The sequence below is a fragment of the Thermogemmatispora onikobensis genome (assembly GCF_001748285.1).
GTDB classification, from domain to species: Bacteria; Chloroflexota; Ktedonobacteria; order Ktedonobacterales; family Ktedonobacteraceae; genus Thermogemmatispora; species Thermogemmatispora onikobensis.
Window position 1 is genome coordinate 1 of record NZ_BDGT01000040.1, and the last position, 50,504, is coordinate 50,504.

General features: G+C 60.3%; 36 protein-coding genes. 13 read left to right on the forward strand and 23 right to left on the reverse strand.

Annotation, left to right across the window (positions count from 1 at the left end; genetic code table 11):
• Window positions 1–449 (reverse strand): response regulator transcription factor (locus BGC09_RS16320; RefSeq protein ID WP_141727825.1); only part of this gene is annotated, 449 nt, incomplete at its 3' end.
• Between the two features lie 357 nt (window positions 450–806).
• On the opposite strand from BGC09_RS16320, the gene BGC09_RS16325 reads away from it, so the two are divergent.
• The 3 genes from BGC09_RS16325 (at window position 807) to rplI (ending at window position 3,588) form a co-directional block, all read left to right on the forward strand.
• Entirely contained in the window at window positions 807–1,217 is a 411-nt protein-coding gene (locus BGC09_RS16325; protein ID WP_069805289.1) for a cytidine deaminase, read from the forward strand.
• A gap of 288 nt (window positions 1,218–1,505) precedes the next feature.
• Window positions 1,506–2,675, forward strand: coding sequence for a carboxylate-amine ligase (locus BGC09_RS16330; protein ID WP_069805291.1), 1,170 nt, complete (start codon window positions 1,506–1,508; stop codon window positions 2,673–2,675).
• A 397-nt stretch (window positions 2,676–3,072) separates the two neighbouring features.
• A complete protein-coding gene (gene rplI, locus BGC09_RS16335; protein ID WP_069805293.1) occupies window positions 3,073–3,588 on the forward strand; it encodes a 50S ribosomal protein L9 in 516 nt (171 codons plus the stop codon).
• A gap of 176 nt (window positions 3,589–3,764) precedes the next feature.
• On the opposite strand, the gene pcaF is transcribed toward rplI, so the two are convergent.
• The 6 genes from pcaF to BGC09_RS16365 all read right to left on the reverse strand — a co-directional run bounded on the left by pcaF (window position 3,765) and on the right by BGC09_RS16365 (window position 10,033).
• On the reverse strand, window positions 3,765–4,961 hold the full coding sequence (gene pcaF, locus BGC09_RS16340) for a 3-oxoadipyl-CoA thiolase (RefSeq protein ID WP_069805295.1): 1,197 nt from the start codon (window positions 4,959–4,961) through the stop codon (window positions 3,765–3,767).
• 183 nt (window positions 4,962–5,144) lie between these two features.
• The gene (locus tag BGC09_RS16345; protein WP_069805297.1) at window positions 5,145–5,921 is read right to left on the reverse strand and encodes an enoyl-CoA hydratase-related protein; all 777 of its coding nucleotides are present in this window, start codon (window positions 5,919–5,921) and stop codon (window positions 5,145–5,147) included.
• Window positions 5,922–6,102: 181 nt separating this feature from the next.
• Complete coding sequence (locus BGC09_RS16350; protein WP_084659011.1) at window positions 6,103–6,882, reverse strand: CoA-transferase subunit beta; 780 nt, start codon at window positions 6,880–6,882, stop codon at window positions 6,103–6,105.
• A gap of 165 nt (window positions 6,883–7,047) precedes the next feature.
• Window positions 7,048–7,962: a CoA transferase subunit A gene (locus tag BGC09_RS16355; protein ID WP_069805299.1), complete on the reverse strand. Its 915-nt coding sequence runs from the start codon at window positions 7,960–7,962 to the stop codon at window positions 7,048–7,050.
• Entirely contained in the window at window positions 7,959–8,912 is a 954-nt protein-coding gene (locus tag BGC09_RS16360) for an NHL repeat-containing protein (protein WP_069805301.1), read from the reverse strand. The genes BGC09_RS16355 and BGC09_RS16360 overlap by 4 nt, the downstream gene beginning before the upstream one ends.
• 272 nt (window positions 8,913–9,184) lie before the next feature.
• Window positions 9,185–10,033 carry an XdhC family protein gene (locus tag BGC09_RS16365; protein ID WP_069805303.1) on the reverse strand — a complete coding sequence of 283 codons (849 nt, stop codon included), beginning with the start codon at window positions 10,031–10,033 and terminating at the stop codon, window positions 9,185–9,187.
• A 792-nt stretch (window positions 10,034–10,825) separates the two neighbouring features.
• Here BGC09_RS16365 and BGC09_RS16370 point away from each other — a divergent pair.
• Together BGC09_RS16370 and BGC09_RS16375 are read left to right on the forward strand one after the other, a co-directional pair.
• Window positions 10,826–11,644, forward strand: a complete 819-nt coding sequence (locus tag BGC09_RS16370; protein ID WP_069805305.1) for a hypothetical protein — start codon at window positions 10,826–10,828, stop codon at window positions 11,642–11,644.
• A 28-nt stretch (window positions 11,645–11,672) separates the two neighbouring features.
• Window positions 11,673–11,876 (forward strand): hypothetical protein, encoded by a 204-nt coding sequence (locus tag BGC09_RS16375; RefSeq protein WP_069805307.1) that lies wholly within the window; start codon window positions 11,673–11,675, stop codon window positions 11,874–11,876.
• Window positions 11,877–12,042: 166 nt separating this feature from the next.
• On the opposite strand, the gene BGC09_RS16380 is transcribed toward BGC09_RS16375, so the two are convergent.
• From BGC09_RS16380 to rph, 5 genes are all read right to left on the reverse strand, one after another.
• On the reverse strand, window positions 12,043–12,945 hold the full coding sequence (locus BGC09_RS16380; protein WP_069805309.1) for an alpha/beta fold hydrolase: 903 nt from the start codon (window positions 12,943–12,945) through the stop codon (window positions 12,043–12,045).
• Window positions 12,946–12,999: 54 nt separating this feature from the next.
• Window positions 13,000–14,325, reverse strand: coding sequence for a phosphopyruvate hydratase (gene eno, locus BGC09_RS16385; RefSeq protein WP_069805311.1), 1,326 nt, complete (start codon window positions 14,323–14,325; stop codon window positions 13,000–13,002).
• 426 nt (window positions 14,326–14,751) lie between these two features.
• Complete coding sequence (gene hisC, locus BGC09_RS16390) at window positions 14,752–15,894, reverse strand: histidinol-phosphate transaminase (protein ID WP_069805314.1); 1,143 nt, start codon at window positions 15,892–15,894, stop codon at window positions 14,752–14,754.
• Between the two features lie 17 nt (window positions 15,895–15,911).
• Window positions 15,912–17,054: a hypothetical protein gene (locus tag BGC09_RS16395; RefSeq protein ID WP_141727826.1), complete on the reverse strand. Its 1,143-nt coding sequence runs from the start codon at window positions 17,052–17,054 to the stop codon at window positions 15,912–15,914.
• A gap of 768 nt (window positions 17,055–17,822) precedes the next feature.
• Complete coding sequence (gene rph / locus BGC09_RS16400; protein WP_176728954.1) at window positions 17,823–18,533, reverse strand: ribonuclease PH; 711 nt, start codon at window positions 18,531–18,533, stop codon at window positions 17,823–17,825.
• 391 nt (window positions 18,534–18,924) lie between these two features.
• Here rph and BGC09_RS16405 point away from each other — a divergent pair, with 391 nt between their 5' ends.
• Complete coding sequence (locus BGC09_RS16405) at window positions 18,925–20,535, forward strand: alpha,alpha-trehalose-phosphate synthase (UDP-forming) (protein ID WP_069805319.1); 1,611 nt, start codon at window positions 18,925–18,927, stop codon at window positions 20,533–20,535.
• A gap of 59 nt (window positions 20,536–20,594) precedes the next feature.
• On the opposite strand, the gene otsB is transcribed toward BGC09_RS16405, so the two are convergent.
• A complete protein-coding gene (gene otsB, locus BGC09_RS16410; protein WP_069805321.1) occupies window positions 20,595–21,491 on the reverse strand; it encodes a trehalose-phosphatase in 897 nt (298 codons plus the stop codon).
• A 362-nt stretch (window positions 21,492–21,853) separates the two neighbouring features.
• On the opposite strand from otsB, the gene BGC09_RS16415 reads away from it, so the two are divergent.
• Window positions 21,854–22,684: a TerC family protein gene (locus BGC09_RS16415; RefSeq protein ID WP_069805323.1), complete on the forward strand. Its 831-nt coding sequence runs from the start codon at window positions 21,854–21,856 to the stop codon at window positions 22,682–22,684.
• 408 nt (window positions 22,685–23,092) lie between these two features.
• Here the strand turns inward: BGC09_RS16415 and pknB are convergent, their stop codons facing one another.
• Together pknB and selB are read right to left on the reverse strand one after the other, a co-directional pair.
• Window positions 23,093–24,901 (reverse strand): Stk1 family PASTA domain-containing Ser/Thr kinase, encoded by a 1,809-nt coding sequence (pknB, locus tag BGC09_RS16420; RefSeq protein WP_069805324.1) that lies wholly within the window; start codon window positions 24,899–24,901, stop codon window positions 23,093–23,095.
• Between the two features lie 526 nt (window positions 24,902–25,427).
• The gene (gene selB, locus BGC09_RS16425) at window positions 25,428–27,350 is read right to left on the reverse strand and encodes a selenocysteine-specific translation elongation factor (RefSeq protein WP_069805325.1); all 1,923 of its coding nucleotides are present in this window, start codon (window positions 27,348–27,350) and stop codon (window positions 25,428–25,430) included.
• A 375-nt stretch (window positions 27,351–27,725) separates the two neighbouring features.
• Between selB and BGC09_RS16430 the strand changes: the two genes are divergently transcribed.
• On the forward strand, window positions 27,726–29,474 hold the full coding sequence (locus tag BGC09_RS16430) for an AMP-binding protein (RefSeq protein WP_275935519.1): 1,749 nt from the start codon (window positions 27,726–27,728) through the stop codon (window positions 29,472–29,474).
• Window positions 29,475–29,624: 150 nt separating this feature from the next.
• Here the strand turns inward: BGC09_RS16430 and BGC09_RS16435 are convergent, their stop codons facing one another.
• Complete coding sequence (locus tag BGC09_RS16435; protein ID WP_069805326.1) at window positions 29,625–30,407, reverse strand: DUF6585 family protein; 783 nt, start codon at window positions 30,405–30,407, stop codon at window positions 29,625–29,627.
• Between the two features lie 188 nt (window positions 30,408–30,595).
• Between BGC09_RS16435 and BGC09_RS22960 the strand changes: the two genes are divergently transcribed.
• Window positions 30,596–30,733 carry a hypothetical protein gene (locus BGC09_RS22960; RefSeq protein ID WP_176728953.1) on the forward strand — a complete coding sequence of 46 codons (138 nt, stop codon included), beginning with the start codon at window positions 30,596–30,598 and terminating at the stop codon, window positions 30,731–30,733.
• 85 nt (window positions 30,734–30,818) lie between these two features.
• Here the strand turns inward: BGC09_RS22960 and BGC09_RS16440 are convergent, their stop codons facing one another.
• The 4 genes from BGC09_RS16440 to BGC09_RS16455 form a co-directional block, all read right to left on the reverse strand.
• The gene (locus tag BGC09_RS16440) at window positions 30,819–31,700 is read right to left on the reverse strand and encodes a hypothetical protein (RefSeq protein WP_069805327.1); all 882 of its coding nucleotides are present in this window, start codon (window positions 31,698–31,700) and stop codon (window positions 30,819–30,821) included.
• A 262-nt stretch (window positions 31,701–31,962) separates the two neighbouring features.
• Window positions 31,963–34,551, reverse strand: a complete 2,589-nt coding sequence (alr, locus tag BGC09_RS22280) for an alanine racemase (protein WP_084659014.1) — start codon at window positions 34,549–34,551, stop codon at window positions 31,963–31,965.
• A 41-nt stretch (window positions 34,552–34,592) separates the two neighbouring features.
• A complete protein-coding gene (gene dprA / locus BGC09_RS16450; RefSeq protein WP_218104076.1) occupies window positions 34,593–35,786 on the reverse strand; it encodes a DNA-processing protein DprA in 1,194 nt (397 codons plus the stop codon).
• A gap of 249 nt (window positions 35,787–36,035) precedes the next feature.
• The gene (locus BGC09_RS16455) at window positions 36,036–37,625 is read right to left on the reverse strand and encodes a peptidase MA family metallohydrolase (protein ID WP_069805328.1); all 1,590 of its coding nucleotides are present in this window, start codon (window positions 37,623–37,625) and stop codon (window positions 36,036–36,038) included.
• A 435-nt stretch (window positions 37,626–38,060) separates the two neighbouring features.
• Between BGC09_RS16455 and BGC09_RS16460 the strand changes: the two genes are divergently transcribed.
• Window positions 38,061–41,102, forward strand: coding sequence for a transglycosylase domain-containing protein (locus tag BGC09_RS16460; protein ID WP_069805329.1), 3,042 nt, complete (start codon window positions 38,061–38,063; stop codon window positions 41,100–41,102).
• A gap of 303 nt (window positions 41,103–41,405) precedes the next feature.
• On the opposite strand, the gene BGC09_RS16465 is transcribed toward BGC09_RS16460, so the two are convergent.
• Window positions 41,406–41,957 (reverse strand): DUF2690 domain-containing protein, encoded by a 552-nt coding sequence (locus BGC09_RS16465; RefSeq protein ID WP_069805330.1) that lies wholly within the window; start codon window positions 41,955–41,957, stop codon window positions 41,406–41,408.
• Window positions 41,958–42,189: 232 nt separating this feature from the next.
• On the opposite strand from BGC09_RS16465, the gene hrcA reads away from it, so the two are divergent.
• The 3 genes from hrcA to dnaJ all read left to right on the forward strand — a co-directional run bounded on the left by hrcA (window position 42,190) and on the right by dnaJ (window position 46,847).
• Window positions 42,190–43,386, forward strand: a complete 1,197-nt coding sequence (hrcA, locus tag BGC09_RS16470) for a heat-inducible transcriptional repressor HrcA (RefSeq protein ID WP_084659015.1) — start codon at window positions 42,190–42,192, stop codon at window positions 43,384–43,386.
• A 369-nt stretch (window positions 43,387–43,755) separates the two neighbouring features.
• Window positions 43,756–45,663, forward strand: coding sequence for a molecular chaperone DnaK (dnaK, locus tag BGC09_RS16475; RefSeq protein WP_069805332.1), 1,908 nt, complete (start codon window positions 43,756–43,758; stop codon window positions 45,661–45,663).
• A 26-nt stretch (window positions 45,664–45,689) separates the two neighbouring features.
• Window positions 45,690–46,847, forward strand: a complete 1,158-nt coding sequence (gene dnaJ / locus BGC09_RS16480; protein ID WP_069805333.1) for a molecular chaperone DnaJ — start codon at window positions 45,690–45,692, stop codon at window positions 46,845–46,847.
• 126 nt (window positions 46,848–46,973) lie between these two features.
• Here the strand turns inward: dnaJ and BGC09_RS16485 are convergent, their stop codons facing one another.
• Together BGC09_RS16485 and BGC09_RS16490 are read right to left on the reverse strand one after the other, a co-directional pair.
• A complete protein-coding gene (locus BGC09_RS16485) occupies window positions 46,974–48,002 on the reverse strand; it encodes an endonuclease/exonuclease/phosphatase family protein (protein WP_069805334.1) in 1,029 nt (342 codons plus the stop codon).
• Between the two features lie 503 nt (window positions 48,003–48,505).
• The gene (locus BGC09_RS16490) at window positions 48,506–49,873 is read right to left on the reverse strand and encodes a glycine--tRNA ligase (RefSeq protein WP_069805335.1); all 1,368 of its coding nucleotides are present in this window, start codon (window positions 49,871–49,873) and stop codon (window positions 48,506–48,508) included.
• Between the last annotated feature and the right edge of the window lie 631 nt (window positions 49,874–50,504).

Below are 50,504 nucleotides of genomic sequence, written 5' to 3' on the forward strand. Positions count from 1 at the left end.
TTCAAGCCATCGCGCACCACCTCATGGCGCATGGCATCCAGCGAGAACGGTCCCACCGTGATTGTTGACGAACTGGCGGAGCCGCGCACATTCGAGGCCCGGCGCAGAATCGCCTTAATCCGCGCCAGCAACTGACGCGGGCTAAAGGGCTTGCGCAGGTAGTCGTCGGCCCCCAACTCCAGCCCGCGGATCTCATCCTCCTCCTGATCATGGGCTGTCAGAATCAGCACCATCGAGTTGGTCTCATTGCGCATCTGGCGGCAGACCTCGAAACCGTCGATCTTGGGCATCTCAACATCCAGGATCACCAGGTCGGGCAGTGTCTCGCGCCAGCGCTTGATCGCCTGCTCGCCATCGAAGGCGCGCACTACCTCGTAGCCATGCCCTTTGAGCCAGTAGCTCAGGATGTCCACCATATCGCGGTCGTCATCCGCTACCAGGATCTTCACGTGTCTTTCCTCCTGATTTGCAAGCCTGTAGCTGCTCTTCTCCCCCAAGGGGGACGGATCGGCGTGTGTTCGTGGCTATAGCTAGCCGGTCGAGCTTTCTTTCACTGCTAGTAACGGGCTGTGCTGAGGGGAGTAACAGCATGATACAATCTGGGCTATGACCAGTCACCTGATTGGCTACCTCGTCGTGCCAATCCTGGACCCCCGGCGCCGGGGTCCAGCGCTGCGGCGACCAGATCAGAGAGGCAGGCGCTGGACAAAGGCAGCGTGAGGCGAGGCGGGGTCAGCAGGTGTCGCTTCTCTCTTCTACCAGGGAGGGGCAACAAGCAGATCGCCAGAGGAAGGAGCACGAGCAGTATGACGAGTGCCCAATCCAGCACGCCAGGACGCGAGGCGTTGCTGGCGCAGGCGCGGGCGGCAGCTCTGCAGGCCCATGCGCCTTATTCCCATTTCCGGGTTGGCGCGGTTGTGGTGGCCGATGGCCAGCTCTATCGCGGGGTGAATATCGAGAGCTCCAGCTATGGGCTGACGCTCTGCGCGGAGCGCGCGGCCCTGGCTGCCGCCCTCAGCGCGGGTGCGCGCCAGATCACGCATGTGGCGGTTGCCTGTATTGATGCGCCGCCTTCCGCTCCCGCTTCGGCGCGTACTCCCTGTGGGGCCTGTCGCCAATGGTTGGCCGATCTGGCCCCACAGGCGACCGTCTATATCGATGGGCTGGAAGAAAGCTTGACGGTCAAGGAGCTGTTGCCCTACGCTTTCGTCCTGTAGGCCCAGGGGCCTGCAGGCCCGCAGCGAACGACCGGGTCGGGCTGGACTGGCTCCGGCCCGATCCGCTGCTGACTGGCCCGGCTGCCGCATGCAAGATGTCGGCTGACCCTCTTCTTCCCTCAGCACCTGCTTTTATCTCCACCAATACGATATCTGGTGAAAATGATCGATTTCTGGTACAATATAAGCAGCGTGTTCCAGCATGGCTGATTGCTGGCCATGCTGGCCCCAGTTAGGGAGTGTACCTTGCCAGCCGGTTGCTTGTTCCTTCAACGCTGAGGAGGACATATGTTCCGAACATTTCAGCTGCCTACTCCTTCCATCGGAATTGAAGAAGAGTTCCAGCTTGTCGACCCCCAGACGGGCCGCCTTATGCCCGGCGTCCACACCATTCTTGAGAAAGGAGCCTCCCAATTTGGTGAACAGCTCAAGCCCGAGATGTTGCAGTCCACAATTGAGCTGATCAGTCCGATCTATCCCAACATCACCGCAGCGCGTCTGGAGACGCAGCAGCTGCGTGCCCGACTGGCGCGGCTGGTGAGCCAGGAGGGCCTGGCCCTGGTAAGTGCTGGCACGCATCCGGGCGGCTTGTGGCAGGAGCAGCAGCGATCGAACCATCCCCGCTATATCGAGCTTGAAGAGGAATTTCAGGATGTAGGTCGCTCGATTCTCATCTTTGGCCTCCATGTCCATATCGGCGTCGAGAACAACGACATCGCCATTGCGCTGATGAACCAGGTCCGTACCTGGCTGCCTCATCTGCTGGCGCTGTCGTCCAATTCGCCTTTCTGGGGCAACCGCTTCACTGGCCTGAAGTCGTATCGTGCTGTCGTCTGGAAGCGTTTCCCACGTAGCGGCCTGCCGGAGGTCTTCCCAAGCTGGGGCGATTTTGATCACTATGTGCAGGCGCTCATTGAAAGTGGCTGCATCGATAATGCGAAAAAGATTTGGTGGGATCTCCGTCCCCATCCGTTCTTTAAGACGCTGGAGTTTCGCGTCTTCGATATGCCTGCGACCATCGAAGATACGCTGGCGCTGGCGGCGCTCTGCCAGGCGCTCGTGGCGAAGCTGACCTGGCTTTACAAGCATGGGATGGGGCTTCATGTGATGCCTCGCGATTACCTGGAAGAGAACAAGTGGCGCGCTATGCGCTATGGCCTGGATGCTCAGGTTATTGATTTCGTGAACCATCGCACTCTGCCCATGCGCGATGCCATCCATGAGCTGCTCGACTTTGTCGATGATGTCCTCGACGATCTGGGCACACGCCGCGAGATCAATTATCTGCGCTTCCTGCTCGATGATCCCCGTGGTACTGGCGCTGATCGCCAGATCGCTATCTGGAACGAGACGCACAGTTTTCTGGCTGTTGTTCGCTACCTGATCGAGACGACGCTCGAAGGTGTCCCGCTCGATTCCCTGTCCGATCGCCAGTCCCTGACCACCCGATCTGAGTGAGGTTCTGGCGCTGGCCTGCTCTGGTTGCCCGGCGCCTGGCCTTGTTTGTAGGACCCGGCTGCCTCCTATGTTCTCTATGGCTCTTCCCTGCAGTGATGAGGCTCTTGGGCGAAAGGCCGATCTGTGCCTCTCGCCTGTGGTGGGGGCTGTGCTCTCTCGATCAGCGTGAGGCTGTTAGCCGTAGCGCTGTAGTGAGGGGCGCTGGCGAGCGCGCCCCTCCTGGCTGGCGCGCCGGCAAAGGGCCTTTCTGCAAGGTGCGGCTTGCGCTTCCCCGTGAGAAGGTGTATACTTCTCGGGAACAGACCACTAGCCAATACTGCGGGGAAGGCAGGCGCTCACTGCCCTGGCAGCTGGGGCGCTGCTCTTCTCCCTGTTCCAGGAGTTTTGAGTACGAGCGATGAAAGTCATTCTCCTTCAGGACGTAGCGGGGCTGGGCAAAGCCGGCGATGTGAAAGAGGTCGCCAATGGCTACGCGCGCAATTATTTGCTGCCGCGCAAGCTGGCTGCCGGTGCCACACCGGCCTTGCTGGCCAATCGTGAGCAGCGTGTGGCGGCGGAGCGGCGCCGGCTGGAGAAGCAAGAGCAGCTCAACCGTCAGCTTGCCGAGCGTCTGAGCCAGGTCTCCCTGACCTTCAAGGCGCGTGTGGGACGCAACGGGCGGCTCTATGGCTCGGTGACAAGTCAGGATATTGCCGACGGCCTCCGCCAGGCCGAGGGCCTGACGATTGATCGTCGCCTCATTGATCTGTCCAGCCCGATTCGGTCAATCGGCACCTTTGAGGTCCCGGTCAGAGTGGCCCGCAGTCTTGTCCCGCGCATTACCGTGCGCGTGATCGATCAGGACGCTGCTGATGCCGAGGGAGCGGCAGCGGCTGAGACCGCCGGACAGGCAGAGGCCGCGCAGGAAGAGTAAAGGGCGCCCAGCCCGGCCTGCTCTGGGCGCCCCCTTCATTGTCGCTATCTTCTTCTTCTTCTTCTTCTTCTTCTTCTTCTAGAACTTGGCCCCTCCCTGGTTTCTCCCTATTCGCTCGCTGCTCTTGCCCCGAGGATTCCTCTTGCTCAGGGAGGGCATTCAGGCGTGAAGCAACCTTAGAGACGCTCGATGACGGTGGCGATCCCCTGGCCAACGCCGATGCACATGGTTGCCAGTCCGTAGCGCCCGCCTCGTCGCTCTAGCTCATGCAGGAGCGTGACCATGATGCGCGCGCCGCTGCAACCGAGAGGGTGACCCAGGGCGATGGCACCGCCGTTCACATTGAGCTTCTCTTCATCGATTTCCAGCTCACGCACGCACTGCAGCACCTGAGCAGCGAAAGCCTCGTTCAGCTCAATCAGGTCGAGATCGTGGATGCTCAGTCCGGCGCGCTGCAGCGCCTTACGTGTCGCGGGAATTGGTCCCAGGCCCATATAGGCCGGATCGACGCCAGCGACCGCGGTGGCGACGATCCGGGCCCGTGGGCGCAGTCCCAGGGAGCGTGCCCGGCTCTCGCTCATCATGACCAGCGCCGCCGCCCCGTCGTTGATGCCGGCTGAATTGCCTGCGGTAACCGTTCCCCCTTCGCGGAAAGCAGGCTTGAGCGCGGCCAGCTTTTCCAGCGACGTATCGGGACGGGGGTGCTCATCTTTGCTCACTAGCGCTGGTTCCCCTTTTTTCTGCGGTACTGGCACCGGAACGATCTCCTCGGCGAAGCGTCCATCCTGCTGGGCGGCAACGGCGCGCTGATGACTACGCAGGGCGTAGCGGTCCTGTTCCTCACGGCTGATGCCGTAGCGCGCGGCGACGTTCTCCGCCGTCTCGCCCATGCTGTACGGGTGGTGCATTGCGGCGAGCCTGGGATTGATGAAGCGCCAGCCCAGGGTTGTGTCGTAGAGGGTGGCATTGCGGCTAAAGGCGCTCTCGGCCTTGCCCAGGACGAAGGGGGCACGGGTCATGCTCTCAACTCCGCCGGCGACAAAGGTGTCACCGGCGCCAACCTGGATCGCCTGGGCGGCGCTGTTGATCGCCTGGAGACCGGAGCCGCAGAGCCGATTGACGGTCTGGCCGGCCACATGGATTGGCAAGCCGGCCAGGAGCAAGGCCATACGGGCCACGTTGCGATTGTCTTCGCCCGCCTGGTTTGCGCAACCCAGGACGACGTCTTCGACGCTGCCTGGCTCGATGCCGGCACGGCGAATGGCTTCGGCGATCACCAGGGCCGCCATATCATCGGGACGCACATCTTTGAGCGCTCCGGCGTAGCGCCCGATGGGGGTACGCACTGCTGAGACGATTACCGCTTCTTCCATAGCTGCGGCCTCCTCTCGGGTTACTGCTGATTCTCCGTTGACGGCGATGTGAGACAACTCAGTCTCTCACGGAGCCTGATGAAGTCTGGTCTGGTCTGGCCAGGTCTGGTCTGGTCTGGTCTGGCTGCGCCCTCTCTTCAGGAGCCAGTGCCAGCCAGGCCAGAGCTGGCCCGTTCGATCCGCTCAGCGTCCCTGGAACTGAGCGCGACGCTTTTCGAGGAAAGCGCGCATTCCTTCGCGCTTGTCTTCGCTGGAGAAGAGCAGGAAGAAGTTTTTGCGCTCGGCCTCCAGGCCCTCTTCCAGCGGGGTTTCGAAGGCTGCCAGCACGGCTTCCTTGGCCAGTCGGACGGCGATGGGAGGACGCTCGGCCAGCTCTTTGGCGATCTTCAGGGCCTCTTTGAGATGCTCGCCCTGGGGTACCACGCGGTTGACCAGGCCCAGCTCGGCCAGCTCGCGAGCGCTGATCTGGTTTCCCAGGAGAACCATCTCCATCGTGCGGTACTTGCCAAGGGTGCGCGCCAGGCGCTGGGTGCCGCCGGCGCCCGGGATAATCCCCAGGAGAATCTCCGGCTGACCGAAGCGGGCGTTCTCGGAGGCTACAATGATATCGCAGTGCAGGGCCAATTCGCAGCCTCCTCCGAGAGCGTAGCCGTTGACTGCGGCGATGAGAGGCTTTTTGATCCGCCGGATGCGCTCCCAGGCTTCGAAGCCGCTTAAAAGCATATCAATCGGCGACTTGTCGGCCATCTCTTCGATGTCGGCTCCAGCAGCGAAAGCGCGCTCACCGGCGCCGGTGATGACGATGCTGCGAATGGCCTCGTCGCGGTCGAGATCTTCCAGGGCGGTGCTCAGCTCGGCGACGAGCTGTGTATTGAGGGCGTTCAGCTTGGTGGGCCGATTGAGTGTGACAATGCCCACTCGCTCATCACGTTCAACCAGAATGTATTGGTAGGCTGTCATTTCTCTCCTCGTTGCCTTTATCTGAGTTACAAGCCAGCGCGGGAGCGGTCATTTGGACGAGATCAGCGTGAGGTGCGCTGGCTGGCTGGCTGGCTGACGAACTGACTGACGAACTGACGAACTGGTGAGGCGTGAAAAGGGCCTGCCTGCGCTCGCTGGTCACTGACCAGCGAGCCAAAAATCAGCTAGTCCAGACGCCGTGTGGGTCGCACTCACGAATCACGCGCAGCTCTTCTGGCGTTGGCGGGACTGTTTCGGCGCAGTCGGGGGCCAGGCGCAGCGGCCAGCCAGTTTGCTCCTGGACCTGCTCGATACTGCTGCCGGGGTGGTAGGACTGCAGCAGGGCCTCGCCAGTGGTTGGATCAAAGGTGAAGACGGCCAGCGTGGTGATCAATACTGCTGGTCCGCCGCGCGGCAAGCCTACGCGCTGGCGCCAGGCCACGCCGGCAGGACCGTGCTCATCAGGGTAGCCATAGCCCGGGCTGGTCACAAAATCGACCCGCTCGCGCAGGCGGTGCCGTTCATGGGGCATGATGATCGCCAGACGCTGGGCCAGCGAGGCAATATCAGCGCCGCCGCCGCTGCCGGGCAGTCGGACGCGCGGCTGCCGCCAGTCGCCGATCAGCGACGTGTTGAGGTTCCCATAGCGATCGATTTCGGCGCCGCCGATGAAACCAAGCTCGATTTCGCCGGCGGCCATCAGGCCGATAACGCTAATGGTGCTGGTGGCCCAGAGCGCTCCGCAGATATTGGGCGCATCGCCCATCGTGTAGAGCAGCTCGCGGGCCGGTGTATCGCGGATCAGACCAGTTTCGAAAATACCAACACAGTGAGGGGCATGGGTGCGCTTGGCCAGGGCGAAGGCTAGCAGTGGCAGACGCATGCCAACGAAAACCCGCTCGCCATCGCGGATCTGGCGCGCGGCACAAACGACCATCAGCTCACGAGGCGTATACTCCATTGCCCTTTTTCCTCCTTCTCTGATTGCTCTCTTGCGCTGCTCCTTCCCGACCAGAGCTGACGACACGAAGGAAGCTGGCTGTGTCCTTCCTGGGCCGGACTGCCAGCGCGAGAGCAGAGGGTCTCACCAAACCCGAGCGTTCGCTCGTTCGCTCGCTCAGATTGATCAGTAGCCATAGTCGACGGGAGCGGCATAGCGGTGCTCCTTGACAGTCAGAGTGCCCCGGCGAGCCTCACCCAGCTTCGCCAGATACTCCTGGCGTGTCGAGAGGCCAAGCACCCACTCCTCCAGCCACTGCTGGAAACCCTCTGGTGTGCGGGTGCGAGTATGGTACTCGTGATAGAACTGGTGGTCGCGGTCATAGTAGCCCTGCACTGCTGAGGGATGGGCGCCCCACGGCTCGTGGACGACCGCACAGACCTTGTATGAGGGTCCAATGACGCGGTTGGGATCGCTTATGATGACTTCGCGTGCTACGATCTCTTCAGCGACGATGATGACTTGACGGGCAGCCAGCATAGCCTCCTGGCAGATGCCAAGGCTGCCCCAGAGATGAGCATTGCCATCCTCATCGCTGCGCTGGACGTGCAGGATAGTCAGGTCAGGTTGCAGAGCTGGGACGAGCAGCAAGGGACTGCCATCGAAAGGCGAGGTAGTCTGGAGAAAGGTAGGATTTTTGCGCGGGAGGTCGCTCCCCAGGAGCGAACGTGTGGGGATAAAGGGAGCGCCCAGGCTGGCAGCGCGCAGGGCCAGACCGATCGAGAAATTGCTGTGGTCCTCGGTGACGATGGGACGAGGCTGGGCTTGCTCCGTTGCTCGTCGATAGCAGTGGCCGAGGCCCTCACTGACATTACCTACCCAAGCCGCTTGAATCTTGGCCACGCAGCCGGCCCCGATCAGTTGATCGAAGAGGATATCCGAGATTGGTCCGATCAAAGTCAGGTTGCGGCGTCCCTGGCGAATGATCTCGTGGCCCGCAGCGAAGGGGATGCACGGTTCTAGGGCCAGGCCCAGTGCTATCGAAGCCCCGTCGTGGACATAGCGTCTGATCGCCTCGGTCATAGAGAGCAGCTTACTCATGTCGGTGTAAACTCCACGATCATGTTTGCATAATCATCGGCCACGTAGATATGGTCATGTTGGTCGATGACCAGTCCCTGTGGCTCGATGAAGCCCTGGCTCGCCAGCGTTTCACGCTGGCCGGTAGCTGGCTGCAAGCGGATCAGCGCGTGCACGGCTGGTGCCAGATCTATCACCAGCAGGTTGCCGTGCCCATCCCAGGCCACATCGTCCGGCATGCCGAAGCCGCCGAAGCGAACCTTGTGTCCGTTGGGGCTGATGCGCCAGACCGCCTGCCCACATTCATCAGCCACATAGACGTTGCCCGCCCCATCAACAGTGGCCCCGACCGGGCGCGCGATGCCGCTCGCCAGTGGCTGCAGTGTGCGGCCATCCAGGCTCATGCGATAGACCTCGCCGGTGGGGCTATCTGGTACAATCAGGGTCTGGGTTGTGCGATCGAAAGCAATGCCATCGATCCCTGCTTTGCACGGCTGGCTGCCCGGTGTGCCTGGCAGAGTACGCAAGACCAGTGGCATCTGCGCCCCCGGCATCAACAACAGCAGGCGGTTGGTGCGCTGTTCCGCTATGATGATTGTACCATTCTGGAGCACAACCAGCCCTTCTGGCGCCGCCAGGCCGCGCGCGAGCACGCTCACTGTGCCATCGCGATTAAGACGGTTGATGGTGCCGTTATAGGCGTCGCTGAAGAAGAGGTTGCCTTGCGTATCAAGGGCAAGGTCATCGGGTCTGCCATAACCGCGCAGGAGGAGATGGCTGCGGTAGTGGTGCGCCGCTCCCGCCGTGCCGCTGGCACTGGGGGGGGCGCTGGCTGTGCTGGTTGGCGATGGCGTAGGGACGGTGCGAGCTGAAGATGAGGGAATGGCGGAGCCGGCGCTGCCACAGGCGCTCAAGATGAGCAGGCAGAGGAGCAACGCCGAAAGAATCCTCGAATGCTCGCTTCGCAGCATAGCATATCCTTCCCGAAAAACCCCGATAGTGTGATCAGCCGATTGGGAGTCAGCGGCTGCCGGGGGCCTGATCTGGAGGAACAGGCAAACCCTGGCAGGAAACTGGCCGTTGCTGACAGGGCTGGCCAGGTGCTGTCTCTCCTGCCATCGTATCACAAGCGGGCGTCTTGAGGGAAATCAGGATCGGAAAGCGACTGCCACCCTTCCCGGAGCGACGAGCAGGACCGCGCCCACTCGCTGGCTGCCGCTCCGCCACTGCCGAGCGCGCTCACTCAGGCATTCACAGGCGCGACTTCCTCAATCAAGTGGTGCAGCGTTTTGAGTGGGACCCCTGTGCCTTTGGTACCCGCGCGCCTGGTCATCACCAGCTCGGCGGCGATGCTGAGCGCGATCTCTTGGGGAGTGACAGCACCAATATCCAGGCCGATAGGCGTGTGTACCTGCTCAAGGCGCTCGCGAGGGATGCCTGCCTTGAGCAAATTGCGAAAGATGTTGCGGATTTTGCCGGCACTGCCGATCATACCCACATAGGCAGCCTCGCTTTCCACTGCGGCGCGCAGGGCCTCCTCGTCAAGCCGGTGCCCGCGGGTGACAATGACTACCCAGGTTGAGGCGTCCGGTCGCAGCTCTCGAATGGTCTGAGCGATGTCTCCGAAGACGAGCTGGACGCGCTCGCCAAAGGTACGCGGGTCTGCCAGATCACGACGGTCGTCTATTACCACAATGCGAAAGTCGAGGTCGGCGGCGAAGCGCGCTAGCGCCTGAGCCACATGGCCGGCCCCGGCAATGATCAGTCGTGGCTCCGGCGAGATGGCCTCGACAAAGACTTCCAGGGTTGCGCCACAGCTGCCGACGGCTTCGTCGGGGTCGATGTGAATGTGAGTGAGGAACGAGCGCCCTTCCTGGAGAGCCTGCTGCATGGCTTTGATGGCCTGCTCGTCGGCGCGCCCTCCGCCAAAGCTGCCGCTAGCGCTGCCATCGGCATGGAGCAGCATGCGGACCCCGATATCGCAGGGTGCGGCTCCGATGGTCTTGACCACAGTGGCAATGCCAACGCGCTCGCCTCGTCGCAGCGCTGCTTGAATGGCCTCGTAGACGGCTGTGGGGCTAATGGCACTCATGATGCTTCCCGTCCTCTGTCTGTTGCTCTCTGCGTGCTTCCCCTACTCAATGATTGAGCAGGACACTCTTCATTATAACACAGGAAAATTGCCGTCTCCTTGCTTGACAGGCCGGTGCTGTTCACGTATAGTGAGTAGAACAAGAGTCACAGTGTGACAGAGGTGTAGAGGCGCGGGTTAAGAGGGGTAACCTGGGAGGGAGCCTGGCCTAGATGGCAGGTCTGCTGTGGTCATGACCTACTGGCTGTTCTCTCTCTTGCCCTCCACAAGGTCTTGGGGACCCATAATAGTGGTGAGCTTCGTCCCGAGATGCTTCAGAAGAGTCTACGCTTGGCCTATGAATATTGCTATTTCTTGAAAACGCAGCTCTACCAGCGTCTACGGCTCTGGGAGCAGCATCATCCCGGCTTCACGCTCTTCCTGCCAGCCGACGAATAATTCTCCTTGGCTCGAAAAAGATCATCTTTTGTCCTCTCTTGATCAAAATGCCCTTCCACTTTGACCCTCTCCTCTTGGAACGATTCTTTGGAGCACCTGATCTGGCCGCTGGGCACCCCTCTCTCGCTAAGCAAGCAGCTAGCTTGACAGAGGCTCCTCTGCCGGGTACAATACTAGAACATAAATTCTAGATCTGGATCTCCTGAGCAGTCGAGCTACGGGTGCTCGTGAAGTGCCTGGGCGACTCGGCTCGCTCTCACCGCAACGATTTGCACAGCGTCCGGCGAGGTCGTTCAAGGAGGCCAGCCAGTCAGGCGCAGGGCGAGGAACAGTCAGAAAGAGGAGACATTGTCTATGACATCTCTTGGTGAGCACTCTCATTCCCAGAGCCGTGAGGAGCAGCGTCCACGTTTCAACCCAAGCGAGCACCTGCTGCAGATCAGAAGCGGCAATCGTGGCGAGCTGCGCGACTACCTGCCTGTCCAGTGGCGGCTCGTCTGGTTTCGTGAACTCTGTCCCCAGGGGACCATTGAAACCGAGATGGTGCACCTGGATCTGGAGCGTGAGACCGAGGAGGAGTATTACGGCTACAACAGTGAGACCCGGCGCAACGAAAAGATGGTTCGCCGGGCCAGGGGTTTTGTCATCTTCCGTGCCGTTGTCAGGGATGGCAAGGGAGGCGTTGCCACAGGTACTAAGTCAGAGAAGGCCGCCAGCTTTCCCGATTTCATCGAGAAGGCTGAGACGGGCGCCATTGGGCGCGCCCTTGCCGCGCTCGGTTTCGGAACCCAGTTTGCCCCGGAGCTGGATGAAGAGCATCGTATCGTCGACAGTCCCGTCGAACGGGCTGCTCCCCACTCTACAGGCGAGCACGCCCCGGAGGCCACGGCGGCCTCTGAGCCGGAGGCTGCCTCCTCCAACGCGCGCGGGGCTGCCGTCCCTGCTGTTTCCCCATCTCGCCAGCGCACCTCACCGCGATCGGGCAACGGCAGCGACAGCGAGCACGGCCCAATCACCGACCAGCAGCTCGCCAGCATCCGCAAGCTCTGCGATACTCTCGGCAAGTCGGAGCCAAATGACCTGGCTTCCTGGAACTACGCGGCGGCCCGGGAGCTGATTCTGCAGCTGAGCCGCGAATATCGCCAGCGCAACGAAAGTCGTAAAGCTTCCTAGCGTACACGTACACTAGCGAGGATTGCTCATGTCCTTTAAGCAACTGCAGTATGCCGAAAAGCGCATGCACAGGCTCTGGCACGATATGGTCGTGGCCGACGAGCGCGGCGCCTCACCCATCGAGCTAGAGCGCCTCTATGATGCCTACTTGCAAGCTCTTCAGAGCTACCTGCGCTGCTACGAAACCTACCGCCAGGAGTCAGGTGGGATTGACATTCATCGCTGCGCCTGAAAACAGAGAGCGCCCAGGCCACCATTGCCGCCTCCCTCCCTATCCTGATAGGCAGCAGAGAGAGGAGGCGGCAACGCAGAGCACACGAGACGGTGGCCTGGGCCTCCTCGGGCCAGACCACACACACACTCTCTGTCTGTCTCAGGGCGGCAACCTGAGGCCGAAGCTAGGCGCGTGTTGACAGAGAGGACAGGAAGTCTCGAATGGCCCGCGCCACAGCCTCTGGCGCATCGAAGAGTACCAGATGGCCGGCCTGGGGAATAATGATCAACTGCGAACCCGGGACCTCCCGATGCAGACGCTGGGCATCCTTCACGGGAAACTGCCGATCTTCCTCCCCCCAGATGATCAACACAGGCTTTCCCACACGCGGCAGATCACTGGCCACCGAATTAACATAAGAGGGGATCAGGTTACGGATGTGCTGATAAAGGACTTCCTTGTGCAGCTCGCTATTCCAATGGTTCACGAAGTCATCGAGCATCTGCTGCTTAAACTGCTCAGGCCGCGTTGATGCGGCGGGCAGAGCGGCGCGCAGATCGCGCAGCACATCCTCAGCGCTGGCGCGCTTAGGAGCATCGTACTCCTGGCGCTCCTTCATTTGTGGCAGCGGCCAATCCTCGGCAAAGGCATGCAAATAGCAGACCGTGTCGATCAGCACCAGACCCGCCACACGCTCGCGACTCAGGCGGGTCGCTAGAATCTGAGCCACGCCGCCGCCGAGGCCGTGGCCCACCAGCACCACATTAGTCAACTGGAGGGCTTCCAGGAACATCGCCAGGTAGTCAGCGTGGCCCCAGACCGAGGTATCAGCCGGCCAGGGATGATCAGAGAGGCCGTGGCCCAGCAGGTCCAGCACATAGATCGCGCGCCCGCTGCTGGTCAAGAGGGGGATCACCTCGCGCCAGGCGAAGGCCCCCGCCAGCACATCATGGAGCAGGACCAGCGCCCCATCGGTGCCATGCTCGGCCCCGTAGACATAGTAGGTCACATTATAATGGATCAGGCGGATCGTGCGCCGTTCACCGGCGCCTGCCACCCGTGGTAACTGTGCTGTACTCTGTGTCATTGCTTCTTCCTCACTCTTCCGTGCGCTGCGAACGAGCGTCTCTGCATCGCCCCTCTACATTCGCGCGTAGAGTCCTGGAACATTATAGAAAGCCCCAAAGCCTGCATAATGAGCCGTGCGCTCGCCCAGTTCTTCCTCAATCACCAGCAAGCGATTATACTTGGCCACACGCTCACTGCGAGCAGGAGCTCCTGTTTTAATCTGGCCCGCGTTGGTGGCGACCACCAGGTCGGCGATCGTCGTATCCTCTGTCTCGCCCGAGCGATGGGAAACCACCGCCGTGAACGAAGCGCGCTTTGCCATCTCGATGGCTGCCAGCGTCTCCGTCAGGGTTCCGATCTGGTTGAGCTTAATCAGGATTGAATTGGCGGCGCGCTCCTCGATCCCGCGCTTCAGACGGGCTGTATTTGTCACGAACAGATCGTCGCCGACCAACTGCACCCGTCCGCCCAGGCGCTGACAGAGCAGCGACCAGCCTTCCCAGTCATCTTCTGCCAGGCCGTCCTCGATCGAGATCACAGGATACTCGTTGACCCACTGCTCATAGAGGTCGACCATCTCGGCGGACGAGAGCGTGCGGCCTTCACGGGCCAACACATATTTCCCATCCTGATACAGCTCGCTGGCGGCAGGGTCCATACCGAGACAGATATCGACGCCGGGACGGTAGCCAGCCGCCTCGATGGCTGTCAGCAGCAGCTCCAGCGGCTCGCGGTTCGAGCTAAGCGAAGGAGCGAAGCCCCCCTCATCGCCGACATTCGTATTATACTTCTTGCTATGCAAGACCTTCTTCAAGCTCTGATAGACCTCAGCTCCCATGCGCAGCGCCTCCCGGAAGGAGCGGGCCCCTACTGGAAGAATCATATACTCCTGCATATCGGCGGAGTTGTCGGCGTGCTTCCCCCCGTTGAGGATATTCATCATTGGAACGGGCAAGACACTGGCCGACACCCCGCCCAAATAACGATAAAGCGGCTGACCAACTGCATTGGCCGCCGCGTGGGCCAGGGCGAGAGAGACGCCGAGAATCGCATTGGCACCGAGCTTTCCTTTGTTTGGCGTGCCATCGAGTTGGACCATCAGGCCATCGAGAGCCACCTGATCTGTGGCATCCTGGCCGACCAGCGCTTCCCGCAACGTCGTATTGACATGCTGGACTGCCGTCAGCACACCTTTGCCGCCATAGCGCTGGCGGTCGCCATCGCGCAGCTCAACTGCCTCGTGGGCGCCAGTGGAAGCGCCGGAGGGAACCGCCGCGACACCGCGAGCCCCACCTTTCAACCAGACCTCCACCTGGACCGTTGGGTTGCCTCGCGAATCGAGGATCTCGCGAGCCACCAGGTTCGCAATGACCGTACTTTCTCTGCTCACACCAGGCATAGAACAATACCTACCTCTCTCAACTCTGCTCAAATCTTAGCGTCTTACTGCCAGACAAACAATCGATGATAGCGCGGCGTTGCCCATCATTGCCGGCTGTATTGTAACGCGCGCCGCTGGTCGTGGGCAAGCATTTTCTTGGCAGACAGACAGGCTGCCAGACAGGCAATCTATCAGGCGAGCGCGTAAATCACCTTCTGGCGGTCAAAATGACCGAAAGGCATGGGACGATTGGAATGCCCATCGCAAAGAAGAGGATAGAAAGAGCAGTTGACCGATGAAGGAGCGTAGCGTAACCCAACATTAACAGCAGTTGCCGACCTGCCAGACCTGGCTGATCCCTTCCTCTTCTCCCCCGGTACCAGGGGAAGTCAAGGCAGGTATCCAGATCCAGGCCGGCCACTAGGTCAAGCAGTCAGAGAGGACTCAGCCAGCGCCGTTAGCGCCGGATCGTGCTCTGCCAGGGCTCACCTCAGCCAGAGCGCGTGCCAGCAGATCGGTATGCTCTGGCAGGCCCACGGTTACCCGCAAGACATTCTGCAGGTATGGATGCTGGAAATAGCGCAGGAGAATGCCGTATGCCTCAACGCTGGCCCGAATGTCCTCCACCGTAATTTCCTCATCGCAGACGCGCGCCATAATAAAGTTCCCCTGGGAAGGGACCGGCGCCAGATACGGCTGAGAGGCCAGGACCTGGAAGAGGCGTTCACGTTCCTGGATCAGGAGCTGCACGCGCTCCCAGACGCAATCGAGGTGGGCCAGCGTCTCTATAGCGGCGATGTGGCCGGCCAGATTCACCTCAAAGGGGCACTGAGCGCGCCGCAAGTAGCTGGCGATCCACTCAGGGAAGAGGCCGTAGCCGATGCGCAGTCCAGCCAGGCCAGCCCACTTACTGAAAGAGCGCAGCACCACCAGATTGGGGTACTCGGGCACCAGATGGGCTACGCCCCGTGGCTGCTGCGAGAACTCCACGTAGGCCTCATCGACGACAACAATGCGCCCTGTCTCCAACAAGCGCAGAATATCATCCTGGGCCACCAGATTCCCGGTTGGATTGTTGGGGGAACAGAGCACGATCAGCTTCGTCTCGGGAGTCAAGGCTGAGAGGATAGCCTCGACATCGAGGTCGTAGGACTCTGTCCGCGGAACCTCGATCACGTAGGCGCCGCAGAGCGTCGTCACCGTCGTATAGAGTGTAAAGGTAGGGGGGCAGCAGATAATATTGTCCCCGACCGACAGGAAGACGTGCCAGAGCAGATTGATCAGTTCATTACTGCCGTGGCTGAGCACGATATAGCGCTCATCCAGGCCCGTGAAGGCGGCCAGGGCCCGCCGTAGAGCGGTGGAGTCGGTATCGGGATAATTGTTATAGTGGACGTACCGCCCCAGAGCGGCGAGTACCGGCGGGATAGGGCCATACGGATTCTCGTTGCTATTGAGCTTAATCAGGCGCTCGATAGGAATACCAGTTCTTTGAGAGAAAGCCTCTAACGATTCTCCTGGTACATAGGGAGCAATACGTTCGATCTCTGGACGGACCTGAACAACACGCGAGGCATATGGTTGCATGGGCTTATATATCCATCCTACTTTTCAGTATCAGCGTCCACGAAGATCTGAGCGGGACGGCGAATCAAGGAATTGCGCACAGGGGAGCTGGAGCCGGTATTGCCGCGCAGAGGGCCGCTGGTGCCGAAAGAGCGGAGGGACGTATGAGGAACGACGGGCTGCATCGCCGAGGTTTCCGGCAACTGGCCGCCGGTAGCCTGCAGCATCTCCATACCGCGGCGCAAGGTCATCATATCCCGCAGGAAGCAGGCGACAGCGGAAGCGGCAGAGCCTTTTTCGCGAGCGCTTTCGAAGCGGCGCGCATTAGCCTCGCCGGCGTCCTGGGCCGCCTGAGCCAGCGGATCAGACGTATGGGCGGCAAAGGTATCCTGGAAAATGTCGTCCCAGCTGGACCAGCGTCCACGCAGCGGTTTCCAGCCGAGCTGGCTATCGCTGACCGTGCGCCACTTTTCCTCTGTAAACTGAACCCAATCCTCGATCAGGCGGATGCACGTCTCCAACTGCTGGCGCAGGCGCTCCTCCTCGGCGCTGTGGGACTGCGAGCCGCCGCTTTGCGGCAGGCCCTCGGCGGAGGGAGCGGACTGGCCATAGAAGCCGCTCTGGAAATAAGCGGGAGCCTGCTGCACGCCGGGGAAGAAGCCAGAGTTACCGGGCACGCTGGAGAAGTCCGCGGCTCCCTGGCCAAATTGAGGCATAGGGCCTGTCTGACCTGTTTGCCCTGCGGGCAGGCCGAGAACCGGGCCTTGTGGGGAAGCCAGCTCGCCCGTCACTGTCACCCCTCCGAAAGCGGGGTTGAGGGCCAAGATCGAGGAGCCATCGGGCATCAGCATGCCCTCGGGAATGGTAGGCAGACCACCGATCACGATCTCCTCGTGCCCGATCGCATCGAGGATGCGCCAGGCCAGCCGCGGGTGCTTGATAGCCCACCACAGGCGGCGTGCCAGAAAGGTACAGGCAAAGGTAAAGTTGACCAGCAGCCAAACCAGCCCGCGCACCGCCAGCCAGTTCACCAGACCGGCCACCACAATCCAGTACCAGGGATCGTGCTGTCCTGCCTCCTCAATAATGGTCAGGACAACCGCTACTGTGAGGCTGGGATCGCGCAGAGGATTAATCACATCGATGATACGCCAGAACCATGAACGCTCTGTCTTCTTCAAGATACGCTCCTCTGACATCACACTACGATGCCGCTGTCTCTTATCCTTCGCTCGGCTCACTGCTCGCCGTTGGACCATGCGAGCGAGCCGTCCAGATCGCCAGGCCCCGACTGTCTGCCTGCCTGCGGGCCAGCTCTTGTTGTTCTGCCTCCGCTCCTCTTTCGTGGGCGACCGGCGCTGACCCTGCCTGCTTCGCTGCTGGAACGCTCCGCCTTCCTCCCTTGCCCACTTCCCTGTAGCCAGCTAGCGGGTGGACCTTGCCGGGAATGAGCTTTAGCCTGCAGCTCAGCCCCGCTCCTGGCGAGTGAGCTACTTCTCATCATCTGGCTCGCCTGCCGGCTGTCCTGTTGCCGTCTTGCACCTGCCTGTTCATAGACCTGCGGGGATCTCCTGGCGTGCTTGCCCCCCCCGTTCCTGCTGCTCTGTTGCTCTGTTTGCCTTCCGGTGTGGCTTCCGGCGAACCTCATGCAGACGAGCGGCCTTCTGCAGCTAGCTCTCTCATTCAGCCATTTGCGGGACGATTCTAACATGGGCCCCTGGGGCCTGCAAGCTTTGCCGGCAAGACAGGGGCATATTGGGCTATCCTGACACACCACATCACTGCCATTTTTATTGTACCAGAGCCACGAGTGAGGCAAGGGAGCAGGCTCCCCTGCGGAAACGAAGAAGCGGTACTTTAGTACCGCCGACAGCTGCCTCAAACGGTAAGGGGGGAGCAAGAGGCAGCTTCCCCAGCCCAGTCTGGGAGAAAGGCCGAAGGAGTCCGGTTTAGCGCAGATACGGCTGTTGGAATGCCACCAGCTGCTTGATCCCCTCTTGGGCCAGCGAGAGCAATTCATCCAGGCGTGTGCGGCTAAAAACCCCGCCCTCGCCGGTACCTTGAACCTCGACGAAGTCGCCTTGGGCCGTCATCACTACATTGAAATCCACCTCGGCCCGCGCGTCTTCCTCATAGCAGAGATCGAGCAGCGCCTCTCCCTCGACGATCCCCACGCTCACGGCGGCCACCGCAGTGCGTACCGGATGAGTGGATAAAAGGCCGCTTGCTACCAGGCGGCTGCACGCCCGGTAAAGAGCCACGAAGGCGCCGGTAATGGCCGCAGTGCGGGTGCCCCCATCGGCCTGCAGCACATCGCAGTCAAGGATCAGGGTCCGTGTCCCCAGGGCCTCCAGATCGACAGCCGCTCGCAACGAACGACCAATCAGGCGCTGAATCTCCTGGGTGCGCCCGCTGAGGCGTCCCTCGCGCTCGCGTGGCGTGCGGGACTGTGTGGCCCGGGGCAGCATACTATACTCAGCGGTGACCCAGCCGCGCCCGCTGCCCTCTAGAAAAGGGGGGACCTTCTCCTCGACGGTGGCGGCGCAGAGGACCCGTGTGCGCCCGGCCTCGATGATCACCGAACCCTCGGCGTAGTCGAGATAGTCAACCGTGAGACGTAGGGGGCGTAGTTGAGTCTGAGAACGCCCATCTGTGCGTATCATAAGCGAAGCCCTCTTGTTACTTTCAACCTGTTCAAAACCTGGTTCCGAGTCATGAAAAATACTGAGGAAGGGTGCTCTCCTGTGGCAGGTAACCGCTTCCGCGAAGAGAAGCCCCCCATTCCCTCAGCGAATATGTTACTATAACATAAGGGTGTCTCCAACAGAGGTAGCTGACCGTGCCTCACCTAAAGAGGGCAGAGAAAGGTCTGCGTTCTCTCTCGCCGCCTCTGTCTTCTCGTACTTCAGTGCGAAGGTAGGCGGCGAAAAACGCACACCGGCCTGGCCCGGACAAGAAGGGAGCGGACAAACGAGCGAAACAGCGAGAGAGATGAAGAGCAGCAGAAAGTCGCAGCCGAAGCGCGAACAACCTGTTAGAAAGGACCAACCTATGTCTGCGCATAAAACGCTGCATCCTGCGCAAGCGGAGCCACTCCATGCGCATCGTCTCATCATTGCGACCAACCGCGGTCCCGTTGAATTTTATCTTACACAAGATAAAGTCTTGAAGTCTCGGCGCGGAGCGGGAGGAGTCGTTACGGCTCTCATCGAGGCGGCCAGCCGCATGGAGGTCACCTGGGTGGCGATGGCGATGACAGAAGGGGACCGTCTGGCGGCGCGCAGCGCTGAAGCTGAGAGCGGATGCATTCCCTCGCCGCTGCCAAACCTCAAGATGCAGCTTCGCTACGTCGTCATTCCCAAGACGGCCTACCGCAAGCACTACGACCTCATCAGCAACCGCGTTCTCTGGTTCCTGCAGCATTATCTGTATGACCCCAGCAGCGACTCTTTCAACTATCAGCGGCTGCAGGATGCCTGGAAGAACGGCTACCGGGTGGCCAACCAGGCCATTGCCGAGGCAGTGAATGCCGAGATCGAGCGTGCTGAGACCATGCCGGTGGTCATGCTGCACGACTATCACCTCTATCTGGTAGCCGCCATGATCCGCGAGCGGCACCCTACCATTATTACCCAGCAATTTATCCATATTCCCTGGCCAGACAGCCGTTGCTGGCACTTCCTGCCCAGTAACATCACGCAGGAGATTTATCGCGGCCTGGTGGGCAACGACATCGTCGGCTTCCAGACCGAGCGCGATGCGCGCAATTTCCTGGAAGGGGCGCGGACCGTTCTCGAAGGAGCCGAAGTCGACTTTGAAGAAGGGACCGTTGTCTGGCAAGGCCATCGTACACTGGCGCGGGCCTACCCGATTTCAATCTCGGTGACCGAGGAACGACGCATTGTCCAGGGCCTGGCCGGACGGCGCGCTGCCGAAAAGATTCTTCCCCTGTTAGGGGAGCAGACAATCATGCGCGTCGACCGCATCGAGCCGACGAAGAACATTCCCCGTGGCTTCCAGGCTTATGCCCAGATGCTGGAGGAGCATCCCGAGCTACGGGGGAAGGTGAAATTCCTGGCCTTCCTTGTTCCTTCACGTCAATCACTGCCCGAATACAAGCGGCTCAACAGCGAGGTGCTCAAGCTCGTCGAAGAGATCAATGCCCGCTATGGAGATGCCAGCTGGAAGCCCATCGAGGTCTTCTGCGACAACGACCGTACACGGGCATTGGCGGCCATGCAGTTCTATGATGTGCTGCTGGTCAACCCCATTATCGATGGGATGAATCTGGTGGCCAAGGAGGGAGCGGTGGTCAACAAGCGCAATGGTCTGCTTGTGCTTTCGCGCACCGCTGGCGCCTTCCAGCAACTTGGCAAGGCGGCGATTCCGACCTCTCCTCTCGATGTGGCCGAGACCGCCGAGGCTCTCTACACTGCGCTGACGCTCCCGCCGGAAGAGCGTGAGCGGCGGGCCAAGCTGGCCCGGCAGATAGTGGAGCAGAACAATCTGCATACCTGGCTGACCCGACAGATTGAAGATATTAACGAGCTGCTCGATCTGGCCCGTTTAGCTGCTGAGAATGAGGAGCGGCAGCGCGAACGGGATGAGCCTGAAAGTGAACCCGAGCTTGCGCCCAGCCCGTTATCCCTTTCAGCAGGATGACCCTGCTGCTAGATGCCGCTGTCTTCGGGCTGGCAAGAAAAGCGCGTGGAGATCATCCACTACGCACGCTTTTCCTGCCAGCCTGGCGAGGACGCCCCAGTCTCACCCTCCAGCTCCAGAAAGGTCACCATTTCCTCTAGCAGGGCTGCCATGCCGGCCACTCCCTCAACGATGAGATCGGCCCGCTCTAAGAGCCGGGGAGGAGTGTCGGCGTGGCGCACAGCAATTGTCACGGCTGTCGAGCAGATCCCCTCTTCACGCAAGCGAATCAGGGTCTCTACTCCATCCAGGTCGGTGGTATCATCTCCTGCGAAGAGCGCGCTACGTAGCTGCTGTTGCTCGATGAAGCGCTGCAAAGCCTGACCTTTATTCAGGCCGGGTACGCGCAGCTCGACGGCCATCTTCCCTTCTGTGAGCAGGAGGCCGCTCGCCTGCGCTGGCTCCCTCAGCAGCTCCAGGATCTGCTGTCGTGCCTGGACAGGATCGGGGCAACGGCGATAGTGAATGGTCCCGCCGATACTTTTGTATTCGATCTGCGCACAGGGTAGCGCTGATGCCAGGTGCTGCTCTGCCAGCGCGAGCAACCGCTGCGCGGGGAGGCGGTAGGCTTCGGCCTCTGGAAGGAGCCTGATGGGATGGTGCTCCGGGAGGCCCTCGGCCCACTCTAAACCATGATTGCCGATGTACGTGATCTCGTCGACCCCTACCAGGGCCGCGGCACTGGTGATTCCTCTGCCCGTGACCACCGCCACGCTGGCATAGGGGCGCAGGCGTTCCAGCAGAGAGGCCACGCCTGGAAAGAGGCTGGCTGCTTCAGGCGTTGGTGCAATGGGGCTGAGCGTGCCGTCGATGTCGAAAGTCAATCCACAAGGACGAGTGAGTAGGACGTTGCGTAGTACGGCGGTCAGCATGGTGGCCTGATGCTCCTTTGTTTGAAGCTGCCTGTCACGGCGCATGCTCCCCTTGCCTCCTGGGGAAGAGTGCGCGCCTTGCATTCTATCATGCGGTGTTGCTGCACTGCGTCTCGCGTGGTACTATGTAAGAAAAGGAAAAGCATTGCAGATGCGGTTCCTTACTGCAGAGCTAGCCTCATAGCTCAGGCCAGGTAGCCAGGCTGCTTATTGCCCGCAAGCATGGTCCCCGCGCGAGGAGGAGAGAGAACGGAGAGATTAAGCGACCTGATCCCATAGCTGCCGGTCTCTGGGGCATGGTGGGCCTGGCTCCGCTCTGTCCTGAGCTGAGCAGACCTGGCTGGCCGATGATTCTGCCTCTGCGCGGAACAGTGATAGACTTCTTGATCTCATGAAGGGGGTTGGAGATGCCGCAGACCTGGCTGCAGTTTCTCAGCACTGTCGGCGGTATTATTCTCGTTGATCTTGCTTTGAGTGGCGATAATGCTCTGGTCATTGGTGCGGCCACTGTGGGCATCCCACGACAACGGCGCTGGGCAGCCCTGTCTCTCGGGGGCGGTCTGGCTATTTTCCTCCGTCTTACCTTCGCCGCTCTGGCTACCTGGCTCCTGCAGATCCCTTATCTCCAGGCCATTGGCGGTCTTGTCGTGCTCTCAATCGCCGTCCGTCTCTTTTTCAGTCGGGCGGAGGAAAAGGAGGAGCGTCAGGCTACGAACCTGGCCCGCTCAGCTCCGGTGAGCGAGACTTCGCGCGTCACTCAGCCACTAAATGAGGGACCGGCTAGCGTGCTGGGCAAGGCTCCCCATCTGCGGCGCCTGCTGGAGCGTCACCTCTCGCCAGAAAATACCAGCTTTGTGCTGGCCATGCTCACGATCGTGGTAGCCGACGTGACCATGAGCCTGGATAATGTGATTGCCATTGGCGCTATTGCCCAGGGACAGCTCCCGGTCCTCATTATCGGTCTCCTGACCAGCATTCTGCTCTTGCTTCTGGGCAGTGCGCTGATTGCTGAGGTGCTCAGCCGGCTCCCTGGCCTCACTCTGGTAGCCAGTTTTATCCTGGCCTGGGTGGCGGCCAATTTGGTTATTAACGATCCTGCCATCGGCTTCCTCCAGGACCATGAGCTGGCTGTCTATGGTGGAACATTCCTCTTCGTTGGGGTGATGGCGCTCATTGCCTATCTTCAGCAACGCCATCAGCGTTACCTGCATTCCTCCTCGCCCCCCTCTTCTCGCTAAGCTGGGTTGAGCCTGACTCGCTCTCGCCACCAGGATGTGAGTGAGAACACAAAAGAGACGACCTGCTCAAGCGCCTTCTTCCCCGCATTGGCCAGTCGGAAAATCATCGAGGAAAAAGAGACTTCGATCCCTCGTTGTTGCAGCTAATTGATAAAGGGTAATGTTCTGGTAAAGATTGCGAGAGAGAAAGAAAGCGATCAAAGGAGCAACGTGTCGCGTGGGGCAGGAGCAAAGAACAGAAGGGACTCCCCTACTTGGGGGAGTCCCTTGTCGTTGCAGCTCTGCTTGTTCTTGTCCCTGATGGGCAGGTTGCTGATCGCTGTAGCGCAGCTCAGCTCAGGATCATACCGCCCTCGGTGCTCTTCAAGCGAACCGGCCAGGCGGCGCCCTGTCCCGCTCCCGCAGGCTCTAAGGGGAGCTGGGTGGTACTGTCACCGAAGGCTGAGGGTGGGCCGTTGGTGACGGCGATGGCGATGGTGTTGGTGACGGCGATGGCGATGGTGTTGGTGACGGCGATGGCGATGGTGTTGGTGACGGCGTCGGCGATGGCGTTGGGACGGAGGTCGGTGAGCCAGTGCTGAGATTCACCACGTAGAGAATCACGCTCTGGCCGTTGGGCAACTCCTCGCCGCTCTTCGGCGAAGTGCGGTCAACGTAGTTGGCTGGCTTTGTGGGATCAGTGCCGTCGGACTGGACCGTAAAGGGAATGCCCTGGCTACGCAGAATGCGTTCCGCCCCAGCCAGCGTGTTGCCCACCAGTCCATCGGGAACAATGACCCGTGTCGGTCGCTCTTGCAAGTCGACCAGGATCGTCGAGCCACGTGGGGCCAGGGCAGGTGGCTGCGGCGACTGTCGAACCACGTAGCCCGAGGTCAGGCCGTTGTGGACCTGCAGCGTAAAGCCTGCATTGGTTGCGCGGGTCAGAGCCTGCTGGTAGGTGAGGCCGATCAGCGATGGAACAGGCACCTCGGGCGGGGCAGGAGTTGCCTGGGTAGAAAGGTGTAGAAAAGGCACGAATCCCAAAATAGAAGCCAGATAGATGCTGAAGCCGAGGAGCAGGACGGTGGCGATAAGGATAAGAGCAGTGATAATACCAGCTAAGCGTGAACTTCGCTCACCGGCGATCGCATCGCGCTGGAAAGGACGAGTGGTGCCTGACTGAACAAAGCCCCCATAGGGTGCAGGCCCGGGAGCGGGGGCTGCCTCGGGGGGGGCGTAAGGAGAAGCTGCCAATGCGCCGCCAGGGAGGGGGCGCTGATCGTAGCCAGGGGCAGCAGCTGCGGCAGGGGCCTCATTGACCAGACCATGCCCGACGCCGGAGGACGAGGGCCGGTAAGGGGAAGTGACCACGGTTGGTGCTGCAGCCACATCGACGACAGGCTCTGCGAGCTCGGTTTCGCCAAGGGCCTCCAGAGCGCGAGCCAGAGCACTGCCATCGCGATAGCGCATCTCTGGGATCTTTTCCAGGCAGCGCAGAATAATCTCCTCGAGGGCAGGAGGAATAGCCGGATTATAGTGGCTGGGGGGGATCGGTGGGTCCTGGATGTGCTGCATGGCCACAGCCACCGGGGTGTCGCCCTCGAACGGAGTGCGCCCGGTCAGCATCTCGTACATAACGATCCCGAGCGCGTAGACATCGGCGGCTGGGCTAACGATCTCGCCCTGAGCCTGTTCTGGTGCGTAGTATTGCACCGTACCGAGTGTCATTCCCGTTGTTGTGAGACGCTCGGCATTGATATCCTTGTAGACGCTGGCGATACCGAAATCGGTCAGCTTAATCGAGCCATCGCGCCCGACCAGGATATTCTGGGGCTTGACATCGCGGTGAACGATGCCGCGGCGATGGGCGGCGCCGAGGCCGAGAGCAACGTCGTGGGCGATAATCACCGCGCGCTCCACATCCAGCACGCCGCGGGAGCGCAAATAGCGGCGTAAGTCTGTGCCCTCGACCAGCTCCATCACGATATAATAGTTCCCATCGCTCTGCCCGTAGTCGTACACCTGGACAATATTAGGGTGCTGCAAGGCAGAGGCGGCCTTTGCCTCGCGCTGGAAGCGCGTGACAAACTTCGGGTCGGTACTGTAGACCTCGCGTAGCACCTTAATCGCCACAGGGCGATCCATGCGCAGGTCCCGCCCGCGGTAGATGGTTGCCATGCCCCCCCGACCGATGGGGTCTAATAGCTGGTATCGCTCGCCCAGAACTTCTGTTTGCATAGCTCTCCGCTTTGACCGTACAGCTTATCAGGAGGGGCCACAAGGGCCTTGGAGCCTGGCCGGGCCGGCCTTCCACCCCTCTCTCTCCTGCTTTGGCCTTGGCTACTCCTCGCTCTTCCTGCCAACCAGCCTGCTCGTTCCCTGTCCGCCTTCGCCTGTGGTCGCTTCTGTGCTCCTCTTCTCTGAGTCTGGCTGGCATGCTTCTGCTGGTCTGGCCCGCTGCTTCCACGCTCCAGCAAGCGCGCCCTCCGGATGGGACGAGGTACTCTTTCACAAACGCCCTGCTATGGACGATAAACGCAGGATACCCGGTAAACTACAGTTCGCTCCTTATTGTAGCGCATCCTATCTCCATTGGGAACAGTATTCCCCGGGCTACTGCGCAACACAGACAGACTGGCTTCCTCTTCTGGAATCACCTCAAGGATGGCGGTCTTGCTCCCGATACTGGCCCAGGTTCCACTGCTCGCCTTGCCTTGCCTCGCCTCGCCTCGCGCTTGCCCCTGGGACTGGGAACCGCCAGCTCTCAGATGCCTGCTGCTTGGGGAAAGCGAACGCGGGTATCGCCTACCCGCCGCGTAATACGCTGTTCGTCCATATGTTCCAGAAGGGGTAAGACGTACTTGCGCGTCGTTCCCAGCAGATCGCGCGCCTGAGCTACAGTAATGGTACCATGCTCTTGCAAATAGGATGTGATAAGTGCTACCGCTCTCTCATAGGCTTCGCGCAGAAAAAGGATGGTCCCATCCCCCATCTTCACTAGCTCACCACGCTCAAGCAGCGCATTCACTAGCTCCGCCCCGATCAGGGCTTCGGCCTCGCCGCGCGTTGGCGGCATAAATGGATTCTCACGGAAGGCTTGCAGTAAACGCTCGACCTGTCGCTGCTGCTCAGCGCTCAAGGTTGGTGTAAACTCGGGGAGGCGAAGCAGGCCCGCGCTGCCAGCTTCCGTGAGCAGGCCCTCGCTGCGCAGAGTTTCGAAAACCTCCAGTGCCAGGCGTGGTGGCAGGTGGAGGCGGGAGCGCCATTCCTCTTTCGACAGTCCGTTGCGCAAAGGAAACTGCGCATGGTAGTCGCGGACCAGGCGGAGGGCCGCCTCGCTGAGGGCCTGCCAGACACTCTGCGCGAACCAGTATGTTCCCACACGTCGCACTCGTCTCTGAGTTAACAACGTCTCCAGGGCCTGCCGCGTCACAGGCTGGGTGAGATTACTCAGGTGGGCCAGCTCGGCGGTTTCGTAGGCTGGCCACTGGAGATGCGTTGTGCCTGTCGCGCGGCGTCCTGGCTGTTCGAGATGGGTCAAGACGATGGCTTCGGGATTGCCCTGGGCCAGGGTTGCCAGGTGCTGCAGCACCTCACTGCGGCGTCGGCGGTGATAGCGTGGGTGAGCGTCGATGACCTCGCCGCCCCCGATCGTCAGGCTGGGTGAGGGAATGCGCACGATGAAGCGGTCGTGGCGTGCAACCACGGTCGGCTGCTGTAGACGTAGTTGAGCCCAGGCACTGTCACCGGGGGCCAGCTCGTCGCTCTCCAGCAGGCGCACAGTGGCCGGTACTACCTGGGAGCCGCAGTAGAAATCAACCAGGGCGTTGTGGCTCAGCGGGCGTGGAGCATCGGCCAGCAGGCGCAGGCGGACATCGATCAGGGTGGTCGACTGCAGCAGGCCCGGCAGGGTCACCACGTCGCCTCGCTCTATTTCCTGGTGTCCAATGCCGGCCAGATTGAGGGCCGTGCGTTCTCCGGGCTGGGCGACGGTAATAGCGTGCCGATGGCGCTGGAGGCCGCGAATCCGGGCCTTGAGGCCGCGTGGCAGAATCTCGACCTCTTGCCCTGACTGGAAGCAGCCATCGATGAGCGTCCCTGTGACAATGGTGCCGAAGCCAGCGAGGGTAAAAACGCGATCGACAGGGAGGCGGGGATGGCCCCGGTCGGGGCGCTCTGGCGCTCTCGCGGTTGCTTCTTGCAGGTAGCTAAGCAGGGTGGCTATCCCCTGGCCGCTGATGGCCGAGACGGGCACGATGGGAGCGCCCGCCAGACTGGTGGGCTGGAGCAGCGTGGCAATCTCCTCGCTGACCAGGGCCAGCCATTCCTCATCGACCAGGTCAGCCTTGGTCAAGGCCACCACGCCGCTGCGAACCTGCAGCAAATCGAGAATGGCCAGATGCTCGCGAGTCTGTGGCATCGCTCCCTCGTCGGCAGCCACTACCAGCAAGGCGACATCGATGCCTCCCACTCCGGCCAGCATGTTCTTGATGAAGCCCTCATGACCCGGAACATCGATGAGGCTGACTTCGCGCCCATTCGGCAAGGTCAGCCAGGCAAAGCCGAGATCGATCGTCATGCCGCGAACTTTCTCTTCGGTCAGACGATCTGGATCGATGCCTGTCAGGGCCTTGACGAGGGTTGATTTTCCGTGATCAATGTGCCCGGCTGTTCCTATACATGTCATAAGCGTCGTGTGCGATGAATTCGATCGGGACCCGACTGAGATGCTCGCCTTCGTCTTCTCAGTTTGGTGGTAGGCTGCTCTCTGCTTGGGCCGTGGCAGGAAGGAGAGCCTCTCTACAGTATACATCGTTGTCTGCCGACTGGCTATGGAGAACTGCCAGCAGGAATGGAGCGGCTTGGGGCGGGCTGAGATGATGAACGGGCTGGCCTTAGCCCGGTTGAGAAGACGGTCAGTCATCGCGAGAGGAGCTTGATTTTTGGTAGAGCATTGGCTACGCTAGCTGTGAGTGAAGGGACGGGCATGGTCCAGCCCGCCCTGCCTTGCCCTGCCCTGTAGCGCCCTGTTGTCTCGTTCAGCGTCAGAGGAGAAAGCACTATGACCATGACTCAATCATCCGCATCTGAAGGGGCCACAGCGCCTGTGGCCCGGCAATGGAGCTATGCCAGCGGTCCCAGCGATGTCCCGCTGCTGGGTCTGACCATCGGCGATCTCTTTGATCAGACAGTTGAGCGCTTCCCTGACCATCCTGCTCTGATTGCCCGCCATCAGGGTATCCGCCTCACCTATCGCCAGCTGCAGGCCGAGGTCAATCGTTGTGCCAGGGCCCTGATGCAGCTCGGCATTCAGAAGGGCGAGCGGGTCGGGATCTGGGCCCCTAACTGTGCTGAGTGGTGCATTACGCAGTTTGCGACGGCCAAGATTGGGGCCATTCTGGTCAATATCAATCCCGCCTATCGCCTGCATGAGGTCGAGTATGCTCTCTCTCAGTCGGGCTGTAAGGCCCTGATCACCGCTGCCGCCTTTAAGTCCTCCAACTACATCGAAATGCTGACCTCGCTGGCACCCGAGCTGGCAAGCTCTGCACCGGGCGAGCTGCACGCCGCGCGTTTGCCCGAGCTGCGCCTGATTGTCCAGCTCGGCGAACAGGCGGTGCCCGGTATGCTGCGCTGGAGCGAGCTGCTGGCCCAGGCTGAGGCTGTCAGCGATGAGGCATTAAGGGCAAGACAAAGAGAGCAAGAATTTGATGATGCGATCAATATTCAGTATACTAGCGGCACAACCGGGTATCCCAAAGGGGCGACGCTGAGCCACCACAACATTCTCAATAATGGTTATTTCGTGGCTCGCCTGCAGGGCTTCACCCACGAGGATCGGCTGTGTATTCCGGTGCCTCTCTACCACTGCTTCGGGATGGTGATGGGCAATCTGGGTTGTGTGACGCACGGGGCGACGATGGTTTACCCGGCGGAGAGCTTTGAGCCGCGAGCCGTGCTGGAGGCGGTCCAGGAAGAGCGCTGTACAGCCCTCTATGGGGTGCCGACCATGTTCATCGCCGAGCTGGAGCACCCCGACTTTGAGCAGTTCGATCTGAGCAGCCTGCGCACGGGCGTGATGGCTGGTTCTCCCTGTCCGGTGGAAGTGATGCGCAAGGTCATCGAGAAGATGCATATGAAGCAGGTGGAGATCTGCTACGGGATGACGGAGACGTCGCCCGTCTCGACCCAGACCAGGCTTGATGACCCTCTGGAGAAGCGCGTGAGCACAGTGGGGCAGGTGCATCCGCATCTGGAGATCAAGATTGTCGATCCGACGAGCGGTAAGGTGGTAGCTGTAGGCCAGCCGGGCGAGCTATGTACGCGCGGCTATAGCGTGATGCTGGGGTATTGGAGTAATCCCGAGGCCACGGCTCAGGCCATCGATCGGGCGCGCTGGATGCACACCGGCGATCTGGCGGTCATGGATGCCGACGGGTACATCAACATCGTGGGGCGCATCAAGGATATGATCATTCGGGGCGGTGAGAATGTCTATCCACGTGAGATTGAGGAGTTCCTTTATACGCATCCCAAGATCAGTGATGTCCAGGTGATCGGGGTTCCAGATGCGAAGTATGGCGAGGAGATCATGGCCTGGATCAAGCTCAAGCCGGGCGAGCAGGCCACGCCGGAGGAGATCCGTGCCTTCTGTCAGGGGCAGATCGCCCATTACAAGATCCCGCGCTATATCAAGTTCGTCGATGGTTTCCCCATGACGGTGACGGGCAAGATCCAGAAGTTTGTCATGCGCGAGCAGGCTATTCAGGAGCTGGGCTTGCAGGAGGCTGCTCGTATCCAGACGGCCTAGACCTGGCCTTGCCTGTGAGCCGAGGGGATGGGCGCGGACCTGCGGCCAATGCCCACCGACCCGACCGCGTTAACATGGCGCCAGCGGGGCTGCTCCCTGCCCCCTGGCGTTTATTTGGCGGGCCGATTCTCTGTGATGCTCTGCGCCTGGCTAGCGAGCAGCCAGGTGCACAATCTCGACCAGGGCTTTGAGGAGGCAGGCATTAGGCTGGAGCGGAACCCAGGTGTGATACCAGTCCGAGGTCCGTCCCTCGCGCCGAATGACGATGCGCTCTGGCCCAATCTCGATCTTTTCGACCTGGCTCCAGGGCAAGAAATCCCCTTTGTTCAACAGGCCGTCTCGGCTGACGTATAGCGGATCAAAGTTTAAAATCTCGCCCCGTTGATAGCCTTCCAGAAGGGCAGGAAGGTGGGTGGCGACAAAATAACTCTCGATGGTATCGCAGATGCGCGCCCGTTCATGCTCACTCAGTTTATGAAAGGTGGAGATCTCGAAGCCTCTGCCTTGCTTGTCCCTGATCTTGATCGTATCGATGTCCTGTACTCCTGCGGATTGAGTATCGCTGCTGTTCTCGTAGGTGCCTCGCCAGAGCGTCTTGATCTCCTTCCAGGGAAAGATCTGCTGGTTGAGGGGGCTGGTGTGTATAAAGCCGTTGCTGAAGAGATCAAGGCGGCTGCGGGAAGTATCGAATGTCCAGAAAGCCCAGAGGACGAGCAGTCCAAGGGTTATACCCAGTGTGATCAGAGCGCCAAGGGCAAGCGGGCTGCCGACGAAGATCAGCTCCATGAAAAGCAAAGCAAGGAGGAGAAAGAGGCAGCCCCAGGTCTTCTGGGGCAGTCTATAGCTAAAGAGCCAGTCGCCAAGCCCCCTGGCCTCTGCCTGTCTCAGGATAGAAGCAGGAACTGGCTGCCAGGGTGAGCATTCTTGCTGCATAGAGGACCCACCTTCGTTCACGAGAGGACTCTTAGCTGCGGCGACCTTCCCGCCTCGGCCAAGAACCTGCACGTTGCAAGACCTGTTCACTGAGAAATTACCATGAGGGCTAAGCAAGAGGCAAGGGTATTTGCTGTTGTTCGCTCCTTTATCTGGTCGCCAGCGCACCGCCGCCGGCAGGGATCTCGATGGCAGTCGATCCGGTAGAGCTGCTATTGCGCCTGGCTGGTTGTAATGATCCGTCGGTAGAGCATGCAGTTATTGCTCTTCTCATTCTCCATCCCGAGCTGGCTTCCGCCGCGCAAGAGGCCCCTCCGACGCGGTGAGGGCCAGGTCCGTAAAGAAATCGAAGCTCTTGCCTGAGCGCCTACGGCAACGCTACCGGGCTTTTCGCCCCCTGCTGTAAAGCGATTAGAACCATCGACCGAGCCACGGCTTCTCTTGTAGCGTCTTCTGCACTTCCTGAATATAGTGGATGGCGCCACTGTCATACCACTGGCCACTGAACCAGGAGCCCAGGCAGCCCCAGATATCGCCGGCGTGATAGCGTGGGTAGCCCGCGCTGGGCGTCGCGGCCTGCAATTGAGTTGCCAGGCCCTCATAGCACATGCGCATCATCCCGTAGACGTAGTCGGCATTGAAGGCCGTATCATCGCGCATCATCGGCCACTCGTGGCTGAAATAGCGATAAGTGATTTGCAGCAGACCATAAAAGGAAGGGCAAGATGAGCCGCTCCAGGTGCCTGGCGGACAATAGCGGCTCTCGGTGGTCTTGCCTGCTGCCGTGCTCTGGTGCCACCACGACTCGACCGCTGCTTGAGCGCGCACCAGATCGGCGTTGACTCCCCACTTGCAGGCCACCCACTGGATAATCTCATCAGTGGTCCCGGTAAAGTTGCCGCTAATGCGTGCACTATAGCGGTTGGCCAGGGGATTCTGCGTATAGGTAGGGTAGAACTGATCGATCGCAGCGAGCTGCTGAGCTGTGGGCACGCGGTGATTGGCGGCAGTATTGTCTGGGCGCGGCTCCCATGAGCTATAGTGGATGCTGGCGGCGCACTGCTGATCAGAAGGAAGAGCAGCCCCCGCAGCGCTGACCAGGCCCTGTACAGCGGGTGCCGTCGCCGCCGGGCTGACGGTCGCCGTGCTGGGGAGCGGCGAGGGGGTCGGCAGCGCTGCCGGCTGAAAGGTCATGGCCCCAACAGTGGGGGTCAGAGGCCGTAAGCCCGGGCCAGCCGACGGGCTGACAGGCTGCTGTGTTCCTCCGCAGGAGCTGAGCAGCACGGCACTCATAAGCAACGCTGCCCTACCCGCCTGCTGTGATCGTTGCCACGCTCGCCGAAGCAGGCCGCCAACCGCCAGCCGTAAGGTCCAGCCTGGAGCACAGCGCATCCTCATGATCAGCTCTCGGTCGTACCTGTATCACTCTATGTCATTTAATCTATCTATAGAACGAAGCAAGACCGAGATCTTCACTGGAGGCAACCAGGCTGTCCCTTTTCCGCCTCGCCTTGCAGATTTTTCGTGGGTAATCCCTGCAGTGGAGGCGTGGCGCTCAATCGACCCGGGGCACGCGCGCCAGAATCTCCGACACCACCTCATAATTAATCGTGCCCAAGCGTTCGGCCACCTGCTCCGCTGTCAGCGTTGCCTCGCCCTGGCGCCCGATCAGCACCACCTCATCGCCCACGCGCACCCCGGGGATATCCGTGACATCGATCATGCACTGATCCATACAGACCCGGCCCACGATAGGGGCTTCCCGGCCATGAATCAGCACCGAACCCCAGGTACGGGGAGCGCGTCGGAAGCCATCGGCGTAGCCGACCGGCAGGACTGCAATGCGCGTCGGGCGTGTTGTCACATAGGTACAGCCATAGCCGATGCACTCGCCCTCTGGAACGAGCTTCACCTGAGCCACCTGTGTCTTAAAAGAGAGTGCTGGCCGAAATCCCGGAGGCAGCCGGACCTCTGGCGAGGGATCGAGACCATAGAGGGCGATCCCGGGCCGTACCATATCGAAATGTGCCTCTGGCACTGTCAGCGTTGCGGCGCTATTGGCGGCATGGGCCAGCGGCGGGCGCAGCCCTTCGGCCTCCAGAGCCTGCAGCACCTGCTGAAAGCGTGTCAGCTGTCTGCGGGTATAGGACTGATCGCGAGCATCGGCCATCGCGAAATGGGTAAAGATCCCCTCCAGCTCCAAACCTGGCAGGCGGGTGATCTCACGTGCCAGCCCCACAATGGCCTCGATCTCCTCAGCGCGGATGCCCAGGCGTCCCATGCCTGTATCCACCTTCAGGTGAACCTTCACCGTACGCTGCAGGGCCTGGGCAGCGCGTGAGAGCGCCTGTGCGGCTTCGCTCGAATAGAGCGTAATCGTCAGGTCCAGGCGGATCGCCTCGCGCATCTGCCAGTGAGGCACGTAGCCAAAGACCAGGATCGGGGCAGTAATACCCGCTTCGCGCAAGGGAGTAGCCTCGCTAACCGTGGCCACGCCCAGTCTGCTGGCCCCATTCAGCAGCACCGTGCGAGCAACCTTCAAGGCCCCATGTCCATAGGCATCGGCCTTCAGACTGGCCAGCACCTGCACGCCAGGTCCTACCAGTTCCTTGATGCGCCGCGTATTATTGGCGATGGCGCTCAGATCGATCTCCAACCAGGTTGGTCGCTCCGGGCGCATGCGCACAATCTGCTTCCAGCCTGGTGTCTGGCGCACCAGGCGATCGGGGGCCTGGGCAGGATCTGCCAGCAAGCGCTCCGTCACGCGCTCCATGCGGGCCTCCTCGGAGCCTTTGATGAGCACCACATCGCGAGGCTCCCCTTCTGCTGGCTGCTCGGCCTCTTCCAATAGAGCGAGCACGGCCCGTGCTGCATCCTCATGGGTTGAGGTCTGGACGATGCGCTCAGCGGGCAGGCCGGCCTCGCGTGCCGCCTCAGCGATCAGCGCCGCTCGTTCGCCGCGGGTCACCAGATAGTCGACCTGACCTGCAGCCGCCTGGCCGACGAGGGCGTGGCCTTCCTCTTCGAAGCTTCCCAGATTAAGCATATCGCCCAGCACGGCGATGCGTCGTCTCGCCGGCAAGCGTGCCAGCGTCTCCAGTCCTGCCAGCATTGAAGCCGGTGCTGCATTGTGCGTATCATCCAGCAGCCAGGTCCGTCGCAGGCCGGGCAGAGGATTCAGGCGACCTGACAACGGAGCAAATTCCGCCAGGGCCTCGCTCACCTGCTCAGCGGGCAACCCGCACAAGCGGCCCACGGTCCAGGCGGCCAGCATAGTTGTCACAAAATGCGCGCCGAGCAAGCGCGTTCTGAGCGCCGGCCCACGGCCTGGCCAGCGGGCTTCTGTCCCCTGCCAGGAGACGAGCACCTGCTCCAGAGCCGCGGCGGTAAAAGCCTGGAGCTGGCGATCCTCACCCCGTCGCAGCAGGCGGCGAATCAGCTCATCGTCCCCGTTGACCACCAGCGTGCCCTCGGCGGGCAGATAAGTCGCCAGGCTGATCAACTCCGCGGCCAGGCGCTCCAGGCTCCCGAAATACTGCAACTGGGTCGGGCTAATATTAGTCAGCACCCCGATGCGAGGTTGGGCGATGCGGCAGAGATCGCCGATCTCACCTGGATGGTCGCAGCCCAACTCGACGACTGCATACTCATGGTGCTCCTCCAGGCGTCCCAGCGAGAGGGGCAGGCCCAGCAAATCATTATAATTCTGCCAGCTCCTGAAGGTGGCAAAATAGCGCTCAAGCACATGGGCGATAGCTTCCTTCGTCGTCGTTTTCCCGGTGCTCCCTGTGACCGCGATTACTGTAGGCTGCCAGCGGGCCAGGATGGCCCGCCCATAGGCTTGCAGCGCCTGACGTGTATCTGCAACCACCACCACTGCTGCGCCACTCTCCTGCATAGTGGTGCGCTGCTCCTCGGAGAGCGCGTTGAAGTAGCGGCCCTCGATCAGCAGGCCCCCAGCTCCGTGGCGCAGGGCATCTTGCCAGTAATCGTGTCCATCGCCGCGCTCGCCGCGGACAGCCACAAACAGCTCGCCGGGTAGCAATTGACGTGTATCGTGGTTGAAAGCTGGAAACTGCTGTTGACGTCCAGAAAAAGCTAACCTCCCTCCAGTCGCCTCCAGAAGGTGATCCAGCAAGATCATACAGCCGACCTCTCCTCTCAGGCTCACGCAGCGCCATAAACTTAGCGGGCCAGCACGTAGTACATCGCGCCCACCTGTTTTATCATACCCTTTAGCTCCAGGGTCAGCAACGTCGCGGCCACGCTTGGCGCGGGCAATCCTGACGAGCGAATCAGCTCATCGATATGGCGAGGCTCATGGTTCAGCAAGGCCAGCAATTGGCGTTCGAGCGGGTCTTCCGGCAGCGTCTGTTGCAGCTCCAGGCACTGTGAAACCGTAAACAGGTTGAGCGTATCCAGGATATCCTGCACACCGATAATCAAATGGGCTCCATCCTGGATTAAGCGATTGACTCCCTCACTCCCGCGGGAAAACATATTGCCGGGGACAGCAAAGACATCGCGGCCAGCCTCCAGCGCATGACGGGCCGTGATCAGCGCGCCGCTCTTCTGGGGAGCCTCGGTCACCAGCACGCCCAGCGCCAGGCCGGCGATAATGCGGTTGCGGGCAGGAAAATTGCCGCTATCAGGATAGACGCCGGGAGGATACTCGCTTAGCAAGGCCCCCTGACCTGAGCTGACGATGCGGCGCGCCAGATTGACATTCGACCCTGGATAGAGGACATCCAGACCGCAGGCCAGGACCGCGATCGTGCGTCCCCCAGCCGTCAGAGCCGCCAGGTGAGCTGCTGTATCGACGCCGACCGCCAGACCACTGACAATCGTCACCCTGTGGCGGGCCAACTCCGTTGCCAGATGCTCTGTGACCAGCTTGCCATAGGCGCTCATGCGGCGGGTTCCCACAATAGCCAGAGCACAGCGATCATTGGGGCTGAGCTGACCCCGCACGTAGAGTACGGGAGGCGCATCGCTCAGACGCCGCAAGGCTGGCGGATAGAGCTGATCTCTGAGTGTCAGCGCCTCAATATCCAGACGCTGCAAACGAGCAAGCTCCTCCTCGGGAGCAATCGACGTGCGCTGTCGGAGCAAGCTTTCCACAAGACGGGTGTGGAGACCGGCGTAGAGCAGCTCTGCGCGCCCAGCGTTCCAGGCGGCAGCCAGGTCACCGTGGAAGAAAGTCAGAAGCTTCTTGAAGCTGGCTGGCCCAATCCCACGGATGCGACTAAAAGCTACCCAGTACGAGCGTTCTTCCTCAGAAAGAGGATCGCAGGGAGACTCGTCAGAAGAGGTGGAGGTGCTTGCTTGCGCCGATGCCGGAGCTGGGAGAGCAGTGATGTCATCCATTGGATCGCTCATTATGCACGTCCTTTCCACATCACACACAACTCATCTTTCTATGGGGAGGTCCCCCCTCTACTAGCCCCATCCTGATTATTTGGTCAGCTCGCTCTCTTGCTAGAGAGAAAGCAGCGATTGTGCGAAGATTGACCAGCGCTGCTGGTCGCCAGCATCTCGAAGCTGGCGATGCAGCAAGACAGCATCCGTCAGAGAACTGGACAGCAGGCTAGCAGGCTCGCTCCTGCTCCAACCTGCTGTCGGGCTTCCTCAGTGTTCCGAACCGGGGGACCACGGTCCCTGGCCCTCTGATTCAGGTTCCTGGGATGGTGGAGACAGCGGCCCTTCCTCCTTGCCTGGCAGGCCGAAGGGCCGATCACGATCGAAGTACGAAAACCCGCTGGCAGTCCCGGGCGCTGATGGTCCAGGCCAACCGCCCTGGGGTCCAGGCGAGGGAGGAACCCCAAAGGGAGGGGGACCCTGCCAATCTCTGCGACTGACCGCCAGAATCTGCTCTGCCGCCTCTACCGCTGCCAGCGCCTGAAGACGCTGATTGCGGACCGACACCAGAAGCAGCGCTGTCCCTAGCAGAGCGGTTAGCATCAGCAAAGCTCCCAACCCCGCCAGGGCTATGTCACGATTATCACTTGTGGCAGGCACCGGCAATTGAGAGCGGGCCGTGGTGACGGGCTGCGCGACCGGTGTCTGCATCTCTGCAGGGGAGAGCGTTGGAGGCTGATGGAGAGCCAAATGCCATTGATTCTCCAGATGCGCCTGGTCCTCGCCGATTGCTGCCTGGAGCGACTCATCGAAGGTCTGCTTGCCGCTGCCGAGCAGCTGAAAGAGATGCTGCAGTGTCGGCTTGCCAAAGGTACGATACATATAATCGACCAGATTCCAGCTCTCTGCGTAAGCCAGATAGGCGGAATCGCTGTCGCTTGGGAAGCGCTCCATGAGCCGGGACAACGGGAGCAGCGAATGGCTGCGCAAGGCCTCATTGAGGCGATCGGTCATTTCTGGCTCGTGATAGAGCTGGCAATAGACGGCCAGGCCCTCATCGAACCAGAGAGGGACATCTGTATGAGCAGAGACCGTCTGATGCAGCAGCAGATGGGTCATCTCGTGAGGCATATCGCGAGCCAGTGTCTCATCTGTGAGGCTACTCACCATAAAGAAAGCCTCGTTGAGGGGAGGGAAAGCCTCGCCGCCTACCCATTCGAGCGTATCGGGAGGGAGGGCACTGCGGAAAGCGTTCTCGCTGCTGTAGACCCAGAGGTCAAAGGTCTGGTGATAATTCAGGCCGGTCACCTCTACCAGGTGCTGCTCATCGGTCGTAGCGCGTGTGAGCAAAGCCTGGCCGAACCCTGGAGTCTCGCTATACCAGTGAAGATGCATATATCCCTGAGTGGCGCTTTTCCAAGAGAAACGAGTATCAGTTACAATAAAACTGGTATATTTATTTGAATGGACGTTTCCCAAAGAATCGCTAAGTTCCCAATAGTAGGTGATTGTTGCTCCTGGCATTACATAATTGTCGCCGCTGGTATTCATGCGCCAGTGAAGGGTGATCGTTTTTGCCGCGTTCACAGCGACCCGATTAGTATTATCGACGTCGAGCAGAGGGATGGAGACATGGATATAGGCGGAGACGATAGGAGCCAGGCTATCGGAGGCGCTCATCTGGAAATCGATATAATCAGGAAAATGGACGTTTTGGGATTGGGCCATGACCGAGATTGGGTCGGCGGCTCGCTCGGCCAGGGCTGGGGGGGCCAGTCCCCCTGTGATAAGCAGCCAGGCAACAGCAAGAGAAGAAAGAACTCTGACAAGCAACGGCAAGCGAGCATAGAGCACAAGCATGTGGATATTGCTCCTTTGCAAGAGAACGGCCCAGGCTTCTATTGTCCCATGTATTGTACATGATTTATCTGGAGATGTGAAGCTATGAGTTGGTACAACTGGGAGCGTGCATCAGGGTCTGGGGGGTGAGCGGGACCTGGGCAAGAGAGTAATGGGTGTGAAGGTGGGGGGATGGGAAGGGATGGCCTGAAAGGGGGATAACTGTAGGCAATTATCTTACCGTGTGCTATTGTGTCTACGTCCGATGGATTGTCGAGCAAAGCAAGCAAGTATTATGTCTGGTATTCAAGAGAAGAGGAAGGAGAGCAGAGCTGCAGGCTTGCCATGCTGGTTGGAGCCTGTGGGGGGTGGGCCTCTCTCCCTGGACCAGCGTCCTGGTGTATTGACAGCCGGGCGGTGGTATACAAGGAGTCTTACTGAGGGGATTGTGAACCGATGAGCAACAGTCAGTGGAAGCAGCCGTTCAAGCATCCAGAAGGGTCGAGCTATAACGGTCATCAGCAAGAACGAGCATCGGGGAGCCTCTTACGCCGCTATGGTGAGCAGCCTGCCGGGGGAGCGTCGGCCCTGCCATCGCAGCCGGCAGGGCCGGGGCTGAACGCGGCGCCAGGGCAGCAGGCGGGCTATCCAACCGTACCGCAGGGGACGGGGAGAGCGCCGACGCCCTTGCCGCTGCAGGCGGGTCCGAGCAATCAGGAGGGTCAACCGCGGCGCACCGGCCTGCTTTCGGGGCGTTACAATAATTGGGTCTCCAACGTCTCTCACGTCGTTCGTCGTTGGTCTGGCAAAGTCGTAGCCGTAGCCGGCAACATGGGCCTTGGCTCCCCTTCCCAGGCAGCGCGTCCCTTGACTTCCTCCCAGGTCCTGCGTTCTCCAGCCCTGCCTACAGGCCCCGGTACTGGCCTGGGGGAGAGGCCGGCGGCCTCCTCGTCCCAGCCAGGCGTCTCCCAGAAAGGCCAGCCCTGGCGTCGCTCGCGTACTCTACGCATTTCCATGCTCAGACGGAGGCGCCGTCAGCGTCTCAAGAGCCAGCAGTTTGGCCCGCGGCGAGTAGTGACTGTCATGGCCTCGGTCCTGGCCGTGCTCGTCTTGATCTTTCTCTCAACAGGTGGAGCATCGGCCTATGCTTATTATCAAGAACAGTACCCGCGCGTGCAACAGCTGGCGAGTCAGCATGTCAGCCAGACCTCACGCATCTATGATCGCAACATGAACCTGCTGTATCAGGCCTATGACACGGAGAGCCAGTACGCCGGGCGGCGGACTCCAGTGGCCTATAAGGATATCCCGATGGTCATGCAGCAGGCAATGGTTGCCGCTGAGGACCCAACCTTCTGGCAGAACGCGGGGTTTGACCCCCAGGGTATCCTGCGCGCTTTCGTCGAGCATAACGGTGGTGGCAGTGGCTTGACGCAGCAGCTCATCAAGAACCTGACGCACGATGATCAATATTCCTATTCGCGCAAGATCACTGAGGCGGCTCTCGCTATTGCCCTGACCCAGCAGTATCCCAAGTGGAAAATCCTGGAGATGTACTTTAATGTGGCGCCCTTTGGGGCCCAGGAGCTGGGCATCGAGGCAGCAGTCGAAGACTATTTTGATCTCAAGCCGCATTGCGATGTCCACTTCAACTGTATTCCTGGTATCAGGTATCTCGATGTTGACTTGAAAACGGGCAAACACGATCCGCTTTTGGGTCTGGCGCGCGCCTCCTTCCTGGCGGGCCTCCCCCAGAACCCGGACTACTACGATCCCTCGCTGGAGCACGTCATCCCGGGCAACATTGAGCGCGCTCTCAACCGTCAGAAGTACGTGCTCAACCAGATGATCAAGCTCGGCATGGTCGTGGATGGCGTGGGGCAGGTCACTCCCGAGGTCGCGGCCAAGGTTGAGGCCATCTCGGCCCAGTTCAAGTTCCACCCCTACGTTAACACTATTCGGGCGCCTCACTTTGTTTTCTGGGTCATTACCCAGATTGAGGACGCTCTCGGCCACGGGGATATGCAGGCCGGGAAGGTGGCTTTTCTGACTGGTGGCTTCAATATTCGGACGACAGTCGATGTCAATCTAGAGACCTTTGTCGAGAAGGCGATAGATCGCCACCTGAATCAGCCCGAGTGTCGCTATTTTGCCAGCTATACCGGCTGCGGTCCCTTAAGCACCATTAACAACGTCAACGATGCCGCTGTGGTCGTCATGGATGCCAAAACCGGCGAGATCCTGGCGATGGATGGTAGCTCTAACTGGAATTCCAACAAGCCTCAGATCAAGGGCCAGGTCAACGCAGCCCTCTCGCCGCGCCAGCCAGGTTCATCCTTCAAGCCCATTGTCTACGCGACCGCTTTCCAGATGGGCTGGTATCCAGGCATTGTGCTACCGGATATCAAGACCTACTTCCCCTATACTTTGAATAACGATTTGTTGGATCTACTCAAAAATACCTATCAACCAACCGATTATGGTAATACCTACCATAATTGGAATTCGACCATCCGCGAGGCTCTACAAAACTCCCTTAACGTACCGGCTGTCAAAGCGATAGAGTTCACTGGTATACAGAACGTGATCACGATGGCTGAGCGTATGGGCATTACCGCCATCCGCGATTACGATCTGCCAGCCTGCCGTCAGAGTAAAAATAACCCGAAGCTCACCTACCAGGATTGTTTCTTCCCAAGCCTGGCCCTGGGCACTGCCGAGGTGCCGCTCTTGCAGATGACGGGGGCCTATCAGGTCTTTGCCGATGGGGGCATGCGTGTCCCACCCCAGGGTGTGCTCGACATCTGGGATAACTACGGTCACCATCTGTATCACTATGATACCAGTCATCCCCCGGCCACACGTGTGCTCAGCCCACAGGTCGCTTATCTGATGACCAGCGTCCTTTCAGATGAGGCTTCCCGCTCCAAGGAATTCGGTGGCGACCATACGCTATCGATGTGGGACTGGCGCCTGCCCAATGGTCAGGTGCCCGATGTGGCAGCCAAGACCGGCACGACCGATAATTTCAAAGATAACTGGACCATTGGCTATACGCCCGATGTGGTGGTGGGGGTCTGGGCCGGCAATGCCAATAACGAGCCGTTCCGCGGCAACGTGATCGGTATTACGGGAGCGGCCCCAATCTGGCATAGTGTGATCGAGCGAACGATGGGCGCCTGCAACGCGGATGGCGCTGATATCCCCTGCGGCTCCTATAAGTCGCCCTATCATGACTACTTCTTCACAGCCCCATCGGGTGTGAAAAAGGTGTGCGTCAATTCGGTGAATGGTCTGCAGGGCAGCGGTTACTGCGATGTTATGCTTGAGGGAGAGGAGCCGCAGCAGACTGGTCTACTGGCGACCAATTCCAATTCATCGTCAACGGGAACGGGTGATACCAACGGAATGAATCAGGGCAATGGCGGCGACACTGCTGCCACGCCAACAGCCACGGCAACAACCAATAATGGGGCCTCACCCACAGCCACACCGTGACTCTGAGTCCGATCCGGCTGGCGGGGAGGAGCTGGTGGCAAGGGTGAGGAACGGAGCGTGTTGCAGTGGCCTCTGTGGAGGCAGAAAAAAGGGCAGGTCCACCTCTCGCTGACATGCGCCAACCGACAAGGCGTGTCGCAGGAGGTAGACCTGCCCACTGTTTGCGACGCTACGGCCAAACCATCCACATACCCGGCTTCCGTTGCTCTCCTCGCTCCGGTCTGGACCAGAACGATCCGACCTTTCCAGCTAGCGGACTCAGCCAGACCGGGGCAGGGATGAGCTCAGGCCAGCGAGAAGCCTTTATTGATTGACGCAGACCTGGCGCGAGAGAGAACCCCAGATCGCCAGGCTCGCGCAGGCTGTGGTCAGGAAGTTCCCATCAACCATGTTGGTCCAGGCAGGGAAAGCCTTGCCCGTATAGTAGCTGGTGCAGTTCTCTGGATAGCACTGGCGTTCAGAGCTGCCGACTGTTGAGATGCGGATCGAGATGGCATAAGGAGCGTTGAGCCAGACGACAGCCCAGTTAGCCTGACAGAGAGTTGAGTAGTAATTATAGAGCTGGCCGATCCAGGTCCCCCCTCCCTGGGGGCCGCCGGTCCAGATATCGACCGCTGTGAGCGTAACGCTATTATTGGCGCTGCTTTTGCCACAGGTTGTCGTGTAAGGATCATCTCCGTAACATTCGGCCCCCTGGCAGGGTGGTGGGTAGTAGTGGGGCTGAACGCTCTGATTGCTGCTGGTACGAGCCTGAGCGTGTGCAGCAGGCGAAGCAAGCAGTGCGGGGAAAAGGATTGCCAGGACGACCAGTAGGAAAGAGAGGGGAATGATTAAGCGACGTTGGAGAAATAGCACTGTGAGAACCTCCCCAATCTTGCTTCATATGAGATTCACTCGGAGAGATCACCTTTCAAGTGATCTCTTTGATACTTTAGTATATACATGCTAATTTGTCAATATTGGTTTCGAGAGGCTCATCGCTATCTTCCAGTATGTGAGGTGGGAGTGGGAGGGATGTCAGGGTTGCCGGTCACCTCCCCTTGACAATCCGTTCTGCCGAGTGCTATGCTGTACTTGCAGTCTCATTATGAGACTGCTAGCACTTATTTTGGCCTCATTGATGCCTGAGCAACCCGGCGGAGAGTGGAGGGCCGGGGGCTGGCTAGAGCCAGAGATAGGGGCCTGTGAGCCGATGTCGATCCCGCTGAGTCCACGCAAACAAGAGATCCTGCGAGCACTGGTTGAGGAATACATCCACACGGGGATGCCAGTGGCTTCTGAGACGCTCGTACGCAAGTATGGCCTCAGATATAGCTCGGCCACGGTGCGGCACGAGCTGGCGGGCTTAGAGGAGGCAAAGCTGATCTATCAGCCGCATACTTCGGCGGGGCGAGTGCCGACCAACCAGGGCTATCGCTATTTCGTCGAGCATCTGATGGAAGAGTCGGCGCTCTCTCTAGAGGAGCAGCGGCTGATCCGGCATCAGTTCTATCAGGTGCAGGATCAGCTCGACCAGTGGGTGCGCCTGACGGCCTCGGTCATGGCGCGGATGCTGCACAGTGCTGCGGTGATGACACCGCCGCGGGCCAGTGTGGGACAACTCAAGCATTTTGAGGTCCTCTCGGTCTCCGATTACTCGGCCCATCTGGTCCTGGTAATGAGCGATGGCACAGTGAGGCAGCGGCGCCTATTGCTGGAGACGCCTTACAAGCAAGAGGATCTAAGCGCCATCTCGACGCGCCTGAATAAGCTCTTCCAGGGGAAGAATGCCGCCGAAGTCATGGCGATCTTAGGGAGGCGGGGCTTCTCGCCGGTGGAGCAGCTAATCGGCACGGCGATCGCCCAACTACTTGAGCAACACAGCCGTCTTGTTAGTGATCTCTTCTATCGTGAAGGTGTCCTCAACATTCTAGAGCCGCCTGATGGGCGAAGCCGGGCTGGCGACGAGGAGCGGCGTGAGCGTAGCCATCGTGCACTGGAAGAGGAGCGGCGTGAGCGTGTCAACAAAGTGATCAAGGTGCTGGAAGAGAAGAGCTTTTTACCAGCCCTGGCCTCACATGTGCGCGAGTCCGATGGGGTTCAGGTGATCATCGGTGGAGAAGACGAGTGGGATGAGATGAAGGATGTCAGCCTCGTTGTTGCTCGCTATGGGCGCGAGGATAAGCTGAGCGGCCTCTTGGGAGTGATCGGCCCCACGCCCATGCAATACGGGCGGGCCGTGGCGGTTGTCCGCTATATGGTTGAGGTGATGAACGATCTGCTGGAGGAGGGCTATGGCCTCTGAGCGGGCGGCTGAGCTGCGGTATAGTGTATAGATCAACCCCACCTGGGCGGGTGGCTGACGAGCAGACAAGCGAGATGAGGCGCTGCTGCGGTGGACATGGGGTGATGGTGGGGTGGTTGGAGGGCTGGGGAGGTGAGGGAAGGGGGTGGCCAGCGGTCATCTTCACTGGGTTCCCTTCTACCGCGTGCACGCTGGTGCTCTCCTGGCTCTGACGGGTGCGGGTTGAGGCTGGGCCCAACAGTCAGGCTGTCAGTGTAGGTAAGCAGACCGAGTGATAGAGCTAGAACGGACAGGCGGCTCCTTGCGATCATCCTGCTGTTCTCTCCCCCGGCCAGCGCAGAAAATCTTGCGAGATTGTAGGAGGCAACTGTGCCACGAGTTATTGGCATTGATCTTGGGACGACGAACTCTTGCGTTGCTGTTATGGAAGGCGGCGAGCCGGTAGTGATTCCCAACGCCGAGGGCTCGCGCACGACACCGTCCGTCTTTGCGGTGACGAAGAACGGCGAGCGGCTTGTCGGTGAAATGGCGAAGCGGCAGGCCATTACGAATCCCGAGAACACCATTTATTCCATCAAGCGCTTCATGGGGCGCAAATACGACGATCCCGAGGTCGTGCGAGATCGCAGCCTCGTTCCCTATAAAGTGATCCGTGCCAGCAACGGCGACGCCTGGGTCGAGATCCAGGGGCGTCAGTACAGCCCGCCTGAGATCTCGGCCATGATCCTTCAGAAGCTCAAAGCCGACGCCGAAGCCTATCTGGGCGAGCGCGTGACTCAAGCGGTCATCACAGTGCCAGCCTACTTCAACGATGCTCAGCGCCAGGCGACGCGCGACGCAGGCCGGATCGCCGGTCTGGAGGTCCTGCGCATCATCAATGAGCCGACAGCGGCCTCGCTGGCCTACGGCCTGGATAAGAAGAAGGATGAGCGCATCGCCGTCTACGACCTGGGCGGAGGCACCTTCGATATCTCGCTGCTGGAGCTTGGCGAAGGGGTCTTCGAGGTCAAAAGCACCAATGGCGATACCCATCTGGGAGGCGATGATTTCGATCAGCGCATCATCAACTGGATGGCCGAGGAGTTCCAGAAGGAGCATGGCATCGATCTGCGCCAGGATCGCATGGCCTTGCAGCGCCTGAAGGAGGCTGCTGAGCGCGCCAAGAAGGAGCTGTCTAGCTCGCTGCAGACAGAGATCAATCTGCCCTTCATTACCGCTGATGCCAGTGGCCCCAAGCATTTGATGGTGACCTTGACGCGCGCCAAGCTGGAGCAGCTGGTGGAAGACTTGATTGAGCGCTCGCGCGGGCCGGTGATGCAGGCCCTGGCCGACGCCGGCGTGCGCCCCGGCGATATCCAGGAGGTGGTCCTGGTCGGTGGCCAGACGCGCATGCCCGCTGTTCAGGCTCTGGTGCGCCGGATCTTTGATCGCGAACCTCATCGCGGGGTCAATCCTGATGAGGTAGTGGCCGTGGGGGCCGCCATTCAGGCCGCCGTTCTGACCGGCGATATTAAGGACGTCTTGCTGCTCGATGTGACGCCGCTCTCCCTGGGTATCGAAACAATGGGGGGAATCTTTACCCGCTTGATCGAGCGCAATACGACGATCCCGACCCGCAAGAGCCAGATCTTCTCTACCGCCAGCGACAATCAGCCGAGTGTCGAGATCAATGTGCTGCAGGGCGAGCGCGAGTTTGCTAAGGATAACCGCTCGCTGGGCAGCTTCATCCTCGATGGTATTCCGCCCGCTCCTCGCGGCGTGCCGCAGATCGAGGTGACTTTCGATATCGATGCCAATGGCATTGTGAATGTCTCGGCTCGCGATAAAGGCACCGGGCGCCAGCAGAAGATTACCATTATGCCCTCCAGTGGCCTCTCTCAGGAGCAGATCGAGCGCATGATCCGAGAAGCTGAAGAGCATGCGGCAGAAGATCAACGGCGCAAGGAGGAGGTCGAGGAGCGTAACCAGGCCGATAGCGCCGCCTATCGCGCAGAGAAAAGCCTGGCTGACCTGGGCGAGAAACTCTCTCCCGAGCAGCGTAACGAGCTAGAGACGAAAATCGCTGACGTCCGTGCTGCTTTGGAGGGTGACGATATCTCTCGCGTCAAGGCTGCACGCGAGGCGCTTGAACAGAGCTTCTATCGTGTCAGCGAAGCCCTCTATCGTCAGGCGGAGAGCGCCGATGGCTCTTCCTCTACCACTGCGAGCGGCGAGAATGGCCAGTCGCAGGGAACGACGCAGGACGATACGATCGAGGGCGAGTACAAGGAAATGTAGTTCTCTCACGTTAAAAGGACCTGTCGATGCCTGCTGGTAAACGAGATTACTACGAAGTTCTGGGTGTATCGCGCCACGCAAGCGAGGAAGAAATTAAGAAAGCGTTCCGCCGCCTTGCCAAGCAGTATCACCCGGACGCTAACAAAGAGCCAGGCGCTGAAGCGCGCTTCATTGAGATCAATGAGGCGTACGAGGTCCTGAGCGATCCGCAGAAACGCGCGGCCTACGATCGCTATGGCCATGCCGGGGTCGGCAATGGCAGCGGGGCGGCTGGCTTTGGCGGGTTCGGCGGTTTCGGCGATTTCGGCTCATTCACGACGCTCAACGACATCTTCGAGACCTTCTTCGCTGGAACGGCAGGTTCGCAGCGCCGGACGGGACCCCAGCGGGGCGCTGATATTCGCTATGAGCTGACGATTACCTTCGAAGAGGCCGTTTTCGGTTGTCAGAAGGAGATCGAGCTGCCTCGCTGGGAGACCTGTCCCCACTGCCACGGGAGCGGCGCTCAGCCAGGCACTTCGACAGCTCGCTGCTCCTCCTGCGGCGGTACTGGCGAGATCCGGCGCGTGCAGCAGTCGATCTTTGGCCAGTTTGTCAATGTGACCGTCTGCGAGCGTTGCCGGGGCGAGGGGCGTGTGATTACGACGCCCTGTGAGAAGTGTCGTGGCCAGGGGCGCGTGCGCAATAATCGTCGCGTGGTGGTCAATATCCCTGCTGGCGTGGACGATGGGATCAATGTGCGCGTGACCGGTGAGGGCGAGGTCAGTGCCCGCGGTGGTACGCCTGGCAACCTCTATGTGATCCTGACCGTTAAGCCCCATCCCTTCTTTAAGCGCCAGGGCAACGATATCATCTATGAGCTGCCCATCAGCTTTACACAGGCGGCTCTCGGTGACGAGGTCGAGGTGCCAACGATCGATGGCAAGGCTGCAACGCTCAAGATCCCCCCTGGTACGCAGAGCGGTCGCTCTTTCCGCCTGAAGGGCCTGGGCGTCCCGGTGGTCCATAGTAGTGCGCGTGGCGATCAGCATGTGATCGTGAAGGTGGTTACTCCTACAAACCTGACCCCCGAGATGCGTCGTCTCCTCGAAGAGTTTGCTCGCCTGGAGCGTGAGCAGAGCGAGCAGAACGATAAGAACATCTTTCGCAATCTCTTCGAGAAGACGAAAGATGTCTTTCAGTGAGCCTTGATGGCGCACCTGCGCTCGAAGAGTGCCTTCAGCAGGCCGGGGAGGTGAGGGCGAGGAGGAGGTCTAGACTTCTTCTCTGCCCTCCCTTCCAATGGGCCACTGAGGCCAGCCTGGCCTGATTTACGGCAAGGAAAGGGTGGCAAGCGCCTGGGGCGTGGTTTGGGTTGGGTCGCTCTCCGGGGATGGTGTTGCGCTTGGGCCAAACTCGGCCAGCACGGGCAGGTGATCACTGGCCTGAGACCCCGAGATGCCGTTGCCTTCCTGCACGACCTGGCAGGCCCGCAGCCGCGGGGCCAGTTCGGGACTGGCAAAGATGAAGTCGATCCTTCCCGCTGGCATGAGCGCCGGACAGGTGAAACCTGGCTCGTGCGGATGCTGGTGGCGGAAGCAGTCGATGTAGCCTGCGCGCTGCAGCAAGGCAATGCTCTTGCGCGGCACATAAAGGCCAGCCAGGGCGTCGATGAACCAGAGCGCTGGCCGATTGCGCGCGAGGTGCGCCAGCAGTGGCTGCAGAGGACGCAGACGGTCAGGCAGCACATAGGCAAGATGGGGATGGCCGTCGCGCTCTTGGCCCTCGTCAGGCAGGGTCTGATCCAGGTAAAGCACATAGCGTAGCAGGGCACTGGCTCGCAGCGGCTCGCCCGGAGCCAGCGCATTGAAGTCGCCCATGAGTAGGTGAGGCTGACCGTGCACGCCGGCCATGATGTTCAGAATGGCCTCGATCTCTCGCTGCCGCAGGTGCTCTGCGGCCCGCCCCTTGTGAAAGCTTGCAAGCAGATGGGCTACAAAGACGGTCAGCTCGCTCCCATCCTCCTCGCGCACGTGTATCTCCAGGACCGGGCGAGTCAGCACACCTGGCCGGACATGCACCCGGCTGGCAAGGACCGGTAGCCTGGTGAGGCAGGCCACCTGAAACTCATCGCCTGCCGTCGGGTGGTCTCCCCGAATCAAGGTCATCTCCAGGCGCTCTGCCAGCTCCTCTACAACAGCTTTCTCCGTTCCCCGGCGTGGATTAAGCCCCTCGGGCAACCCGATAAGGTCGGGCTGGACGGCGCTGATCAGGCGCAGCAGAGGCTCGGTGCGTCGACCCTCTCCAGCGCAGGGAGTCATGCCACCGGCCAGAATATTATATGAAAGAACTCGTGTCATCCTTGTCAGTGACGGTGCTCTTCGCGCTTTGCAGAACTTGCAAAGCTCTCTTGGCTGCTCGTTCGCCCTTCACCGTGCTGTGCTCCCCGTCGGCGAACGGCAGCGGGGCGCACAGATAGCGACCATGCTCTGCTCTCGGCTGCATGACCACTCGCAATTTAAGAACGGTTTGACCAGGGCGAAAAGCACAATCTGTTTCTCTCTGCTTCTCACTGTCTCTCGGTGGCCTCTCCCTCTGCTGTACGGCGCCGCGCTCTGCGTTAGCAAGGAGACGGTAAAAGCAGAGAGGGGAGCGGGCCGCTCAGGGAGAGTGCTGGATCGTCGAGGTGCTCGAAGGCGGGGAGTCGTAAAGAGGCTGGCTGGTTAGTTGGACCAGGTGACACCGGGTCAGGAGCCGAGCGAGCGTGTCAGGCACCAGAGGGGAGCAAGCCCAGCCCGCCGCTGTGGTGGCCTGCTCCCCCTGCTACTGAATCCAGCTTAGTTGCGAAAGATGCCCTGCTCAATCAATGCCAGGTGACGCGCTCGAGCAAGTAAGCTGGCAGCTCCTCGATGGCCAGGCGTACCTGAGTCATCGTATCGCGGTCGCGCACCGTCACCGTTTGATCCTCCAGGGACTGGAAGTCGACGGTCACGCAGTAAGGTGTACCGATCTCATCCTGGCGTCGGTAGAGGCGCCCGATGCTGCCCGTATCGTCGTATTGGGCCACCATCAATCGGCGCAGGCGCTCGTAGATCCCGCGGGCCAGCGTCACCAGCTCCTCGTTATTGCGCTTCAGTGGGAAGACGGCCACCTTCACCGGGGCGAGCATCGGATGCAGATGGAGCACGGTGCGTGTTTCGCCGCTCTTGCCCTGGGGATCAGGCTGCTCCTCATAGGCATCCAGCAGCAGATAGAGGAAGGTGCGATCGACGCCGCCGGAGGTCTCCACGATCCAGGGGATATAGCGCTCCTTGGTCACCTCGTCGATGTAGCTCAGGTCCTCGCCGCTATACTGGCTGTGGCGCGAGAGGTCCCAATCCTGGCGCCAGTGGATGCCCTCCCACTCCTGCCAGCCAAGGATCGTCTGATACTCGATATCGAAGGCCTGGCGGGCGTAGTGAGCCAGCTCATCGGGGCCATGCTCGCGCAGGCGTAGGCGATCCTTATGGTTAATCAACCCGCGATACCACTCGAAGCGGCGCTGTTTCCAATAGTCGAACCACTGCTGCATCTCGCTCGGGTGGACGAAGAACTGCAGATCCCACTGTTCAAACTCGCGCTGACGGAAGAGAAAATTCCCGGGTGTCACCTCGTTGCGGAAGGCTTTGCCGATCTGGCAGATCCCAAAGGGAATCTTCATCCGTGAAGACTTAACGACGTTCAAGAAATCCAGATAGATATTCTGGCAGGCCTCACCGCGCAAGTAGGTCTTCACGCGGTCGTCTTCGACCACGCCGAGGTAGGTCTCCATGAGCAGGTTGAAGGTACGGGGTTCCATCAGCTCGCCGCCATCGTTGGGGCACTTGCGCTGCTCCAGGTTCTCGGGCGGCAGGTGATCGACGCGGAAACGCTTCTTACAGGTCTTGCACTCGACCAGGCGATCCACGAAATTCTCGACGTGGCCGCTGGCCTCCCAGACGCGGGGATGAGTCAGGATAGCGCCCTCGATCCCCACGACGTTCTCCTGCGTCTGAACCATCGACCACCACCAGTAGCGGCGGATGTTATTGCGCAATTCGACGCCCAGAGGGCCGAAGTCGTAGACGCCAGAGACGCCACCATAGATTTCCGAGTTGGGGTACACGAAGCCGCGCCGCTTACAGAGCGAGACAATTTTCTCAAGAGGAACAAAAGCTGTTTCGCTGGTCTGTGGCTGTTCAAGCTGGGTCATAGGCGAGTGGTCTCCTCCTCTGCAAGAAAAATCGCCCCAGGCGTTCACGAACGCCAGGGACGAATATCGCCAGTGCAAGCCGCCCGGGGCTGACCTCTCTCAGGCGATATGCGCGGTTCCACCCTGCTTCTTCGCGCTCTGTGTCCCTGCCTGCCGCCTCTTCCGATGTGGAAGCTGGCCATTACAGGGCGAGAGGGAATCTCAGCGCGAAGCCACTCATTGTAGACATCCCGGCTCCGAAGCGCCCTTCACCGGTTCTGGATTGCCGGCCTTCCACCAACCGCCGGCTCGCTGTTATCCTCGACCGGTTACTCCTCTTCATCATCGCCGGTCTCGTTGTTCAGTTGGTCTCTCTGTCGGTCGCCAAAGGAATTGCTCTGTTAGCAGTCAGGAGCTTCTGTGTGTCTGTAGTATAGCAGGGTGTAGTGGTCAGTGCAAGAGGGCAGGACCGACCCGTCCCTGCCTGCCTGGCGTCTCCTGCCCGGCGGCCAGCCTGGCCGTCCCTGCTTGCCCCCTTCCTTCTTTCGTGCTACAATGAAACCATGAAACAAAATGGCCGTGCAAAGTCTCCCACGCGGAAGAGAGTTTTTCATGTTGAGCAGCACCGTAGTCTGTTGTCTGGTAGCGCGTT

Excerpts from the sequence above, each read along its gene's own strand:
- pknB (WP_069805324.1), bottom strand. The coding sequence starts at position 24,901 with ATGCAAACAGAAGTTCTGGGCGAGCGATACCAGCTATTAGACCCCATC.
- otsB (WP_069805321.1), bottom strand. The coding sequence starts at position 21,491 with ATGCGCCGTGACAGGCAGCTTCAAACAAAGGAGCATCAGGCCACCATG.
- selB (WP_069805325.1), bottom strand. The coding sequence starts at position 27,350 with ATGACATGTATAGGAACAGCCGGGCACATTGATCACGGAAAATCAACC.
- BGC09_RS16430 (WP_275935519.1), top strand. The coding sequence starts at position 27,726 with ATGACCATGACTCAATCATCCGCATCTGAAGGGGCCACAGCGCCTGTG.
- BGC09_RS16325 (WP_069805289.1), top strand. The coding sequence starts at position 807 with ATGACGAGTGCCCAATCCAGCACGCCAGGACGCGAGGCGTTGCTGGCG.
- BGC09_RS16375 (WP_069805307.1), top strand. The coding sequence starts at position 11,673 with ATGTCCTTTAAGCAACTGCAGTATGCCGAAAAGCGCATGCACAGGCTC.
- BGC09_RS16365 (WP_069805303.1), bottom strand. The coding sequence starts at position 10,033 with ATGAGTGCCATTAGCCCCACAGCCGTCTACGAGGCCATTCAAGCAGCG.
- BGC09_RS16330 (WP_069805291.1), top strand. The coding sequence starts at position 1,506 with ATGTTCCGAACATTTCAGCTGCCTACTCCTTCCATCGGAATTGAAGAA.
- BGC09_RS16355 (WP_069805299.1), bottom strand. The coding sequence starts at position 7,962 with ATGAGTAAGCTGCTCTCTATGACCGAGGCGATCAGACGCTATGTCCAC.
- dprA (WP_218104076.1), bottom strand. The coding sequence starts at position 35,786 with ATGAGCGATCCAATGGATGACATCACTGCTCTCCCAGCTCCGGCATCG.
- dnaJ (WP_069805333.1), top strand. The coding sequence starts at position 45,690 with ATGCCTGCTGGTAAACGAGATTACTACGAAGTTCTGGGTGTATCGCGC.
- BGC09_RS16415 (WP_069805323.1), top strand. The coding sequence starts at position 21,854 with ATGCCGCAGACCTGGCTGCAGTTTCTCAGCACTGTCGGCGGTATTATT.
- BGC09_RS16370 (WP_069805305.1), top strand. The coding sequence starts at position 10,826 with ATGACATCTCTTGGTGAGCACTCTCATTCCCAGAGCCGTGAGGAGCAG.
- BGC09_RS16405 (WP_069805319.1), top strand. The coding sequence starts at position 18,925 with ATGTCTGCGCATAAAACGCTGCATCCTGCGCAAGCGGAGCCACTCCAT.
- BGC09_RS16345 (WP_069805297.1), bottom strand. The coding sequence starts at position 5,921 with ATGACAGCCTACCAATACATTCTGGTTGAACGTGATGAGCGAGTGGGC.
- BGC09_RS16360 (WP_069805301.1), bottom strand. The coding sequence starts at position 8,912 with ATGCTGCGAAGCGAGCATTCGAGGATTCTTTCGGCGTTGCTCCTCTGC.
- BGC09_RS16440 (WP_069805327.1), bottom strand. The coding sequence starts at position 31,700 with ATGAGTGCCGTGCTGCTCAGCTCCTGCGGAGGAACACAGCAGCCTGTC.
- BGC09_RS16485 (WP_069805334.1), bottom strand. The coding sequence starts at position 48,002 with ATGACACGAGTTCTTTCATATAATATTCTGGCCGGTGGCATGACTCCC.
- pcaF (WP_069805295.1), bottom strand. The coding sequence starts at position 4,961 with ATGGAAGAAGCGGTAATCGTCTCAGCAGTGCGTACCCCCATCGGGCGC.
- hisC (WP_069805314.1), bottom strand. The coding sequence starts at position 15,894 with ATGCAACCATATGCCTCGCGTGTTGTTCAGGTCCGTCCAGAGATCGAA.
- BGC09_RS16350 (WP_084659011.1), bottom strand. The coding sequence starts at position 6,882 with ATGGAGTATACGCCTCGTGAGCTGATGGTCGTTTGTGCCGCGCGCCAG.
- BGC09_RS16455 (WP_069805328.1), bottom strand. The coding sequence starts at position 37,625 with ATGCTTGTGCTCTATGCTCGCTTGCCGTTGCTTGTCAGAGTTCTTTCT.
- hrcA (WP_084659015.1), top strand. The coding sequence starts at position 42,190 with ATGAGACTGCTAGCACTTATTTTGGCCTCATTGATGCCTGAGCAACCC.
- eno (WP_069805311.1), bottom strand. The coding sequence starts at position 14,325 with ATGCCTGGTGTGAGCAGAGAAAGTACGGTCATTGCGAACCTGGTGGCT.
- rplI (WP_069805293.1), top strand. The coding sequence starts at position 3,073 with ATGAAAGTCATTCTCCTTCAGGACGTAGCGGGGCTGGGCAAAGCCGGC.
- BGC09_RS16460 (WP_069805329.1), top strand. The coding sequence starts at position 38,061 with ATGAGCAACAGTCAGTGGAAGCAGCCGTTCAAGCATCCAGAAGGGTCG.
- BGC09_RS16435 (WP_069805326.1), bottom strand. The coding sequence starts at position 30,407 with ATGCAGCAAGAATGCTCACCCTGGCAGCCAGTTCCTGCTTCTATCCTG.
- alr (WP_084659014.1), bottom strand. The coding sequence starts at position 34,551 with ATGATCTTGCTGGATCACCTTCTGGAGGCGACTGGAGGGAGGTTAGCT.
- BGC09_RS22960 (WP_176728953.1), top strand. The coding sequence starts at position 30,596 with ATGGCAGTCGATCCGGTAGAGCTGCTATTGCGCCTGGCTGGTTGTAAT.
- BGC09_RS16380 (WP_069805309.1), bottom strand. The coding sequence starts at position 12,945 with ATGACACAGAGTACAGCACAGTTACCACGGGTGGCAGGCGCCGGTGAA.
- BGC09_RS16490 (WP_069805335.1), bottom strand. The coding sequence starts at position 49,873 with ATGACCCAGCTTGAACAGCCACAGACCAGCGAAACAGCTTTTGTTCCT.